The sequence below is a fragment of the Dactylosporangium salmoneum genome (assembly GCF_039532525.1).
Taxonomy (GTDB): Bacteria; Actinomycetota; Actinomycetes; order Mycobacteriales; family Micromonosporaceae; genus Dactylosporangium; species Dactylosporangium salmoneum.
In genome coordinates this window covers 113,012-169,412 of record NZ_BAAARV010000088.1, presented here as the reverse complement: position 1 = coordinate 169,412, position 56,401 = coordinate 113,012, and the positions used below count along the sequence as shown (strand labels likewise).

At 73.1% G+C, this 56,401-nt stretch carries 51 protein-coding genes and 2 pseudogenes (2 of these 53 cut by a window edge); 26 read left to right on the top strand and 27 right to left on the bottom strand.

Annotated features, from left to right (window positions below; translation table 11 throughout):
- Positions 1–133 carry the 3' end of a hypothetical protein gene (locus ABD352_RS44995; protein WP_344618734.1) on the top strand. 806 nt of this gene lie to the left of the window's left edge, so the window shows 133 of its 939 coding nt (coding positions 807–939); its start codon lies off the left edge, out of view; its stop codon occupies positions 131–133.
- Positions 134–260: 127 nt separating this feature from the next.
- On the opposite strand, the gene ABD352_RS44990 is transcribed toward ABD352_RS44995, so the two are convergent.
- Both ABD352_RS44990 and lhgO read right to left on the bottom strand, forming a co-directional pair.
- Positions 261–797: a hypothetical protein gene (locus ABD352_RS44990; protein WP_344618733.1), complete on the bottom strand. Its 537-nt coding sequence runs from the start codon at positions 795–797 to the stop codon at positions 261–263.
- 10 nt (positions 798–807) lie between these two features.
- Positions 808–1,989 (bottom strand): L-2-hydroxyglutarate oxidase, encoded by a 1,182-nt coding sequence (lhgO, locus tag ABD352_RS44985; RefSeq protein ID WP_344618732.1) that lies wholly within the window; start codon positions 1,987–1,989, stop codon positions 808–810.
- Positions 1,990–2,104: 115 nt separating this feature from the next.
- On the opposite strand from lhgO, the gene ABD352_RS44980 reads away from it, so the two are divergent.
- On the top strand, positions 2,105–3,145 hold the full coding sequence (locus tag ABD352_RS44980; RefSeq protein WP_344618731.1) for a lysylphosphatidylglycerol synthase domain-containing protein: 1,041 nt from the start codon (positions 2,105–2,107) through the stop codon (positions 3,143–3,145).
- Positions 3,146–3,464: 319 nt separating this feature from the next.
- Positions 3,465–4,700, top strand: coding sequence for an MFS transporter (locus ABD352_RS44975; protein WP_344618730.1), 1,236 nt, complete (start codon positions 3,465–3,467; stop codon positions 4,698–4,700).
- A 375-nt stretch (positions 4,701–5,075) separates the two neighbouring features.
- On the opposite strand, the gene ABD352_RS44970 is transcribed toward ABD352_RS44975, so the two are convergent.
- Both ABD352_RS44970 and ABD352_RS44965 read right to left on the bottom strand, forming a co-directional pair.
- Positions 5,076–6,521: a sensor histidine kinase gene (locus tag ABD352_RS44970; RefSeq protein WP_344618729.1), complete on the bottom strand. Its 1,446-nt coding sequence runs from the start codon at positions 6,519–6,521 to the stop codon at positions 5,076–5,078.
- A gap of 1 nt (position 6,522) precedes the next feature.
- Positions 6,523–7,200 (bottom strand): response regulator transcription factor, encoded by a 678-nt coding sequence (locus ABD352_RS44965; protein ID WP_344618728.1) that lies wholly within the window; start codon positions 7,198–7,200, stop codon positions 6,523–6,525.
- Positions 7,201–7,291: 91 nt separating this feature from the next.
- On the opposite strand from ABD352_RS44965, the gene ABD352_RS44960 reads away from it, so the two are divergent.
- The 4 genes from ABD352_RS44960 (at position 7,292) to ABD352_RS44945 (ending at position 10,465) form a co-directional block, all read left to right on the top strand.
- Positions 7,292–7,879 (top strand): DedA family protein, encoded by a 588-nt coding sequence (locus ABD352_RS44960; protein ID WP_344618727.1) that lies wholly within the window; start codon positions 7,292–7,294, stop codon positions 7,877–7,879.
- Positions 7,880–7,940: 61 nt separating this feature from the next.
- Positions 7,941–8,918 carry an ABC transporter ATP-binding protein gene (locus tag ABD352_RS44955; RefSeq protein ID WP_344618726.1) on the top strand — a complete coding sequence of 326 codons (978 nt, stop codon included), beginning with the start codon at positions 7,941–7,943 and terminating at the stop codon, positions 8,916–8,918.
- Between the two features lie 209 nt (positions 8,919–9,127).
- Positions 9,128–10,000 (top strand): ABC transporter permease, encoded by an 873-nt coding sequence (locus tag ABD352_RS44950; protein ID WP_344618725.1) that lies wholly within the window; start codon positions 9,128–9,130, stop codon positions 9,998–10,000.
- 6 nt (positions 10,001–10,006) lie between these two features.
- Entirely contained in the window at positions 10,007–10,465 is a 459-nt protein-coding gene (locus tag ABD352_RS44945) for a hypothetical protein (RefSeq protein ID WP_344618724.1), read from the top strand.
- Positions 10,466–10,545: 80 nt separating this feature from the next.
- On the opposite strand, the gene ABD352_RS44940 is transcribed toward ABD352_RS44945, so the two are convergent.
- Positions 10,546–11,265: an SDR family oxidoreductase gene (locus tag ABD352_RS44940; protein WP_344618723.1), complete on the bottom strand. Its 720-nt coding sequence runs from the start codon at positions 11,263–11,265 to the stop codon at positions 10,546–10,548.
- Complete coding sequence (locus ABD352_RS44935) at positions 11,262–12,197, bottom strand: LysR family transcriptional regulator (RefSeq protein ID WP_344618722.1); 936 nt, start codon at positions 12,195–12,197, stop codon at positions 11,262–11,264. Before ABD352_RS44935 ends, ABD352_RS44940 begins: the two co-directional genes overlap by 4 nt.
- 21 nt (positions 12,198–12,218) lie before the next feature.
- Between ABD352_RS44935 and ABD352_RS57875 the strand changes: the two are divergent.
- From ABD352_RS57875 to ABD352_RS44915, 5 genes and pseudogenes are all read left to right on the top strand, one after another.
- Positions 12,219–12,488: pseudogene (locus ABD352_RS57875) on the top strand (NAD(P)-binding domain-containing protein); the annotation flags it as partial.
- Between the two features lie 25 nt (positions 12,489–12,513).
- A complete protein-coding gene (locus ABD352_RS44930; protein WP_344618721.1) occupies positions 12,514–13,065 on the top strand; it encodes an NAD(P)-binding domain-containing protein in 552 nt (183 codons plus the stop codon).
- Positions 13,062–13,454: a RidA family protein gene (locus ABD352_RS44925; protein WP_344618720.1), complete on the top strand. Its 393-nt coding sequence runs from the start codon at positions 13,062–13,064 to the stop codon at positions 13,452–13,454. Before ABD352_RS44930 ends, ABD352_RS44925 begins: the two co-directional genes overlap by 4 nt.
- Before the next feature lie 58 nt (positions 13,455–13,512).
- On the top strand, positions 13,513–13,743 hold the full coding sequence (locus tag ABD352_RS44920; RefSeq protein WP_344618719.1) for a hypothetical protein: 231 nt from the start codon (positions 13,513–13,515) through the stop codon (positions 13,741–13,743).
- A 2-nt stretch (positions 13,744–13,745) separates the two neighbouring features.
- Positions 13,746–14,348, top strand: a complete 603-nt coding sequence (locus ABD352_RS44915; protein ID WP_344618718.1) for a hypothetical protein — start codon at positions 13,746–13,748, stop codon at positions 14,346–14,348.
- A gap of 4 nt (positions 14,349–14,352) precedes the next feature.
- Here the strand turns inward: ABD352_RS44915 and ABD352_RS44910 are convergent, their stop codons facing one another.
- Positions 14,353–14,730: a GNAT family N-acetyltransferase gene (locus ABD352_RS44910; RefSeq protein ID WP_344618717.1), complete on the bottom strand. Its 378-nt coding sequence runs from the start codon at positions 14,728–14,730 to the stop codon at positions 14,353–14,355.
- The gene (locus ABD352_RS44905; RefSeq protein WP_344618716.1) at positions 14,727–15,779 is read right to left on the bottom strand and encodes an acyltransferase family protein; all 1,053 of its coding nucleotides are present in this window, start codon (positions 15,777–15,779) and stop codon (positions 14,727–14,729) included. The genes ABD352_RS44910 and ABD352_RS44905 overlap by 4 nt, the downstream gene beginning before the upstream one ends.
- Between ABD352_RS44905 and ABD352_RS44900 the strand changes: the two genes are divergently transcribed.
- The 4 genes from ABD352_RS44900 (at position 15,780) to ABD352_RS44885 (ending at position 20,675) form a co-directional block, all read left to right on the top strand.
- A complete protein-coding gene (locus ABD352_RS44900; RefSeq protein ID WP_344618715.1) occupies positions 15,780–17,660 on the top strand; it encodes a hypothetical protein in 1,881 nt (626 codons plus the stop codon). It abuts the gene before it with no gap.
- 8 nt (positions 17,661–17,668) lie between these two features.
- Entirely contained in the window at positions 17,669–18,667 is a 999-nt protein-coding gene (locus ABD352_RS44895) for an ADP-ribosylglycohydrolase family protein (RefSeq protein ID WP_344618714.1), read from the top strand.
- Positions 18,668–18,799: 132 nt separating this feature from the next.
- On the top strand, positions 18,800–19,975 hold the full coding sequence (locus ABD352_RS44890; RefSeq protein ID WP_344618713.1) for an MFS transporter: 1,176 nt from the start codon (positions 18,800–18,802) through the stop codon (positions 19,973–19,975).
- Positions 19,976–20,075: 100 nt separating this feature from the next.
- The gene (locus tag ABD352_RS44885) at positions 20,076–20,675 is read left to right on the top strand and encodes a TetR/AcrR family transcriptional regulator (protein ID WP_344618712.1); all 600 of its coding nucleotides are present in this window, start codon (positions 20,076–20,078) and stop codon (positions 20,673–20,675) included.
- 71 nt (positions 20,676–20,746) lie between these two features.
- Here the strand turns inward: ABD352_RS44885 and ABD352_RS44880 are convergent, their stop codons facing one another.
- From ABD352_RS44880 to ABD352_RS44870, 3 genes and pseudogenes are all read right to left on the bottom strand, one after another.
- Positions 20,747–23,602 carry a vitamin B12-dependent ribonucleotide reductase gene (locus tag ABD352_RS44880; RefSeq protein WP_344618711.1) on the bottom strand — a complete coding sequence of 952 codons (2,856 nt, stop codon included), beginning with the start codon at positions 23,600–23,602 and terminating at the stop codon, positions 20,747–20,749.
- Between the two features lie 423 nt (positions 23,603–24,025).
- A pseudogene (gene nrdR / locus ABD352_RS44875) lies at positions 24,026–24,478 on the bottom strand (transcriptional regulator NrdR); the annotation flags it as partial.
- Between the two features lie 280 nt (positions 24,479–24,758).
- Positions 24,759–25,058, bottom strand: coding sequence for a LysM peptidoglycan-binding domain-containing protein (locus tag ABD352_RS44870; RefSeq protein WP_344618710.1), 300 nt, complete (start codon positions 25,056–25,058; stop codon positions 24,759–24,761).
- Positions 25,059–25,499: 441 nt separating this feature from the next.
- On the opposite strand from ABD352_RS44870, the gene lexA reads away from it, so the two are divergent.
- Complete coding sequence (gene lexA, locus ABD352_RS44865; protein ID WP_344618830.1) at positions 25,500–26,180, top strand: transcriptional repressor LexA; 681 nt, start codon at positions 25,500–25,502, stop codon at positions 26,178–26,180.
- Positions 26,181–27,180: 1,000 nt separating this feature from the next.
- Here the strand turns inward: lexA and ABD352_RS44860 are convergent.
- Together ABD352_RS44860 and hflX are read right to left on the bottom strand one after the other, a co-directional pair.
- Positions 27,181–29,034: a hypothetical protein gene (locus tag ABD352_RS44860; RefSeq protein ID WP_344618709.1), complete on the bottom strand. Its 1,854-nt coding sequence runs from the start codon at positions 29,032–29,034 to the stop codon at positions 27,181–27,183.
- 88 nt (positions 29,035–29,122) lie between these two features.
- The gene (gene hflX / locus ABD352_RS44855) at positions 29,123–30,538 is read right to left on the bottom strand and encodes a GTPase HflX (RefSeq protein WP_344618708.1); all 1,416 of its coding nucleotides are present in this window, start codon (positions 30,536–30,538) and stop codon (positions 29,123–29,125) included.
- Between the two features lie 117 nt (positions 30,539–30,655).
- On the opposite strand from hflX, the gene ABD352_RS44850 reads away from it, so the two are divergent.
- Positions 30,656–32,101 carry an NAD-dependent malic enzyme gene (locus ABD352_RS44850; protein ID WP_425553914.1) on the top strand — a complete coding sequence of 482 codons (1,446 nt, stop codon included), beginning with the start codon at positions 30,656–30,658 and terminating at the stop codon, positions 32,099–32,101.
- Here ABD352_RS44850 and dapF read toward each other — a convergent pair.
- The 3 genes from dapF to ABD352_RS44835 are packed head-to-tail and all read right to left on the bottom strand — an operon-like array spanning position 32,092 to position 34,556.
- The gene (dapF, locus tag ABD352_RS44845) at positions 32,092–32,946 is read right to left on the bottom strand and encodes a diaminopimelate epimerase (protein WP_344618707.1); all 855 of its coding nucleotides are present in this window, start codon (positions 32,944–32,946) and stop codon (positions 32,092–32,094) included. The genes ABD352_RS44850 and dapF overlap by 10 nt on opposite strands.
- Before the next feature lie 4 nt (positions 32,947–32,950).
- Complete coding sequence (gene miaA / locus ABD352_RS44840) at positions 32,951–33,853, bottom strand: tRNA (adenosine(37)-N6)-dimethylallyltransferase MiaA (protein WP_344618706.1); 903 nt, start codon at positions 33,851–33,853, stop codon at positions 32,951–32,953.
- A gap of 10 nt (positions 33,854–33,863) precedes the next feature.
- Positions 33,864–34,556 carry a class III extradiol dioxygenase subunit B-like domain-containing protein gene (locus ABD352_RS44835; protein ID WP_344618705.1) on the bottom strand — a complete coding sequence of 231 codons (693 nt, stop codon included), beginning with the start codon at positions 34,554–34,556 and terminating at the stop codon, positions 33,864–33,866.
- A gap of 196 nt (positions 34,557–34,752) precedes the next feature.
- Here ABD352_RS44835 and ABD352_RS44830 point away from each other — a divergent pair, with 196 nt between their 5' ends.
- Positions 34,753–35,961 (top strand): DUF349 domain-containing protein, encoded by a 1,209-nt coding sequence (locus ABD352_RS44830; RefSeq protein WP_344618704.1) that lies wholly within the window; start codon positions 34,753–34,755, stop codon positions 35,959–35,961.
- A 133-nt stretch (positions 35,962–36,094) separates the two neighbouring features.
- Here the strand turns inward: ABD352_RS44830 and miaB are convergent, their stop codons facing one another.
- Both miaB and surE read right to left on the bottom strand, forming a co-directional pair.
- Complete coding sequence (gene miaB / locus ABD352_RS44825) at positions 36,095–37,558, bottom strand: tRNA (N6-isopentenyl adenosine(37)-C2)-methylthiotransferase MiaB (protein WP_344618703.1); 1,464 nt, start codon at positions 37,556–37,558, stop codon at positions 36,095–36,097.
- Positions 37,559–37,571: 13 nt separating this feature from the next.
- The gene (gene surE, locus ABD352_RS44820) at positions 37,572–38,333 is read right to left on the bottom strand and encodes a 5'/3'-nucleotidase SurE (RefSeq protein ID WP_344618702.1); all 762 of its coding nucleotides are present in this window, start codon (positions 38,331–38,333) and stop codon (positions 37,572–37,574) included.
- 204 nt (positions 38,334–38,537) lie between these two features.
- Between surE and ABD352_RS44815 the strand changes: the two genes are divergently transcribed.
- From ABD352_RS44815 to ABD352_RS44795, 5 genes are all read left to right on the top strand, one after another.
- Positions 38,538–39,281, top strand: coding sequence for an amino acid ABC transporter ATP-binding protein (locus tag ABD352_RS44815; RefSeq protein WP_344618701.1), 744 nt, complete (start codon positions 38,538–38,540; stop codon positions 39,279–39,281).
- Between the two features lie 116 nt (positions 39,282–39,397).
- Positions 39,398–40,366, top strand: coding sequence for a glutamate ABC transporter substrate-binding protein (locus ABD352_RS44810; protein WP_344618700.1), 969 nt, complete (start codon positions 39,398–39,400; stop codon positions 40,364–40,366).
- Positions 40,367–40,438: 72 nt separating this feature from the next.
- On the top strand, positions 40,439–41,095 hold the full coding sequence (locus tag ABD352_RS44805) for an amino acid ABC transporter permease (protein ID WP_344618699.1): 657 nt from the start codon (positions 40,439–40,441) through the stop codon (positions 41,093–41,095).
- Positions 41,092–41,970, top strand: coding sequence for an amino acid ABC transporter permease (locus tag ABD352_RS44800; RefSeq protein ID WP_344618698.1), 879 nt, complete (start codon positions 41,092–41,094; stop codon positions 41,968–41,970). The genes ABD352_RS44805 and ABD352_RS44800 overlap by 4 nt, the downstream gene beginning before the upstream one ends.
- A gap of 41 nt (positions 41,971–42,011) precedes the next feature.
- Positions 42,012–44,810, top strand: a complete 2,799-nt coding sequence (locus ABD352_RS44795; protein WP_344618697.1) for an ABC transporter substrate-binding protein — start codon at positions 42,012–42,014, stop codon at positions 44,808–44,810.
- A gap of 333 nt (positions 44,811–45,143) precedes the next feature.
- Here ABD352_RS44795 and rny read toward each other — a convergent pair whose 3' ends face one another.
- The 7 genes from rny to dhaM form a co-directional block, all read right to left on the bottom strand.
- Positions 45,144–46,892, bottom strand: coding sequence for a ribonuclease Y (rny, locus tag ABD352_RS44790; RefSeq protein WP_425553919.1), 1,749 nt, complete (start codon positions 46,890–46,892; stop codon positions 45,144–45,146).
- Between the two features lie 1,375 nt (positions 46,893–48,267).
- Positions 48,268–48,924, bottom strand: coding sequence for a regulatory protein RecX (locus tag ABD352_RS44785; protein WP_344618695.1), 657 nt, complete (start codon positions 48,922–48,924; stop codon positions 48,268–48,270).
- A gap of 986 nt (positions 48,925–49,910) precedes the next feature.
- Positions 49,911–50,960, bottom strand: a complete 1,050-nt coding sequence (gene recA, locus ABD352_RS44780) for a recombinase RecA (RefSeq protein ID WP_344618694.1) — start codon at positions 50,958–50,960, stop codon at positions 49,911–49,913.
- A gap of 157 nt (positions 50,961–51,117) precedes the next feature.
- A complete protein-coding gene (locus ABD352_RS44775; protein ID WP_344618693.1) occupies positions 51,118–51,318 on the bottom strand; it encodes a DUF3046 domain-containing protein in 201 nt (66 codons plus the stop codon).
- Between the two features lie 10 nt (positions 51,319–51,328).
- Positions 51,329–52,573: an MFS transporter gene (locus tag ABD352_RS44770; protein ID WP_344618692.1), complete on the bottom strand. Its 1,245-nt coding sequence runs from the start codon at positions 52,571–52,573 to the stop codon at positions 51,329–51,331.
- On the bottom strand, positions 52,563–52,817 hold the full coding sequence (locus ABD352_RS44765) for an HPr family phosphocarrier protein (protein WP_344618691.1): 255 nt from the start codon (positions 52,815–52,817) through the stop codon (positions 52,563–52,565). The genes ABD352_RS44770 and ABD352_RS44765 overlap by 11 nt, the downstream gene beginning before the upstream one ends.
- Entirely contained in the window at positions 52,801–53,172 is a 372-nt protein-coding gene (gene dhaM / locus ABD352_RS44760) for a dihydroxyacetone kinase phosphoryl donor subunit DhaM (protein ID WP_344618690.1), read from the bottom strand. The genes ABD352_RS44765 and dhaM overlap by 17 nt, the downstream gene beginning before the upstream one ends.
- A 39-nt stretch (positions 53,173–53,211) precedes the next feature.
- Between dhaM and dhaK the strand changes: the two genes are divergently transcribed.
- Together dhaK and dhaL are read left to right on the top strand one after the other, a co-directional pair.
- The gene (gene dhaK, locus ABD352_RS44755; protein WP_344618689.1) at positions 53,212–54,207 is read left to right on the top strand and encodes a dihydroxyacetone kinase subunit DhaK; all 996 of its coding nucleotides are present in this window, start codon (positions 53,212–53,214) and stop codon (positions 54,205–54,207) included.
- Positions 54,207–54,824 carry a dihydroxyacetone kinase subunit DhaL gene (dhaL, locus tag ABD352_RS44750; RefSeq protein ID WP_344618829.1) on the top strand — a complete coding sequence of 206 codons (618 nt, stop codon included), beginning with the start codon at positions 54,207–54,209 and terminating at the stop codon, positions 54,822–54,824. Before dhaK ends, dhaL begins: the two co-directional genes overlap by 1 nt.
- On the opposite strand, the gene ABD352_RS44745 is transcribed toward dhaL, so the two are convergent.
- Together ABD352_RS44745 and ABD352_RS44740 are read right to left on the bottom strand one after the other, a co-directional pair.
- On the bottom strand, positions 54,799–55,941 hold the full coding sequence (locus tag ABD352_RS44745) for an acyl-CoA dehydrogenase family protein (RefSeq protein WP_344618688.1): 1,143 nt from the start codon (positions 55,939–55,941) through the stop codon (positions 54,799–54,801). The two genes, dhaL and ABD352_RS44745, sit on opposite strands and share 26 nt — an antisense overlap.
- A 39-nt stretch (positions 55,942–55,980) precedes the next feature.
- Positions 55,981–56,401 carry the 3' portion of a hypothetical protein gene (locus tag ABD352_RS44740; protein ID WP_344618687.1) on the bottom strand. 311 nt of this gene lie beyond the right edge of the window, so the window shows 421 of its 732 coding nt (coding positions 312–732); its start codon lies beyond the right edge, outside the window; its stop codon occupies positions 55,981–55,983.

Below are 56,401 nucleotides of genomic sequence, written 5' to 3'. Positions count from 1 at the left end.
ACGGGCCGGCGACCTGGGCCGGGCCCGCGCCCACCTGCTGCGCTCGGGCGAGCGGGCCGCCGTGTGGCCGTGGCGCTACTTCGGCGATCCGGGCAGCCGCTTCGCCGCCGCCCGCCAGGCGGCCCTGCCGTAACGGACTGCAGGCCACCTTCGGCACCGCCTCGGCGGCCTTGTCGTAACCGGCTACAGGCTGCTGAGGTCGATCAGCTTGGCCAGCTCCACGACCTTCGGCACCGCCTCGGCCGCCTTGTCGTAACCGGCTACAGGCTGCTGAGGTCGATCAGCTTGGCCAGCTCCACGACCTTCGGCAGCGCCTCGGCCGCCTTGTCGTCGGGGGTGCCGGGCGCCAGCCGCAGCGACAGCTCGATGATCCGCTTGTTGCCGGCCAGCCAGCCCACCTCGACCCCCGGGCCGGCCTTGCCCGCCGCCGGGGTCTGCATCTGGTACCCGGCCACGCCCAGGCCCTCGACCGCCGCCGCGTCCTTCGGAGCGATCATCGAGGCGAAGACGTCCGCGCCGATGGTGGTCGTGCTCACCGAGAGGACGAGGTCGGGGTAGCTGGCCCCGCTGGCCTGCAGGACGCAGCTGAACGTGTTGTCCGCCTGCGCGCCCGCGGCCACGCCCAGGTTCAGGCCCAGCTTGGCGTTCACCATGCCGAAGTCGAGCAGCTGGCAGGCACCGCCGGCGGCCGCGGCCGGAGCGGTCGACGCCTTGGCGGCCGGGCTCGCGCCGGCGTCGTCGCAGCCCGCGACGAGGACGGCGGAGAGGGCGAAGACGGCCATCAGTCCCCTGCGCACGACCGGCACCCTATACCGGCAAGCGGGCAGTGATGTACTTGGCGATCTCCAGCGAGCTCGTCGCGGCCGGGGACGGCGCGTTGAGCACGTGGACCTGGCGCCCCTCGGCCACGATCAGGAAGTCGTCGACGAGGTCGCCGCCCGGCGTGATGGCCTGGGCCCGCACCCCCGCCTCGGCCGGCACCAGGTCCTCGGCCGTCACCGCGGGCACCAGCCGGGCCAGGCTCTGCGCGAAGCGCCGCTTCGACAGGGAGCGACGGACCTCCGTGATGCCGTACCGCAGGTGCTTGCGGGCCAGCTGCCACAGCCCGCCGTAGGTGGCGGCGTCGGCCACGTCCCGGGGGCGGATCTTCCCCCACGTATAGCCCTCCCGGGCCATCGCCAGCACCGCGTTCGGGCCCGCGTGGACGCTCCCGTCGACCATGCGGGTCAGGTGTACGCCGAGGAAGGGGAACTGCGGGTCCGGCACCGGGTAGATCAGGCCGTTCACGAGGTGCCGGCGGTCGGGGCGCAGCTCGAAGTACTCGCCGCGGAACGGGATGATCCGCGCCGGCGGGCGAATGCCGGCCATCCGGGCCACCCGGTCGGCGTGCAGGCCGGCGCAGTTGACCAGCACGTCCGCCACGATGTCGCCGGTCGTGGTGCGCACCACCACCTCGCGCTCGCCCGCCCGGATGCCGGTCACCGCGGAGTTGAGCCGCAGCGTCGCGCCGGCCTTCTCGGTGATCTCGGCGAGCTTCGCGCACACGGCCTTGTAGTCGGCGATCCCGGTCGAGGCCACGTGGATGCCCTCGACGCAGGCGACCTCCGGCTCGTACTCCCGCGCCTCCTGCGGCCCGACCATGCGCACCGGCAGCCCGTTGGCCTGGGCCCGCTCGAACAGCGCGCGCAGCCGGGGCAGCTCGGCCTCGTCGGTGGCGACGATGAGCTTGCCGGTCACCTTGTGCGCGATCCCGTGCTCGGCGCAGAACTCGACCATCGAGGCACTGCCGGCCTTACAGAGCGTGGCCTTGAGGCTACCCGGCTTGTAGTAGACCCCGGCGTGGATGACGCCCGAGTTGTGCCCGGTCTGGTGCGCCCCCCAGACGGCCTCCTTCTCCACGACGGTGACCCGGGCGTCGGGCCGGTCGAGCACCAGCCGGTGGGCGGTGGCCAGCCCGACGATCCCCCCACCGATGACCACGTACCGCACGCTGCCTCCTCCGGGCCCGAGCCCACTGTCGGATCGCTGCATCTTAGGCGGCGAACATGGCGTGCTAGCGTGACCGACCGTGAGTGGAGCGCCCGAGACGATTTCCGGAGCTGCGATGGACGACGGGCTGGTCACTCCCGCCGCACCCGCCCCCGCCAAGAAGCCCTGGCGGGCCCGCGTGGTGCAGGTGGTGCGGATCCTGGCCGCGCTCGGCATCGCGTACTTCATCGTCGCGACCACCGTGCGCCAGTGGTCCGACGTGTCCGCCACCTTCCGCAGCCTGTCCTGGCCGTCGCTGGGCCTCTCGCTGGTCGCCGCGGTGGCCTGCCTGTGGGCCACGATGATGGCCTGGCGCTCGATGGTCGGCAGCCTGGACCACCCGCTGCGGATCCGCGACGCCGCCCCCATCCAGCTCGTCGGCGCCCTGGGCAAGTACCTGCCGGGCACCGTGTGGGCCTACGTCGTCCAGATGGAGCTCGGCCGGCGCGTCGGCGTCTCCCGGGCCAAGGTCTTCATCGGCTCCGCGGTGGTGACCGGCCTGGGCGTGACCGTCGGCCTGATCCTGACCGCCCCCGGCTTCGGCGTGGCCTTCGACGGCGCCGACGCCACCAGCCACCAGACCTTCGCCGCCGTGGCCGTCTGGTGCGCCGTGATCCTCCTGCCGTTCGGCCTGGTCTGCTGCTACCCGCCGCTGCTCACGTGGCTGGTCAACCGCGCGATGCGGCTCCTGCGCCGCCCGGCCCTGGACCGCCCCATCACCTGGCGCGCCGTCCTGGTCTCCAGCGCCTGGTGCGCGGTGGGCTACCTCGCCGCGGGCGTGCACGTCTGGCTGCTGGTGCGGTCCCACCTCCCCGGCCTGCACGGCCTCGTCGGCAGCATCTTCGCGATGGCGCTGGCCATGAGCATCAGCACGTTCGTGATCGTCGCCCCGTCGGGCCTGGGCGCCCGCGAGTTCCTCATGGCGATCGCCCTGGCCGGCCTGGGCGTCCCGTGGCCGACCGCCTGGGCCCTGACGCTGGTCTCGCGGCTGCTGTTCACCATCGCCGACGTGGCCGCCGCGGGGGTCTCGGCCGCGGTGGGGCTGCGCCGCATCCGCCACGCGACCCCGGCCGCGGCCGCGGCCGCCGAGGAGACCGACCCGGCCCTGGAGTCCTGACCCGGCTCATCGCGCGGGCCCGCGACCGCGGACCTTGACCCGCAGTCCGCGATCGGCACCCACGGCCGCGACCCGCACCCACGGCCATGACGTGCACCCGCACCCACGGCCGCGGCCTGCCCCCGCACCCGCCCCCACGCCCCCCACGCCCGAGCACCCGCACCCACGGCCCCCACGCCCGCGCCCCGCACCCGCACCCACGGCCCCCACGCCCGCGCCCCGCACCCGCACCCACGGCCCCCACGGCCGCGACCTGCGCTCGCACCCACGGCGGCGACCAGCACCCGCGACCGCGACCGGGCATGCTGGAGCGGGAACGGTGTCGACACGCTCCGTGGAGGAGGTGGCGTGCGTGGCCGAGCCGGCATCACGGTCGCAGGTGGTGCCGCTGTTCGCCGCCGGGTTCGTGACCGCGTTCGGCGCGCACAGCGTGGCCGCGAGCCTGGGCGGGTTTACCGAATCCGGCCACGCGTCACTGCTGGCGCTGGGTCTGCTACTCGCCGTGTACGACGGCGCCGAGGTCCTGCTGAAACCGCTCTTCGGCGCGCTGGCCGACCGGGTCGGACCACGCCCGGTCCTGCTCGGCGGCCTGCTCGCCTTCGCCGCCGCCTCCGCCGGCTTCGTGGCCGCGGGCGACGCCGGCCTCGTCGGCGTGGCCCGCCTGGGACAGGGCGCGGCCGCGGCGGCGTTCTCACCCGCCGCGGGGGCACTGGTCGCGCGGCTGCAGCCCGCCGGCCGGCACGGACGGGCGTTCGGCCGCTACGGAGCGTGGAAGGGCCTCGGGTACACGACCGGCCCACTGCTCGGCGGGATCCTGGTCACCGCCGGCGGGTACCGGCTGCTGTTCGCCACCCTCAGCATCCTCGCCGCGGCGGTCGCCGCGTGGGCCGCGATCGCGGTGCCGGCCACGCCGCCGCTGCCGAAGGCCCGCCAGACGGTGGCCGACCTCGCCCGACGGCTGACCGCGCCGGGGTTCGTCCGCCCGACGGTGGCCCTCGCCGGGGCGACCGCGGCGCTGAGCGTCGGGGTGGGGTTCCTGCCAGTGGCCGGCGCCCGCGACGGGCTGGCACCCCTGGCCACCGGTGCGGTGGTGTCGTTGCTGGCGGCGGTCGCCGCGGTGATCCAACCGTGGGCCGGCCGGGCCCGCGACGCCGGCCGGATCGGCGACGGCCCGGGCATGGCGGCCGGGCTCTCCCTGGCGGCGGCCGGTCTGGCGATCGCCGCGGTCGCGGGCGGCGCCGGTGTCACCGGTCTCTCCGGGGTGGCAGGGCTGGTGGTGGCGGCGGTCGCCGTCGGGGCCGGAGCCGGGGTGGTGACGCCGCTGGGGTTCGCCCACCTGGCGGCGAGCACGCCGCCGGAGCGGCTGGGGCAGACGATGGGCGCCGCCGAGGTCGGCCGGGAGCTCGGCGACGCGGGCGGTCCGCTGCTGGTCGGCGGCCTGGCGACCGCGGCCGCACTCGGCGTGGGCCTGGCCGGGCTGGCGGTGGTGCTGGCCGCGGCCGCCCCGCTCGTGGCTGGCGCACGCACACTCACGCGACCGGAAGCAGCACCGTAACCTCGGCACCAATGCCAGCACCCCCGGCCACGGTGGCCATACACACAGTCACGCGGACGGAAGCAGCACCAATAACCGCAGCGCCAGTGGCTGGTAGCGGGACCTCCGATCACAGCCAGCACACACACGCTCACACCACCGGAAGCAGCGCCGCACCTCGGCGCCAATGCCAGCGCCTCGGCCACCACAGCCATACACACAGTCACGCGGACGAAAGCAGCGGAATAACCGCAGCGCCAGTGGCCGATGCCGGCACCTCCGGTCACAGTCAGCACACACACGCTCACGCCATCCGAAGCAGCACCATAACCGCAGCGCCGGTCCCGGAGCCCGGTCACGGCGGCGCGCACACGGTCACGGCGGGCGCGCACACGGTCACGCGTTCGGAAGCAGCACCGTGATCGTCGTGCCGGTGCCGGGGTGGGTGCACGGCACGGCAGCCGGGCCGGGGTGGTGGTGGGCGTCGCCGGAGCAGCACCACAGGCTTCCGTCGTGGGCAGCGACGATCGCGTCGACGAGGGACAGGCCGAGGCCGGTGCCCGGCGTGGTGCGGGCGCTGTCGGCGCGGGTGAACCGCTCAGCGGCGTGCGGCAGGAACGCCGCCGTCATGCCGGCGCCCTCGTCGTGGACGGTGAGCCGCGCGTAGCCGGCGGCGGTGCCGGTGCCGGGGCCGGTGCCGGTGCCGGTGCCGGTGCCGGTGGCGGTGGCGGTGGCGACGGTGACCGGCGGCGCGCCATGTCGGGTGGCGTTGTCGAGCAGGTTGGTGACGACGCGGTCGAGGCGGCCCAGGTCGATGCGGACTGGTGGCGTGGGGTCAAGCAGAGTGCGCAGCTCCGCGTCAGTGAGGTACCGCTGCAGGATTGGCGGCACCCCGTCCGCCAGGTCGATCGCGGGCGTCGCGGTGCCGGGCGGGGCCTGGACGCCGACGGCCAGCAGCGTGTCGGCGAGCGCGATGAGCCGGGCGGTGTCGGTGGCGGCGGCCCGCAGGGCGTCCTCGAGCTCCGCCGCCGGCCGCGGGCGGCGCAGCGCGAGCTCGAGCTCGGCGGCAAGCAAGGTGAGCGGGGTGCGCAGTTCGTGGCTGGCGTCGCTGACGAAGCGCCGCTCCCGCTCCAGGGCGGCGTCCAGCGCGGCGAGCATGTCGTTGAGGGTGCGGCCGAGGCGGGTGAGCTCGTCGTCACCGTCGGGGATGTCGAGCCGGACGGCGGTGGCGCCGGCCGCGATCCGGGCCGCCTGGGCGCGGTACCGCTCGACCGGGTCGAGGGCGGCGCGGGCCAGGCGGTAGCCGACGAACGAGGCGATCGCGAGGGCGGCGAGGTTCGCGAGGGCGAGCTGCGCGATGAGCTCGCGCAGGGCCTCGTCGCGCTGGTCGCGGCGTACGGCGACGACCACGATCGCGGGGCGGCCCGGGGCCGGCGCGGCGCCCGGCTCGATGGGGCCGGCAAGGACGCGCAGGGGCTCCGGGCTGATCGGCAGCAGGGTGCCGCGGTCGGCGCGGACCGGCTCCCGGGCCCCGGCGGCGACCTGGGCGGGGTCGAGCAGCGAGCGGCCGGCCAGGCCGGGGCTGGCGGCGAGGACCGTCCCGGCGGGGTCGAGGATCTGGTAGAGGCCACCGGCCACGACGGCGGGGTTCCGGGGCCCGAGAGTGCCGTCGCGCAGGGCGGCGGTGACGGCGTCGGACTGGGCGGTGAGGTCGGCGTCGAGGCGGCGGTCGAGGGCGTACTGCACGCGCAGGTACACGAACGCGCCGGCGCCGGCGAGGACGACGAGCATGGCGGCGGCGAACCCGGCGATGAGCCGGACCCGCAGCGGCAGCCCGCGCACGTCAGCCGCCGTCGGGGCGCAGCCGGTAGCCGGCGCCGCGCAGGGTCTCGATGGCGTGCCGGCCGAACGGCTTGTCGACCTTGCCGCGCAGGCTCGCGATGTAGACGTCGATGACGTTGGAGCGCAGGTCGGTCTCGCCGTCCCAGACCTCGTCGAGGATCTGGTACCGCGTGACGCACTGCCCCGCCCGCGCCATGAGCAGGGCGAGGATGTCGAACTCGCGGGCCGACACCTCGACCTCGGCCTCGCCGCGGGCCACCCGGCGGGTGGCCGGGTCCAGGGTCAGGTCGCCGGCCCGCAGTACGGCGGTGGGCGTGTCGGTGGTGCGCCGGTGCAGCGCGCGCAGCCGGGCCAGGAGCTCGTCGAAGGAGAACGGCTTCGTGAGGTAGTCGTCGGCGCCGGCGTCCAGGCCGGTGACCCGGTCGGGGACCTCGCCGCGGGCGGTGAGCATGAGCACCGGCACCCGATGCCCGGCGGTGCGCAGCCGCTGACACACGGTGAGGCCGTCGAGGCCCGGCAGCATCACGTCGAGCACGACGGCGTCGTAGCGCCCGGTGGCGGCGGCCAGCAGCCCGTCGGGACCGGTGTGCTGCACGTCCGTGTCGTGGCCGGCCTCGGTGAGGCCCCGGGCGAGCAGCCCGGCCAGGCGCCGCTCGTCCTCCACCACCAGCACCTTCATGTCGCCTAGTTCACCACGGCCGCGACGGCGTTCATCCTTTCTTCATCTTCGCCGGGCTACGGTGGGTCTTGCGAGATGAGGAGGCGCGGCGGTGGGTGGGTTCACCAGCCTGGTCAGCCACTTCGGCTACCTGGGTATGGCCGTCGTGGTGCTCGTCGAGGGCTTCGGGGTGCCCGCACCGGGCGAGACCGCGATCATCGTCGCCGCGGGCCTGGCCGGGCACGGCAGGCTCAACGCGATCGCGGTCGGCATGGTCGCGTTCGCGGCGGCGGTGGCCGGCGACAGCATCGGCTACTGGATCGGCCGGACCGGCGGACGGCGCCTGGTGCTGCGGTTCGGCCGGTACGTGCGGCTGACCGAGCCACGGCTGGAGCGGATGGAAGGGTTCATGGCCCGCCGGGGTCCGGTCGTGGTGGCGGCGGCCCGGTTCGTCGAAGGGCTGCGGCAGCTCAACGGCGTCGTCGCCGGCGCCACCGGCATGCCCTGGCGGCGGTTCCTGCCCTTCAACGCGCTCGGCGCGGCCCTGTGGGTCGGCGCCTGGACCACCGGCGGATACCTGGTCGGCGACCACATCGACGGCATCGAGGCCACCCTGGGCCGGTTCCAGTGGCTGGCCGTCGCCGCCGCGGTCGCCGCAGTCGCCGTCTGGCTGCTCGTGCGGTGGCGGCGCCACCGGTAGCCCGGCCCGGGTCCGGGCGGCTTCATGTCGGTTTCATGTGCCCTGGTTAGCGTGGCCGGGCATGAGCGATGTGCTGGCGGTCGACGCCGTCGACCTCACCAAGACGTTCGGGCCGCTGACCGCGGTCGACCACATCAGTCTGCGGGTCGCGCCGGGTGAGGTGTACGGCGTGCTCGGCCCCAACGGCGCCGGCAAGACGACGCTGCTGCGCATGCTGTTCGGCCTCATCCGCCCGGACGGCGGCACCCTGGAGGTGTTCGGCCGGTCCTGGCCCCGCGACGGCGTGCGCACGCTCGACGGGGTCGCCGGCTTCATCGAGAGTCCCCGCTTCTACCCGGCCCTGTCGGGGCGGCGCAACCTGGAGCTGCTCGCGGGCCTCGACGGCCTGCACGGCGCCGCCGCGAGGCGGCGGGTCGACGAGGTGCTCGACACGGTGGACCTGACCGGCCGGGACCGGGACAAGGTCCGGGGCTACTCCTTCGGCATGCGCCAGCGCCTGGGCGTGGCCGCCGCGCTGCTGCGCGACCCACGGCTGCTCGTGCTCGACGAACCGGCCAACGGGTTGGACCCGGCCGGCATCCGCGACATGCGCGCCCTCGTCAAACGCCTCGCCGGCAGCGGCCTGACCGTGCTGCTGTCCAGCCACGACATGGCCGAGGTCGAGCAGATCTGCGACGACGTCACCATCATGCGTACCGGCCAGGTCGTCTACCACGGCTCCATCGCCGCCCTGCGCGAGCAGGCGCCCGCCCAGGCGCACCGGCTGGTCACCAGCGACGACGAGCACACCCTGGCCATCGCCCACCGGATGGGCCTGGACGCCCGCGCCGCCGAGGACGGCGGGCTCGCCATCCGTGGCCGCGAGGTCCAGGTCGACGAGCTCATCGCCGCCGTCGTCACCGCCGGGATCCGGATACGGGGCCTCGCGCTGGGCGAGACCCCGCTGGAAGCGCTGTTCTTCATGCTCACCGAGAGCGCCCCGAACACCCCGACCGCCGAGCTCGACGAGCCGGCCACCGCGACCGGAGCCCGCCGATGACCCAGAGCGCCCCGAACACCCCCACCGCCGAGCTCGACGAGCCGGCCACCGCGACCGGAGCCCGCCGATGACCGAGAGCGCCCCGAACACCCCCACCGCCGAGCTCGACAAGCCGGCCACCGCGACCGGAGCCCGCCGATGACCGAGAGCGCCCCGAACACCCCCACCGCCGAGCTCGACAAGCCGGCCACCGCGACCGGAGCCCGCCGATGACCCAGACCACCGCCGTCCGCACCGGCATCGGCCACGGCGCGCACACCGGCGCCCGGCCGCCCGGCACCATGACCGTGCTGCGCTGGGAGATGACCAAGCTCGCCGCCCAGGCCCGCGCCCGCTATCTGCTGCTCGGCTGCCTCGTCGTACCGCCGGTCATCGTCGCGGTGTTCGCCGGCCAGCAGCCGCCCAGCGACACCATCTACGGCCGGCACATCCACACCAGCGGCTACGCCGACGCCCTGCTCGTCCTCGCGTTCGCGCACCAATGGCTGCTGCCGATGCTCGCCGCGCTCGTCGCCGGCGACATCTTCGCCGGCGAGGACGGCCACGGCACCTGGAAGACGATTCTCACCCGGTCGGCCGGCCGCGGGCAGATCTTCGCCGCCAAGACCCTCACCGCCGTGCTGTTCAACCTCGTCGCGCTGCTCGTCCTCGCCGCCAGCACCATCGCCGGCAGCCTCCTCATCGTCGGCACGCAGCCGCTGCCCGGCCTGTCCGGGCAGCTCATCCCCGCCGGCACCGCGCTGCCGCTGGTCGCCGCCGCCTGGGCCACCGCGATCCCGCCGCTGCTCGGCTTCACCGCGCTCGCCCTGCTGCTGTCCGTGCTCTCGCGCAACCCCACCGTCGGCGTCGCCACCCCGGTCGTGCTCGGCTTCGCCATGCAGATGCTGTCCACCCTCGGCGGCCTCGACCTTGCCCGGCGGCTGCTGCTCACCACCGGCTTCGAGGCCTGGCACGGGCTGTTCACCGAGCACCGCTTCACCGGCCCCATCACCCAGGCCGGCGCCGTCGCCGCCGGCTGGACCCTCGTCTGCCTGCTCATCGGCTACCTGGCGCTGCGCCGCCGCGACATCACCGGAGGCTGACCCGCCATGCTTCGCGCCCGCATCCTCGCCCCCGCCGCCGCGGTGCTCGCCGTCGTGGCCGTCTTCGCCGCCACCGCCGGCCGGGGCGGCGAGGACATCACCCGCGCCCGGCTCGAGCGGGCCATCGGCCCCACGTTCGCCAACCTCTACGTCCAGCGCGCCGCGATCCTCGGCAAGCCCGGCGTCACCGTCGCCTCGGTCGGCGCGACCGCCTCGTGCGACCGAGGCGGCCCCAAGGTCCCCGACACCGGGCCCGGGCCGGACTGGATCTGCATGATCACCTTCACCGACGACCGGGGCCAGCGCCAGGAGGGCAAGTTCGAGGTCCAGGCCCACGCCGATGCCACCTATGTCGCCGGCGGCCCATCCAAGCTCGTCGGCACGGCCACCATCACCGACACCCATGGCAACGACGTGCCCAACCCCGCCTTCGAGTTCGACGGCGCCTTCGACCCGGACAGCTGATCCTGAAGAGCGCAATCCGAAATAAGGTATAAATCCGAAATATCCGGCACGGAGTGCCGGATATTTCGGACAACAGCCACTCACCCCGACAGGCGCGCTTCCAGGTAGGACTCCCAGGTCAGCGTCCCGGTCGCGTGCTCAGGGGTCAGGTGGCCGCCCGAGCGGAACCCACCGAAGATGCGCCCCGGCAGCCGGACCGGCACCAGCGGCCGGCGGCGGCCCGTGGCGCGCAGGAACGCCGCGAACAGGTCCCGGGCCGAGCGGACCTCCGGCCCGCCCATGTCCTCGTACACCGGCCCGGGCGAGCCGGCCAGGTCGGCCAGGCGCTCGGCCACCTCGCCGACGGCGACGGGCTGGACGTCGCAGGACGGGTACAGGCCGATCGGGGCCGCGGTCAGCGCCCGGGCCACGCCGAACACCAGCTCGTGGAACTGGGTGGCCCGCAGGATCGAGCCGCCGCGGGCGCGGACCAGGTGCTCGATCGCGAGCTTCTGGCGGTAGTACGGCAGGGGCACGCGATCGACGCCGACGATCGAGACGTAGAGCAGGCGCTGGTCCGGGGCCATGGCCCGCAGGAGCTGCTCGGCGGCGGCGACGTCGCGTCGGCCGTCGGTGGCGGCGTGGATCACCAGGTCGACGCCCGACAGCGCCGCGGGGAGGCCCTCGCCGGTCAGGAGGTTGCCGTGAGCGTGGCCGGGGGCCGTTCGGCTCAGGCCGCGGGCGTCCAGGCCCCGGGCGTGCAGGGCCGGCATGAGGGCGCGGCCGAGGTTGCCGGTGGCGCCGGTGACGAGGATGGTCATGCCGGGATGGACGGCGCGGCCGCCGGAACGTGACAGAGTGTGGCCCGCGTCTCATCGCGCAGGATGGCCAGGAAGCGCTCGACCACGGACGGGACCGTGCGCCCGGCGAGGGTGGCCGCCACCACCTGGCGGGGCGGCACCTCGCCCGGGTCCAGGGGCAGCAGCGCCAGCGAGGCGGGGACGATGCCGGCCGCCAGGGCGGGCACGAGGGTGACGCCGAGGCCCGCGGTCACGAAGCCGAACTTCGCCGTCCACTCCCGCACCACGAAGTCGATCCGGGGCGCGAAGCCCAACCGGGCGCTCGGCCCGAGCAGCGTCTCCTCGGGCCGCGCCGACCCCGCCACCCACGCCTCCCCGGCCAGCTCGGCCAGCGGCACGGGCGCCGGCCGGGCGGCGAGCGGATGGGTCCGGGGCACGGCCAGGAGCACCGGCTCGTCGGCCAGGTGGTGCAGGCGGAATCGCTCGTCGGTGAACGGCCGGTCGGCGCCGGTCTGCACCAGCACGAGGTCGGCGTCGCCGGCCAGCAGAGCGGCCAGCAGGCGGACGGTCAGGCCTTCGACCAGGGACACCTCCACCGCCGGGTGGGCGGCGCGGAACCGGGCCATGGCCCGCGGTACCACTGCGGCGTCCGCCGTGGCGAAGGCGCCCACACGCAGCCGGCCGGTCACCGCGTCCCGCACGGCGTGCACCTCGCGCCGCGCGGCGGCCAGCCGGTCCAGCACGGCGCTCGCGTGCTCCAGCAGGCAGCGGCCCTCCTCGGTGAGCGCGACCCCGCGCGGCAGGCGGTCGAAGAGGCGGGCGCCGAACTCGGCCTCGAGCGCGGCCATCTGCCGGGACACGGCCGACTGGGTGTACCGCAGCGTCGCCGCCGCCCCCGTGATCGAGCGCTGGGTCGCCACCTCGCGGAACACCTCGAGCATCTCCGTCTGCACGGCAACACATTCTCACGGGGCATGGCAGGCATGCCAGACATTCGTTGGTCGCATGATCGCGTGGACCATAGCGTGGCCTGCATGGATGACATCGCGGTGCTCGGGCTCGGGCACATGGGGGCGGCGATCGCGGCCCGGCTGGCCGGCGCCGGCTATCGCGTCACGGGGTGGAACCGCGGCGCGCGGCCCCCGATCCCGGGCGTGCGGACCGGCCAGGAACTCGAGAAGATCGCGGCCCCGGTCGTGATCACGATGCTGACGGACGGGGAGGCGGTCGCGGCGGTGCTGGCCCGGCTGGCGCCCCCGCGCCGGGACGGTGATCGTGGACATGTCGACGATCGGACCGGATGCGGTACGGCGGATCGCGGCCGCCCTTCCGCCCGGCGTGGCCCTGGTCGACGCGCCGGTCGGCGGGAGCACCGGGGCGGCCGCGGCCGGGACGCTGCGCATCTACGCGGGCGGGGCCGACGGGGACCTGGACCGGGTCGAGCCGGTGCTGGCCGCGCTCGGGTCGGTCCGGCGGTGCGGGGCGCTCGGCGCCGGGGCGGCGGCCAAGCTCGTGCTCAACGCGGCCATGATCACCGCCGCGGCCGGGCTGGCCGACGCGCTGGCCGTGGCCGAGGGGACGGGGCTGGATCGGGGGGACGCGGCCGCGCTGCTGCGGGAGGGGCCGCTGGGGCCGGTGGCCGCGCGGGTCCTCGCCGGCGACGGGCCGCCCGCGCACTTCGGCATCGCGCTCGCGGCCAAGGACCTCGACCTGGCCGTGGCGGCCGCCGGCGCCGAGCTGCCGGTCGTGCGGGCCGCGCGGGCGGTGCTGGCCCGGGCGGTACCGGACGCGGATCTTTCGGCTCTCGGGAGGCAGTCATGAGCGTCGTCATCGACAGCCCGGCCGGCGTGACGCCTCCGGCCGGGCCCTATTCGCACGTGGCGCGGGTCGATGCCGGCTCGACGCTGCTGTTCCTGGCCGGGCAGATCGCGATCGGCGACGACGGGGAGATCGTGGGCCGGGGCGACATGGGCGCCCAGGCGCGATGCATCTTCGAGGTCGTCCGCGGCATCCTGGCGGCGCACGGCTGCGGCCTCGAGGACGTGATCCACATCCGGACGTTCGTCACCGATCTGGGGCTGCTGCCGGCGTACGGCGAGGTGCGCCGCGAGCTGTTCCCCGGCCCGCCGCCGGCCAGCACCACGGTCGAGGTGTCCCGGCTGTTCCGCGAGGGCGCGCTGCTGGAGGTGGAGGTGACGGCGGCGCGCTGACGAACCTCGAACACAGGGCCACGGGTTTCGCTTACCCGCGGCCCGCAGCATGGGCGCCATGAAACGAACGCTCGCCATCGCGCTGGCGGCCGGGCTGCTGTTCCTGGGCGGCTGCGGCAAGGCGAAGGCGCCCGAACCCGCGGCCCCGCCCGCGGCGACCACGAACGCGCCCGCCGCCGAGCGGCCGAACACCGGCGCGAACCAGAAGGACGACGGCGTCGACGGCATGCTCGACCAGGTCGGCCAGCAGCTCAGCAACGACGACCAGCCCGCAGACGACGAGGACTGACCATGAACCGTCTCGCACGCACCGCCGTGACCCTGGTGGCCGCGCTGGCCGCCACCCTCGTCGCCGCCGCACCGGCCGGCGCCGCCCCGTCCACCGGCCCCGGCCTCGACGCCGCCCGGACCGCCGTGGTGAACCGCATCGACAAGCGACTCGACGCCCTGAAGAGGTTCGAGGCCACCGCGAACGGCGCCGGGCAGCTGCAGGCCGCGCACAGGACGACGCTCACGAACCTCATCGCCGAGCAGCGCTCGGGCCTGTCCGCGCTGAAGACCAAGGTCCAGGCCGAGACGACCGCGGCCGCGCTGAAGGCGGACGCGCAGAGCATGGTGTACGACTACCGGGTCTTCATCCTGACCGGCCCGAAGGTGCGCCTCACCGTCGCCGTCGACACCGAGCTCGCCGTCGTGGCCAGGATGAAGGCCGAGCCGGGCGCGGACGCGGCCAAGCTCGACGCGATCGCCGCCTCCCTGCAGGGCAAGGCCGACACCCTGCTGGCCGTGCAGCCCGGCCCGGACGGCGACGCCATCCGCGCCCAGGTCGCCGCCGTCCGCACGGTCGCGAAGACCGCCCACACCGACCTGAAGTCGCTGCGCAAGAAGAAGTGACGGGCTACAGCGGGATCACCCCGGCGTCGGTCGGGGTGAAGCCGCAGGCGTCGAAGTAGTACGCCCGCAGGTGGGGCTCGAAGTCGACGTGCAGCCAGGCGCAGCCGGCGGCCCTGGCCCCCTCGCGGGCCGCGGCGACCAAGGCGGTGCCGATGCCGGCGCGCCGGCGGGACGGGTCGGTCCAGGTGTCGAGGACGAAGGCGTGCTCGCCGCCGTCCCAGGCCACGTTGACGAAGCCGACGAGGGCGCCGTCAGGGTCGCGGGCGCAGACCCAGCCGAGGCTGTGCGCGTTGAGCCGGGCCCACCAGTCGCGCGCGGCCGACTCGACCCCGGCGAGCTCCGGGTCGGTGAACTCGCCGCGCCAGGCATAGGAGATGGTCACCGGGCCAAGGCTAGGGCGCGGCGGTCCTTCAGGGTGAGCGCCGGGCGCTCGACCAGGTGCCAGGACGCGGCCGCGAGCAGCAGGACCGGCGCGACGCACAGGGCGACGTAGGGGGCCACGCCCCAGGCCGCGCCGCCGAGGTCGGCGACGAGCTGCTGGATCGGGAACGCGTAGATGTAGATGCCGTACGAGTAGTCGTGCTCCCGGCCGACGCGGTGCAGGCGCGGGGGGACCGCGCAGGCGGCGTACAGCAGCAGGTACGCCAGCGCCGTGCACCCCACCGGGAAGTATCCGCCGCCGAGGAGACTCCCGGCCAGCAGCAGCCCGGCCGCGACGGCGCCGAGCGGGTGCAGCGGCACGCGGTGGGCGTAGAGCTGCGCGCTCGCCCCGAGCAGGAACAGCAGGCCCAGGTCGCAGGCGAGCTGGGCGTCGACGTAGCCGAACGCCGGCAGCGCGAGGCCGCCGCGCGGGTGGGTCGCGGCCGCCGCGAACGCCGCCACGGCCAGCGCCGGGACCAGCCAGGGTGCGCGGCGGGGCAGGCCGGCCGCGACGAGCAGCGCGAGGCCCGCGTAGCAGAGCAGCTCGTAGGTCAGGCTCCACAGCGAGCCGTTGACCACGCCACTGCCGACCAGCCGGCCGTACGGCGTGTCGCGGAACAGCGCGTCGAGGTCCCACTGGTGCGTCGTACCCGTCCAGTTCCCCCGCACGTAGCCCAGCGCGCCGCCGTGGCCGGCCGCCGCCGCGACCAGCGCCGTGCCGAGCAGGCACACCCACAGGCCCGGGTAGATGCGCAGGAAGCGGCGCCAGGCGAAGCGCAGCGGGCCCCCGCGGCGGGCGCTCGCCGCGACCAGGAACCCGGAGAGCGCGAAGAACCCGTCGACGGCCAGGCCGCCGAGGTCGGCCTGGCCGCCGCTCAGCCCGTGCAGCGGGCTCGGCCGGCCGAGGCCGAGCGGCCACGCGTGCGCGACCAGCACCGCCAGGGCGAGCGCCTGCCGGAGCAGACCCAGCCCGTTGGCGGCGGGGTCGTACCGGTCGCGGAGGGTGACCACGTGGGGTACAACGACGTTGTACCGTTCGTGCCGAACACCACCCCCAAACGTGTTCATCTCCTCGTCCCGGGTGCCTGGCTCGCCGTGGCCGGGCTGTACGCCGCCCACGCCGCGATCGTCATCCCGCCCCTGCTGCTGCTCGCCACCGCGTCGCTCCTGCGCGGCGGCCGCGGCCTGCTCGACCGGCTGATGCTCGCGACCGGGCTGCTGCTCGGCGCCACCTGCGCCGCCGGGCTGGTGTTCGCGTACTGGCCCTGGGGCCTGCACCCGGTCGCCGTCGCCGGCACCGCCGCCACCGCGCTGGTCCTGGCCGCCGCCCGCACCGGCCGGCGGCCCCAGCTGCCCCGGCCCCGCCGGTCCGACGCCCTGACCGTGGCCGCCGCCGCAGTGGTCGCCCTGGTCGCCGCCTGGCCCCTCGCGAGGGCCGGCGCGGCCGGGCGGCTCGCCATCGCGCTGGAGGGCGAGGACCTGGCCCGGCACGCCTCCGTGTTCGACGCGATCGGGCGCACCGGCGGCTACCTGTTCGCCGACCGCGCCCGCGCCGGCACCATGGTCTACGCCGGCATGATCGACTACCCGCAGGGCTCGCACCTGGTGGCCGCGCTGCTCGACGGCTTCGTCCGGTCCTCGGATCGCGCTTCCGGCAGCGGTACCGCGATGCTGACCCACTACCTGGCGTACGTCCTCGGCGGCTACGCGCTGCTGGCCCTCGCGCTGCTGTGGGCGGCCCAGTGGATCGCAGCCGGCGCGCTGACCCCGGCCCGCCGGCTCACGCTCGCCGCCGCGCTGGCCGCCGCCTGCGCCGCCGGCGAGATGCTGGAGCTGCTCAGGTTCGGCTACCCCAGCCAGGTGCTCGGCCTGGCCGAGGCGGTGCTGCTGCTCGCCCTGCTGGTCCGCCCGCTGGCCCGCACCCGCGACCAACTGCTGCTCACCGCCGCGCTGCTCGCCGCCGTCGGCTTCACCTACTACCTGTACCTGCCGCCGCTCGGCCTGGCCGCCCTCATCTGGCTCGCCACCCGGTGGCGGCGCGTGGCCCGCCGCCCGGTCGCGCTGGCCCTGGCCACCTTGTGCGGCCTGGCCGCCGCCGTCCCGATGGTGCGCGGCCTGCTCTTCACCGACCAGGTGAGCGCCCTGCTCACCGCCGGGCAGCTGGTGCTCGGCCGCGCCGCGCTGCTCGCCCTGGCCGCGCTGGTGGCCACCGGCCTGCTCACCCGCCGGGGCCGGCACAGCCGCATCTGGCGCCGCTACGCGCTGGTCTTCATCCCCTGCGCCGCCAACGCCGGCGTCCTGCTGGCCGGCCAGCACCTTTTCGGCGTGGGCAGCGGCTACTACGCGAACAAGGCGCTGTACCTCGTCCTCGCCCTCCTGCTGGCCGGCGTGGGCGCGATCGCGCTGCACCTGCCGCCCCCGGGCGCCGCGCTGCGGCGCCGCTCCCTGCCGGTGGCCGTGCCGGCGCTGCTCGCGATCGTCGCGCTGACGGGCGCCGGGCGCGCCGGCCCGTACCATCCCGGCGCCGGCGGCAACTGGGGACTGGCCTGGCTGCAGGGCGCGAACGCGGAGCGCAGGGCCCAGGCCGGGGTGCTGCTGCGCGCGGTCGCGCGGTTCGGCGGCCCCGCGCCCGTCATCGTGGTCGGCGACGACACGGGCTACCAGTCGTACCGCATGACGCTCTTCCTCTCGATGCTGCAGCGCACCAGCGGCGCCACGGCGGGCGCGGTCTACATCCACCTGCCGATGACGTCCCCGGGCCGCCTGGAGGCCTCGGTGGACGCGGTCCCCGGCCCGGTGCGCCTGCTCGCCCTCTCCGACGCCGCCCGCGCCCGCGCGGAGGCGGTCGCCGCCGGCCGCCCGGGGTCGCGCGTGGAGGTCGTGCGGGTCTAGCCTGGTATGTGACCAAGGTGAAAGCGGCCCTCTTCGGCCTGGCGTTCGGCGACGCGCTCGGCGCCCCGACGGAGTTCATGCGCTACGAGGAAATCATCGAGCGGTACGGCGAACGAGGCCCCCGCGACCTGCCCCCGCGCGGCCTGGTGACCGACGACACCCAGATGACCCTGGCGGTCGCTTCCTCGTTGGTCGACGCGCTCGCTCACCCGCCCCTGACCGCCCATGCTCTCGAGCCGTTGTTGCGCGACCGGTTCGTGGTGTGGCTGGCCGATCCCGAGAACAACCGCGCCCCCGGCAACACCTGCCTCGCCGCCTGCGCCGCCCTACGCGAGGGCCGGCCCTGGTGGAAGGCCACGGTCCACGGCTCGAAGGGCTGCGGCGCCAACATGCGCGTCGCCCCGATGGGCCTCGCCCCGGGCCTGACCGACGACGAGCGGGCCGGCGCCGCCCAGCTCCAGGCCGCGATGACCCACGGCCACCCGACCGGCCTGGCCGCCTCCGAACTGTCCGCCCTGGCCGTGCGCTGGCTCCTCGACGGCCTCCCGGTCGCCGAGCTCCCGGCGGCCCTGCGCGCCCGCTGCGAGTCCCAGCGCGAGGTGTACCGCACGGACTGGCTCGGCGACGACCTGTGGCGCCGCCCCATGGTCGACTCCCCGTCGCAGTTCATCGCCACCGGCTGGGACGAGTGCCTGTCGGTCCTCACCGGCCTGGAGGACCAGGTCCGCTACGTCGGCCCGGACGCCGACCCGTGCGTCGCCGGTGGCGCCGGCTGGGTCGCCGAGGAGGCCCTGGCCACCGCCCTCTACTGCCTGCTGCTCTTCCCCGACTCCCCGCTGGACGCCGTCGCCCGCGCCGCCGCCTCCTCGGGCGACTCGGACTCGATCGCCTCCCTGGCCGGCGGCATGGCCGGCGCGGTACACGGCGTGGACGCCTGGCCGGCGGACTGGTACGGGCGCATCGAGTACCGCGACGACCTGAACCGCTACGCGGCCGCCTGGTCCTGACCGGGCCGCCGCGCGGCACCCGTTGTGCTGCCCCATGCAGTTTGCCGACACCACGTCAGTATGATGCCGACGGCGAGTCGGTAAATCTCTGCGAAGGGCGGACGTCGGGTGCGGCGGAAGGCGTTGCTTGTTGTGTACCTGGCGGTCTTCGTCGACATGCTGGGCTTCGGGGTGATCCTGCCGCTGCTGCCGTTTCACACCGAACGGCTCGGTGGCTCCGGCGTCTGGCTGGGCGGTGTGCTCACCGCCTACGCGCTCGCCCAGTTCGTAGCGGCGCCGGTGCTCGGTGCGCTGTCGGATCGCTACGGGCGCCGGCCGCTGCTGCTGGTGAGCCTGGCCGGTTCCGCGGTCTCCCTCGCGCTCACCGGTGTCGCCGGATCGTTGCCGGCGCTGCTCGCCGCGCGGGTGGTCGCCGGGCTGTGCGGTGGAGCGATCGCGGTCGGGCAGGCATACGCGATCGATCTCGCCGAGCCCGGCGAGCGCACCCGGGCGCTCGGCATGGTCGGCGCCGCGATCGGCATGGGCTTCGTGTTCGGGCCCGCCATCGGCGCCGCCCTGGCCGGCCTGGGTTTCGCGGGTGTGAGCTTCGTCGCGGGCGGCATCGCGCTGGCCAATCTGATCGCCGGCGTGGTGCTCCTGCCCCGGGAAGTCCGGCCGGACGCGAAGCCGGCGCAACCGCCTCGGCGCCGGTCGGCCAATGCGCTGGCCACGCTGGTGCAGGCGGTACGCCTTCGCGCCCTGCGACCGCTGCTGGGCGCGGTCTTCGCGGCGACGTTCGCGTTCGCCGGCATGGAGGCGACCTACGCGCTGCTCGGTGCCCGGCAGCACGGCCTGGGCCCGAGCGGCCTTGGCCTGGTCTTCACCGGCGTCGGTGTGGTGATGGCCGTCGTCCAGGGCGGCGTGGTGGGCCGGGTCACCGACCGGTTCGGCAACCGGAGGGTCGCGGTGACCGGCGCCGTGCTGCTCGGCCTGGGCCTGGTGACACTGCCGTACGGGCCCGCCTGGCTGAGCTACACCGCGCTCGCGGTGCTCGCCACGGGGCAGGGGCTGCTCGCGCCCACCACCGCCGCCCTCATCGCCCAGGCCGGCGGCGGCGCGCTCGGCGGCGTGCTCGGCATCGGGCAGTCGGCCTCCGCCGCGGCGCGGGCGGTCGGTCCGATCGCCGCGGGCGCGGCCTTCGACGCGGGCCCGGCCACGCCCTATCTGCTCGGTGCCGCGCTCTGCGGCGTGGCCGCGGTACTGATGCTCCAGCACAACCGCGGCGCCGAAGTACGCCCGGACGCCGAGCCGGCCGAGCAGGCGGCATGACGAGCGCGCCCGGCCGGCACGTTCGCAGTTCGGTTTCGCCATGCCCGTCGCGCGAACGAGCACCCCAGCCCACGCCGGAAGCCTCGATACCATAGGCATCGTGCCGAAGATCAACGCGGCGACCGTCGCCGACCACCGCGCCCAGCAGCATGACGCGCTGCTGGGCGCGGCGCGCAGCCTGCTTCTCGACGGTGGCTACGCCGCGCTGACCTTCCCCGCCCTCGCCGAACGGACCGGGCTGGCGCGCACCACGATCTATACGTACTTCGCCACCAAGGACGACATCGCCATCGCGCTCTGCGAGCTGGAACTTCCCCTGGTCGCCGCGGAGATCACCAAAGCGGTACAGCAGGCGAATAGCCCACGCGACAAGCTCGCGGCCTTCATCCGGGCACAGCTGCGGGCCGCGCAACAGCGCCGGAACCGCATCGCACACACCCTGGCCAATGCCCCGCTGTCGGACCAGGCCCGGCGACGCATCATCGAACTGCATCACGTCATGCCCAGCGCCGCACCGCTGCTCTCGCAGCTCGGCCATCGCCACCCGGCGTTGGCCGCGACCCTGCTGCAGGGACTCATCAACACCGCCGTGACCGCCATGGACGCCGGCGAGTCGCCCCGTCGCATCATCCAGGCGACCGTCGCCGCGGCCCTCGACGGCTTCGGCCACCCTTCCGACGAGCCGGGCCCGCCCGACTGACCCCGTCTCGAAGCGGGCGCGCGAAAAGTCCCCCGGGCGGTAGCGCCCGGGGGACTTTCCTTTGCTCAGACTCAGCTGCAGCCGCTGGTGGAGCCGCAGCCCTCGCAGACGTAGCAGCTGCCGGCCGGGCGCATCTTCGTGCCGCAGGTGAAGCACAGCGGCGCGTCGGCGGCCTTGCCCTGGACCAGCTCCAGCAGCTCCGTCGAGGAGCCGATCCGACGCGGGGTCTCCACCTCGGTCTTGGCCGCCGGCTTGTCCGCGGCGGCCGGCTTCTCCACCGGGGCCGACTGGCGCATCTCGGTGAGGTCGACGTCGTCGCCGCCGGCCTCGGCGCGCAGCTGGGCCGCGCGCTCCGCCGAGGTCAGGATGCCCAGCTCCGAGCGGGTGTCGAAGTCGAGGAAGTCCAGCGCCAGGCGGCGGAAGATGTAGTCCATGACCGAGCTGGCCAGGCGGATGTCCGGGTCGTCGGTCATGCCGGCCGGCTCGAAGCGCATGTTCACGAACTTCGAGACGAAGGTCTCCAGCGGCACGCCGTACTGCAGGCCGATCGAGATCGCCACCGAGAAGGCGTCCATGACGCCGGCCAGGGTGGAGCCCTGCTTCGACATCTTGAGGAAGACCTCGCCCAGGCCGTCGTCCGGGTAGGACGAGGCCGTCAGGTACCCCTCGGCGCCGGCCACGGAGAACGAGACCGTCGAGCTGGGCCGCTTCTTCGGCAGCCGCTTGCGCACCGGGCGGTACTCGATCACCTTCTCGGTCTTCACGACGACCTCGGCCGGCTGCTCCTCCTTCGCCTCGGCCGAAGCCTTCGAGGAGGAGACCGCCGACAGCGGCTGGCCGACCTTGCAGTTGTCGCGGTAGATCGCGAGGGCCTTGAGGCCGAGCTTCCAGCCCTGGTAGTAGATCTCCTCGACGTCCTCGACGGTGGCCGACTCCGGCATGTTCACCGTCTTGGAGATGGCCCCGGAGATGAACGGCTGGATGGCCGCCATCATGCGGACGTGGCCCATCGGGGCGATGGTCCGCTCCCCCATCGCGCAGTCGAAGACGCTGTAGTGCTCCGGGCGCAGGCCCGGGGCGTCCACCACGTGGCCGTGCGCCGAGATGTGCTCGACGATCGCCTCGACCTGCTCCTCCTGGTAGCCCAGGGTGCGCAGGGCGCGCGGCACGGTCTGGTTGACGATCTGCATCGAGCCGCCGCCGACCAGCTTCTTGAACTTCACGAGGGCCAGGTCGGGCTCGACGCCGGTGGTGTCGCAGTCCATCATCAGGCCGATGGTGCCGGTCGGGGCGAGCACGCTGGCCTGCGAGTTGCGCCAGCCGTTCTTGGCGCCGATCTCGTTGCCCAGCGCCCACTGCGCGGTGGCCGCCTCCTTGATCGCGGCGTCGACGGCGCCGACGATGGAGATCTCGCCGTTGGCCGCGGCGTGGTTGTGCATGACCCGGGTGTGCGCGGTGGCGTTGCGGGCGTAGCCGTCGTAGGCGCCGACCACGCCGGCCAGCTCGGCCGAGCGGCGGTAGGCGGTGCCCGTCATGAGGCTGCTGATCGCCGCGGCGACGGCCCGGCCGCCGTCGGAGTCGTAGGCCAGGCCGCTGGCCATGAGCAGCGCGCCGAGGTTGGCGTAGCCGATGCCCAGCTGGCGGTACGCGCGGCTGGTCTCGCCGATCTTCGCGGTCGGGAAGTCGGCGAAGGAGATCGAGATGTCCATCGCCGTGATGACCAGCTCGACCGACTTCATGAACTGCTCGACCGCGAACGAGCCGTCCGCGTTGAGGTACTTCAGGAGGTTCAGCGACGCGAGGTTGCAGCTGGAGTTGTCGAGGTGCATGTACTCGCTGCACGGGTTCGACGCGGTGATCCGCCCGGTCTCCGGGCAGGTGTGCCAGTCGTTGATCGTGTCGTCGTACTGGATGCCGGGGTCGGCGCACTCCCACGCCGCCTGGGCGATCTTGTGGAACAGCTCCTTGCCCTTGACCGTGGACACGATGCTGCCGTCGAGCCGGGCCCGCAGCCCGAACTCGGTGTCGTCCTCGACCGAGCGCATGAACTCGCCGGAGACCCGGACCGAGTTGTTGGCGTTCTGGTACTGCACGCTGACGATGTCGGCGCCGCCGAGGTCCATGTCGAAGCCCGCGTCGCGCAGGGCCCGGATCTTGTCCTCCTCGCGGGCCTTGGTCTCGATGAACTCCTCCACGTCGGGGTGGTCCACGTCGAGGATGACCATCTTGGCCGCGCGCCGGGTCGCCCCGCCGCTCTTGATCGTGCCGGCCGACGCGTCGGCGCCGCGCATGAACGAGACCGGGCCGCTGGCGGTGCCGCCGCTGGTGAGCAGCTCCTTGGACGAGCGGATCCGGGACAGGTTGACGCCGGAGCCGGAGCCGCCCTTGAAGATCAGCCCCTCCTCCTTGTACCAGTCGAGGATCGAGTCCATCGAGTCGTCGACGGCGAGGATGAAGCAGGCGCTGACCTGCTGCGGCGAGGACGTGCCGACGTTGAACCAGACCGGCGAGTTGAAGCTGAACACCTGGTGCAGCAGCATCCAGGTCAGCTCGTGGCCGAAGATCTCGGCGTCCTTGTCGGTGGCGAAGTAGCCGTGCTCCTGGCCCGCCTTGGTGTAGGTGGAGACCACGCGGTCGATCAGCTGGCGCAGCGACTGCTCGCGCTGCGGGGTGCCGACCGCGCCGCGGAAGTACTTCGTGGTGACGATGTTCGCGGCGTTGACGCTCCACGTCGTCGGGAACTCGACCCCCCGCTGCTCGAAGTTGATCGAGCCGTCCCGCCAGTTCGTCATGACGACGTCGCGGCGCTCCCACGCCACCTCGTCGTACGGGTGCACACCCTCGGTCGTCCAGACCCGCTCGACCCGCAGCCCCTCCCGCAGGTCCTTGCGTGCCGACGACGCCTTCGTCTTCGTCTCCCCCGCCATCCGCGGCCCCCTCATCAGCGTGTGTGTCCTCGTTCGTCGTTTGTGTTTGCCATCGGTACCGCATGAGCGTGCCGATCGGCGCAGTTCGTTCCGGTGCTTTTGGCGCTTCGCTTTGCTGGGTGTTATCCCGTTTGGTCCGCTCCCCGGGCCGGGCTCGCCCATTCCCTGCCGCCCGCCCGGCGCGACTCTCGTCGTCGGCCGGGTGAGCTCAGCGGGTGACTTTTGCCCGTCGCGCGGGTGATCCTTGCCGTGCTCCGTGCTTGCCGGCGTGCCGTGCGTTCAGCCCGTGGCGCGGGGAGCGACTCGGCCCGCGCCGGTGGCGCTGAGCGCCCCTTCGCCGGGCTCGGCCCCCGTCCGGGCCGCCGGTGCCGGCGGGCCCTCCCCCTGGGCGTGCTGCTCGTGGTGCTGATGTCCCTGTTCCTGCTGACGGCCCTGCCCCGCCCGCAGCGCCGCGATCTCGCGTTCGAAGTCGTTGAGCGAGTCGAATGACCGGTACACGCTGGCGAACCGCAGATAGGCGACCTCGTCCAGATCGCGCAGCGGCGTCAGGATGGCCAGCCCCACCTCGTGGCTCGGCAGCTCGGCGGCGCCCCGCGCGCGGACCGTCTCCTCGACCTTCTGCGCCAGCAGCGCGATGGCATCCTCGTCGACCGGCCGCCCCTGGCAGGCCTTGCGCACCCCAGCGATGATCTTCGACCGGCTGAACGGCTCGGTCACCCCGCTGCGCTTGACCACGGCGAGCACCGCCTCCTCGACGGTGGTGAACCGCCGCCCGCACTCGGGGCAGGACCGCCGCCGCCGGATGATCTGGCCATCCTCGGCCTCCCGCGAGTCGACCACCCGGGAGTCGGCGTGCCGGCAGTACGGGCACCGCATGTCGATGGACCTCTCTCATCGTACGCCGGAAAAATCCGGATAAAAGGGCACGCCAGTCTCGACGGTGCTCCGTGTGGCGAGCCCCGCCCCAGTGACTACGGTCGGTGAGAAGTGCCTGCCAATTCCACAACCTGTGGACGACTTACACCCCTGTAACTACTACATCTAGGGGTAGACGCTATGCCGACGCCTACGCGGACGCAAGTCAAACGCGGATCCCGACACGTTTGTGTCGCGCGTCTCAGCCAGTTGGACGCCCCTGCCGGGAAATCCGCGCAGCTCAGCGCGTCCGCGGCAGGACCAGCCGCTGTCCGGCGTCGATACTGTAGCCGTCCAGGTGGTTGAGACGCCGGATGTCCTCCACCGTCGCGTCCCGCCCGCGCGAACCCTTGTGCTCGGTCGCAATGTCCCAGAGGGTGTCCCCCGGCTGCACGATGACCGTCGGCGCCGGCACGGGCGGGTCGGCCGCCTGCCCCGGCGCGGCGATCAGGGCGACCCCGCCGCCGGCGAGGCCGAGCAGGAAGCAGAAAAGGACGACCCGCCCACGCCGCGTGAGCCGGATCGGCGCCCGTCGTCCCATGTCGGCCCCCTTCGTACGTACACGCGTTCTATAGAACAACCGTACGATGGTTTATCAGAGCCGGAAGCCCAATGTCGAGAAGACACACCGAAAAATCGGCGCGCCACGTAGTACAGATGTTTGAAACTGTGGTACCTCGGCGATACGGTGATCCACACACGATCAAGGCGTTTGATCGGGATTACCGGACCTATGCGACAACCGGCTCCCCCGCACCCGCGGGAAGCCCGGGTGACGGACCACCCCACGGCCCGTCAGCAGGCGCGGCGCCAGCCCGCACCTGCCAACACGAGGGAGGACGACGTGTCAGCCGACGACCGCACCGACGCACCCGCCAACGAGCCCGACGAGCTCGACGGGACCCCCGGCGCCGAGGTCACCGCCATCGGCGCGCGCGCCGGCGCGAGGCGCGCCACCCGCCGCCGCGGCGGCGAGCCGGAGATGCGCGCCGTCACCGCGGTGGTCAGCGCCTTCCCCGACCTCTTCGCCGCCGACCTGACCGTCCGCCAGCGCCGCATCCTGGAGTTCATCCGCGCCGCCGTGGAGCGCAACGGCTACCCGCCGAGCGTCCGCGAGATCGGCGAGGCCGTCGGCCTGGTCTCCCCGTCGAGCGTCGCCTACCAGCTCAAGGAACTCGAGCGCAAGGGCTACCTGCGCCGCGACCCCAACCGCCCGCGCGCCGTGGACGTCCGCCCGCCGAGCGAGCTCGTCGCCGTCGACGAGGAGGCCGCCCGCGCCGCCCGCCCGGCCCCCGCCTACGTCCCGGTCCTGGGCCGCATCGCCGCCGGTGGCCCCATCCTCGCCGAGCAGGCCGTCGAGGACGTCTTCCCCCTCCCCCGCGAGCTCGTCGGCGAGGGCACCCTCTTCATGCTCCAGGTCAAGGGCGACTCGATGCTCGACGCCGCCATCTGCGACGGCGACTGGGTCGTCGTGCGCCAGCAGCCCAACGCCAACAACGGCGAGATCGTCGCCGCCATGTTGGAGGGCGAGGCCACGGTGAAGACCTACCGCAACCGCGACGGCCACGTCTGGCTGATGCCCCAGAACGCCGCCTTCGACCCCATCCCGGGCGACCACGCCACCATCCTGGGCCGCGTGGTCACGGTGGTACGCCGCATCTGACCCTCCCGCCCGGGGGGCCAACCCACGCCCCCCGGCCTCACCCCGCCGCTCCCGGCCGCGGGCGGCCGTACCGCGCCCCTCGGACCTCCGACGCCTCCAAGGCTGATCCCGGACCGCGCAGGGCCGACGCCCGGCAGGTCGATGGGTGGCTGGTCGATGGGTGGCTGGTCCGCGCCTGCACAATGCGACCGGGAAAACGGCGTGGGAGAAGCTTGGAAACGGACTTATCTACTGTCGGGTATAAGTCCGAAAAATCCTGCCACGAATTGGCGGGATTTTTCGTGCAAAAGCCAGCAGGCCTCCGCAATCCACATCAGCCGACATGTCGCGCCCTCGCCACGGTCGCCAATCCGCACAGGCTCATCGCCGCGACGCCGGACGCGGCCGTCATCAACACGCGACCCACGTTGGGTCTCGTCGCCGTCGCACCAGCTCGCCCATACACCGGCGCGGACCCTGACCGCGGCCGCAACACCCCACCCCGCCGCACAGCCGAGCCACCCGACCAGCAGCACCAGAAGCAGCCGCGACCGTAACCACTCACCCGCCGCAGCACCGAACCCGCCCGGTCACCGACGCCAGGACCTCACCGCGGCCGACCAGGACCTCACCGCGGCCGAAAGGCCCCACCCGTCGCAGCGCCGCGCCAGCCCGATCGCTGAGGCGAGGGCGCACCTGCGGTCGTCACACTCACCCGCTGTCGGACGAGGTGGGCCGGCCAGCGGCGCCAGAGCACAGCCGCCGCGGTGATGAGGCGGTCCCGTCAGCGCCACCGGAGCGCAGGCCGCTGTCGCGCTGAGGCGGACCGATCAGCGGGCGCCAGAGCACAGCCGCCGCGGTGATGAGGCGATCCCGTCAGCGGCACCAGAGCGCAGCCCGCCGTCGCAATGAGGCGGACCGATCACCGGCGCCGGAGCGCACAGAGCGCAGCCCGCCGTCGCGCCTAGGCGGGTCGGTCAGCGGCGTCGGAGCGCCGCGGCCGCGGTGGGAAGGCAGGCAGTCAGCGGTGCGGGGCGTAGCCGCGGTCGTAGCCGTCGTGGTCGCCCGGGCCGTAGCCGCCGCGTTGACCGTACGCGGGCGGGGGCGGGCCCTGGGAGAAGCCCCTCGGGGACTGCTGGTCGTAGCCGGCCGACGGGCCGTAGCCGCCGCGGTCCGGGCCGCCGCCATAGACGCCACCGCCGGGGCCGCCCCGATCGCCGCGGTCGCCGCGGTCCGAGCCACCGCCACCGCCGCCGCCGCCGTAGACGTTGCCGCCGCCGTACACGTTGTCGCCGCGGTCTGGGCCGCCGCGGCCGCCGCCGTAGACGTTGCCGCCGCCGTACACGTTGTCGCCGCGGTCTGGGCCGCCGCGGCCGCCGCCGTAGACGTTGTCGCCGCCGCGGTCCGGGCCGCCGCCGTAGACGTTGCCGCCGCCCGGCCCGCCGCGGTCCGAGCCACCACCGCCGCCGCCTCCACCGCCGCCGCCGTAGACATTGCCGCCGCCCGGCCCGCCGCGGTCCGAGCCGCCACCGCCGCCTCCGTAGGCGTTGCCGCCGCCCGGGCCGCCCCGGTCGTCGCGGTCGTCGCGGTCCGAGCCGTAGACGTTGCCGCCGCCGTAGACGTTGTCGCCGCGGTCCGGGCCGCCGCCGTAGACATTGCCGCCCGGGCCGCCGCGGTCGGGGCCGCCGGCGCCGTAGGCGTTGCCGGGCGAGCCCACCGAGGCGAGGTCGTCGTCGCGCATCGAGCCGGTGGTCAGGCCGGCGGCGCGGCGGGCCGCCCGGGAGCGGCGGATGCCGACCACGCCGGTGATGACCAGGGCCAGGCCGACCAGGCCGATGGCGCCCACCGCGTAGGTGATGTCCTGCAGGGTCAGGGACTTCAGGAAGGACTGGTCGGACTTCTTGGCCGGGTCGGCCTTCGTGGAGTCGCCGGCGCCGCCCGCCGTGACCGTCGACGGCGTGTACTTCAGCAGGGGCGGCGTCTTCTTCGAGGACTCCTGGTCGGAGGCGGTGATGAAGAACTTGCCGTCCGGCGTGTAGGTGATGGCCTCGCCCTGGGCCTCGTTGGGCAGCGGGGTGATGCGCGGCTTGCCCGTCGTGATGGCCTTCACCACGTCGCCGCCCGCCACGTCGAACTCGTAGGCGTCGGAGTAGGTGCGGACCACGACCTTCGAGCCGTCCGGGGACCCCGCGGCGCCGGTCACCAGCTTCCAGCCGAGCAGGCCCAGCGGGTTGGGGGTCTTGGTCTCCTGGGCGGTGAAGGTGCCGACCTTCTTGAGCTTCACCACGTTCTTGTCGACGTTGGGCACGAGCGGGCCCTCGGGGACGTACACCTCGCTCGGCGGGGTCTTCGTGATGATCACCGGCAGGCCGTCGCCGTTGATGAGGAGGGCCTCGGCGTCGTGCTTCTTGCCGTCGGGATACGCCATCCGGTTGATCGTGGGCGCCTTGGCGCCCTGCGCCATGGTCCAGATGGCCACCGTCGCGCGCGGGGTGTCGGAGCCGCCGCTGCTCGCGTCGTTGTCGCCGATGTCGGCGATGTACAGCGTCCCGTCCTTGTCGATCGCGGCGTCTTCGGGGTCGATCGGCGGGCTCGGGTAGTCGATGGTCTTGATCAGTTTGCAGGAGCTGTCGAGCTGGAAGATCCGGGGCTTGGCCGGCCGCGGCTGGCTGTCCTGGATCGCGTAGTAGCCGCCCTCGATGGCCACCAGGCCCGAGATCTCGCTGACTTCCTTGCCGTTCGGGGTGCACACGGTGGTGCCCGCGCCCGCGGGGGCCGAGGCTCCGGCCGACGGCGCGTGCGCCGCGGCCGGAGCCGACACGCTCGCCGACACACAGATCACCGCAGCCGCACTGAGCACCACCCGGAGTCGCATGCCCGCAAGTCTGGCAGAGCCGGACCGGAATTGGGGGTGCCCGGCCCGGCTGTCACTCGCGGTGATCGGGCAGCGCAACGCTGCGTAGTCAGACGACGAAGGGCGCGAGCTCGGCCGCGAGGCCCTCGGTAACGCGGGCCTTCAGGCGGGTGCCCTCGGCCAGGTGGGAGGTCTCGAGCACCTCGCCGATCGAGTGCACGCGGGCCACCAGGTCGCCCCGCTCGTACGGCACCACCGCCGTCAGCTCCAGCGGCGGCCACGGCAGCTTGCGCTCGACCGCGCTCCGGACGTCGTCGAGGCCGGCCCCGGTGCGGGCGGAGGCGAAGACCGCTTCCGGCCACAGCCGCTTGAGCCGCAGCTGCGTCTCCTCGTCGGCCGCGTCGAGCTTGTTGATGACGAGCAGCTCCGGCACGGCGTCGGCGCCGACCTCGGCGAGCACCTCGCGGACGGCCCGGACCTGGGCCTCGGGGTCCGGGTGCGAACCGTCGACGACGTGCAGTACTAGGTCTGCCTCGGCAACTTCCTCCAAGGTCGACCGGAAGGCCTCGACGAGCTGGTGGGGCAGGTGACGGACGAACCCGACGGTGTCCGACAGCGTGTAGACCCGCCCGTCGGCCGCCCGGGCCCGCCGCGTGGTGGTGTCCAGGGTGGCGAACAGCGCGTCCTCCACCAGGACGCCGGCCCCGGTCAGCCGGTTGAGCAGGCTGGACTTGCCGGCGTTGGTGTAGCCGGCGATCGCCACGGCCGGCACCCGGTTGCGCCGCCGCGTGGCCCGCTTGGTGTCGCGGATGGTGGCCATGGCGGCGATCTCCCGCTTGAGCCGCGCGATCCGGGTGCGGATGCGCCGGCGGTCGATCTCCAGCTTGGTCTCACCGGGGCCGCGCAGGCCCACGCCGCCGTTGCCGCTGGCCGAGCCACCGGCCTGGCGGCTGAGCGCCTCGCCCCAGCCTCGCAGACGCGGCAGGAAGTACTGCAGCTGCGCCAGCTCGACCTGGGCCTTGCCCTCCTTGCTCTTGGCGTGCTGGGCGAAGATGTCCAGGATCAGCGCCGTGCGGTCGATGACCTTGACGTTGACCTGCGACTCCAGCGTGCGCAGCTGCGACGGGGAGAGCTCGCCGTCGCAGATGACGGTGTCGGCGCCGCTGCTGTGCACCACGGCCCGCAGCTCGTCGACCTTGCCCCGGCCGATGAAGGTGGACGGGTCGGGCCGGCCGCGGCGCTGGATGAGGCCGTCGAGCACCTGGCTGCCGGCCGTCTCGGCGAGCGCCGCCAGCTCGGTCAGCGAGTTCTCGGCGTCGGTGACGGTGCCTTCGGTCCAGACCCCGACCAGCACCACGCGCTCGAGGCGCAGCTGGCGGTACTCGACCTCGGTGATGTCGGCGAGTTCGGTGGACAGCCCGGCGACGCGGCGCAGGGCATGACGCTCCTCAAGGGCGAGATCTCCGTCGTCGAAGACCTCGTCCGCGTCGAACTCGTCTGCGGAATAGGTCGTCTGTGCGCGCAAGATGATCTCCTCCGTGAGCGGATAACCCGTCAATCCTGACACCTCGAGGGCGCGACGGCACTTGATATCCACACCCCGGCGCCAGGCCGGGGCTACGCGGAGGGTGAGAATGGGCTGGTGACACCTGCCACACACAGACTACCCAGCGCCGGGTTCTCCCTCACTATCCGCGTTTCCGTCGTCGCCGACGCCTCCGCGATCGGCCGCCTTACAACTGCCGTCGGCGAGGCCGGGGGGATCGTCACGGCCGTCGACGTCGTCGACTCCGACAACCTGAACGTCGTGGTCGACCTCACCTGCGACACCGCCGACTCCGCGCACGCCGAACTGGTCGTGGCCTGCCTGGAGAAGCTCGACGGGGTCGACGTTCGCAAGGTCTCGGACCGCACGTTCCTGCTGCACCTCGGCGGCAAGATCGAGGTCGCGCCGAAGGTTGCCCTGCGCAACCGCGACGAGCTGTCCCGCGCCTACACCCCGGGCGTGGCCCGGGTGTGCCTGGCCATCGCCGAAAACCCCGACGACGCCCGCCGGCTCACGATCAAGCGCAACACGGTCGCCGTGGTCACCGACGGCTCGGCCGTGCTCGGGCTGGGCAACATCGGGCCGTACGCCGCCATGCCCGTCATGGAGGGCAAGGCCGCCCTGTTCAAGCGCTTCGGCGGGGTGGACGCCTGGCCGGTCGTGCTCGACACGCAGAACACCGAGGAGATCATCGCGATCGTCAAGGCGATCGCCCCGGCCTACGGCGGGATCAACCTCGAGGACATCGCCGCCCCGCGCTGCTTCGAGATCGAGGAGCGGCTGCGCGAGCAGCTGGACATCCCGGTGTTCCACGACGACCAGCACGGCACCGCGATCTGCGTGCTGGCCGCCCTCACCAACGCCCTGCGGGTGGTCGGCAAGCCGATCAGCAAGGTCCGGGTCGTGGTCAGCGGGGCCGGCGCGGCGGGCACCGCGATCATCAAGCTGCTGCTGCGCCAGGGCGTCGGCGACGTCATCGCCACCGACCGGCCCGGCGCGCTGCACCGGGGCATGACCGGGCTGTCGGGCAGCTGGCAGTGGCTGGTCGAGAACACCAACAAGGCCGACTACCGCGGCGACCTGCGGGGCGCGGTCGCCGGCGCCGACGTCTTCATCGGGGTGAGCGCGCCCAACCTGCTCACCGGCGCCGACATCGCCACGATGGCGCCCGACTCGATCGTGTTCGCCCTGGCCAACCCCGACCCGGAGGTCGACCCGCGGGAGGCCCGCGAGCACGCCGCGATCGTCGCGACCGGCCGCTCCGACCAGCCGAACCAGATCAACAACGTGCTCGCGTTCCCGGGCGTGTTCCGCGGCATGCTCGACGCCCAGGCCCGCGAGTTCACCGACGCGATGGCCCTGGCCGCCGCGCGGGCGATCGCCGACACCGTCGGCGAGGACAAGCTCAACCCGACGGTGATCGTGCCGAGCGTGTTCGACGCCCGGGTGGCCCCGGCGGTCGCCGCCGCCGTGCGGGCCGCGGCGAAGGGACCGCAGCTCGACTCGACCCCGGACGGCGTCGTCGCGGAGGCTCAGGAGTAGGTCGGCGCCAGCTGGCGGATGGCCTGCGCGTCGACGTCGCCGTGCGCGACGACGACCGCAGGCCCCCGCAGCAGGCACTCGGTCGGCGTCGACGTCACGGTCAGCCGGCCGCCGGGCAGGTCGATCACGACCACGCCGCTGTCCAGGCCCGCGTGGTACAGGGCGACCGCGGCCACCGCGCAGGCGCCGGAGCCGCACGACTGGGTCTCGCCGGAGCCGCGCTCGTAGACGCGCATCCGCCGGTACAGGTCGGAGCCGGTCGGGGCCGGGCCCGCCGCGGCGAACTCGATGTTCACCCCGGCCGGGAAGATCAGCGGGTCGACCGCCGGCGCGCGGGTCAGGTCGAGCCCCTCCAGGGTCGGCTCGTCGACCGCGCAGACCAGGTGCGGGTTGCCCACGTCCACCGCCGTGCCGATGAAGCTCGCGCCGAACGAGTCGGCCTCGCTCTGCACGTAGACCCGCGGCACCGGCATCCCGGCCGTGATCTCCTCACCCATGGTGACCGGCACCACGCCCGCGCGGGTGACCAGGTCGAACGAGCCCTCGGGGTCGACCAGGCCGGCCTCGGCGAGGTACCGCGCGTAGACCCGCACCCCGTTGCCGCACATCTCCGACTGCGAGCCGTCGGCGTTCCAGTAGTCCATGAACCACTCGGCGCCGGCCGCGGACGCCTCGGCCTCCGGGTGGGCCGCGCTGCGCACCACGCGCAGCACGCCGTCGGCGCCGATGCCGCGGCGCCGGTCGCACAGGGCGGCGACGAGGGCCGGGGTCAGCGGCAGGGTGCCGTCCGGGTCGGGCAGGATGACGAAGTCGTTGCCCGTGCCGTGGCCTTTCGCGAAGCGCATGGCGTCAATCTTGCCGCACGGCCCGCAGCGCCGCCGCCGTGATGTCCGCCGCCGCGCCGTCGAGCCATGTGATCCGCCCGTCCCGGCGGAACCAGGAGCGCTGCCGGCGCACGAACCGCCGGGTGGCGCGCACGGTCTCGGCCCGGGCCTCCTCCTCGGAGCACAGCCCGTCGAGTTGGTTCAGGATCTGGCGGTACCCCAGCGCGCCCCCGGCCGTGCGACCGTCCCGCAGCCCGTGGGCGGCCAGCGCGCGCACCTCCTCGACGAGGCCCGCCGCCCACATCGCGTCGACCCGGGCCGCGATCCGCTCGTCGAGGACGGCCGTGTCCACGTCGACACCGAGCTGCAGCGCGTCGTACACCGGCCGCGGCGGCGGCAGCTGGGCCGTGAACGCGGTGCCGGTCAGCGCGTTGACCTCCAGGGCGCGCACGATCCGCCGCCCGTTGCTGGGCAGGATGCGCCCGGCCGCGACCGGGTCGGCCGCCTGCAGCCGGGCGTACAGCGGCGCCGGCCCGACCTCGGCCAGCTCCCGCTCCAGCTCGGCCCGCAGGCCCGGGTCGGTGCCCGGGAAGTCGAAGTCCTCCAGGACGGCCCGCACGTACAGGCCGGAGCCGCCGACGAGCAGCGGCACCCCGCCCCGGGCGGCGATGTCGTCGATGGCCCCGCGGGCTAGCCGCTGGTAGACGGCCACGCTGGCCGGCTCGGTGACGTCCCAGATGTCCAGGACGTGGTGGGGCACGCCGCGGCGCTCGGCCGGGGTGAGCTTCGCGGTGCCGATGTCCATCCCGCGGTACAGCTGCATGGAGTCGGCGTTGACGACCTCCCCGCCGAGCTCCTCGGCCAGCCGCAGGCTCAGGGCCGACTTGCCCGCGGCGGTGGGCCCGACGATCGCGATGACGCGGTTCATGCGGCGATGTTCATTCGGTGGTAGCCAAACGTTCACTCCACGTGGCGACGAAGTAGCCGACACCGTACGGGGCCGCGTCGTACAGCAGCTCACCGGCCATCTGGCGGTCGGCCGCCCCGGCCAGCACCTGCCACGGCGCCCGGCCCGCGGCCCACAGGTCCGCCGCCGTCCCCGGGTCGACCGCGGCCAGCGCGCCCGCGTCGGCCCCGGCCAGGGCGGACGCGACGGCGGCGTCGAAGCCTTCGGCCCGCTCGTCGAAGAAGCCGGGAGCCTTCTCGGTACGGCACGCAGACCCGTCGCCGAGCACCAGCAGGGCGACCCGATCGGCCTCGCCGGCCAGCTCCCGGCCCAGGTCGGCGCACTGCTGCGGGGTCGCGTCGGCGGCCACGCTCTGGAAGCTTCCGGCCCCCGGGGCGAGCCACGCCCCGATGAGCAGGCTCAGCGGGAGCGGCTCCCCCGAAGGATCACCCACCGGCAGATCGATGCCCCACGGGGACAGGGTTCCCCCGAACGGCGCGGCACGGCGTACCGTTCTCGTATCGGAACCGACGACGATGAGCGAGTCGACCGAGGCATTCGCCAGGTGCGCCACGGCGGCGCGGCAGGCAGCCCGCAGGTCGTCCAGCTCGCCTGCCGCCCCGGCGGCCACCTCCGGCACGAGTAGTGGTGGATGTGGACAGACCGCGGCGGCGACGAGTGACACGGCCTAACGTTATCGGGGACGGTCTCTGCGCGGCCGTTCGACCCGTGAATGGCACCGGAATGGTCACGGTTCGGCCGCAGGCACTCGACCGGCCCCGGGGCACACCTGTGAGAATGCCCTGGGGAACTTTGCTGTGCGATGGCGGCGTGACGGTGGGATACCCGATCCTACGGGCGCCGGGAGCGAGGATGGGCTGATGAGCGACCCTACGGAGTTTGGACGGATCGACGCCGACGGCAATGTCTTCGTGAAGACGGCCGCAGGTGAGCGCCCCATTGGGTCATGGCAGGCGGGCACGCCCGAGGAAGGTCTGGCCCATTTCGCCCGCCGGTATGCCGACCTGGTGACCGAGGTCGACCTGATCGAGGCCCGCCTCGGCAGTGGCGCCGCGGATGCCGGCCAGTCACTTTCCACCATCCGGCGCCTGCGCAGCGGCCTCGACGAGGCCCACGTGGTCGGCGACATCGACGGGCTCTCCGCGCGCCTCGACAAGCTTGTCCTGGTCGCCGAGGAGAAGGCCGGCGCCGCCCGGGCCGCCCGCGACGCGGCCCGCGCCGAGTCGCTCGCCCGCAAGACCACCCTGGTCGAGGAGGCCGAGGTCATCGCGGCCGAGGCGACCGGCTGGAAGACGGCCGGCGACCGGCTCAAGGAGATCCTCGACGAGTGGAAGTCGATCCACGGCGTCGAGAAGAAGGCCGAGAGCGAGCTGTGGAAGCGCTACGCCGCCGCGCGCGACGCCTTCACCCGCCGCCGCGGGGCCCACTTCGCCACCCTTGACGCCAACCGCAAGCAGGCGCAGGGCCGCAAGGAGGAACTCGTCGTCGAGGCCGAGCAGCTGTCCGAGTCCACCGAGTGGAACGCGACCGCGGCCCGGCTCAAGGAGCTCATGACCGAGTGGAAGGCCGCCCCGCGCGCCGCGAAGGACACGGAGCAGAAGCTCTGGGAGCGCTTCCGGGGTGCTCAGGACGCCTTCTTCAAGCGGCGCAGCGAGGTATTCTCGGCGCGGGATGCCGAGTTCAAGGGCAACCTCGAGCGCAAGCAGGAGCTGCTCACCCAGGCCGAGGCCCTCGACGTCGACGCCGACCCGAAGGGCGCCCAGAACAAGCTGCGCGAGATCCAGGGCACCTGGCACGACGTCGGGCGCGTCCCGCGCGAGGCCCAGGCCGGCCTGGACCGGCGGCTGCGCTCCGTCGAGGACAAGGTCAAGGCGGCCATGGACGCCGCCTGGCGGCGCACCCCGCCGGAGGCCAGCCCCCTGCTGGGCCAGATGCGCGAGCAGGTGGCCCGGGCCGAGCAGCAGCTGGCCAGCGCCCAGGCCGCCGGCGACCAGCGGCGCATCAAGGAGGCCGAGAAGGCCCTGGAGTCGAAGCGCAAGTTCCTGGCGATGGCCGAGCACACCAGCTGACGGACTTCTCAGGTGACGGGCCCTGACCCGTCCGACATAGAAAGTTGACCACTACACGCCGCGTGCGTGTAGTGGTCAACGCTATGTAGGCCAGAAATCCGCGGCATCACGCTGAGCGCGCACCCCGGTACTGTCAGCAGTGGGAGGCGGGCTGCGCGGGCGGGGTGCCGATCGTCGGCATGCCCAGCTTCACGCCCGGGGTGCGGGTCACCTGGCCCGACTCCCAGGCGTCGCCGGCCCGCGTGCGGCGGTGCGAGACGATCGGCCCGTCGGCGTTGAGGTGGTGCGGCGCCGCATACGTGACGGTCGTGTGCACGATGTCGCCCGGCCGGATGCCGGCGGCGGGATCGGCCGCGAAGTGCACCAGCCGGCCGTCCCGGGCCCGGCCCGAGAGCCGCCCGGTGGCAGTGTCCTTGCGCCCCTCGCCCACGGCGGCGAGCACCTCGAGCGTCGAGCCGACCAGCCTCTTGTTCTCCGCCCAGCTGATCTCCTCCAGCGTGGCGATGAGCCGGTCGTAGCGCTCCTGCACCACGGCCTTCGGCACCTGCTCGTCCATCGTGGCGGCCGGGGTGCCGGGGCGCTTGGAGTACTGGAACGTGAAGGCGCTGGAGTAGCGGGCCGCGCGGACCACCTCGAGGGTCTGCTCGAAGTCGGCGTCCGTCTCGCCCGGGAAGCCGACGATGATGTCGGTGGTGATGGCGGCGTCCGGCATCGCGGCGCGGACCTTGTCGATGATCCCGAGGTACTTCTCCGAACGGTACGACCGGCGCATCGCGCGCAGGACCGTGTCGGAGCCCGACTGCAGCGGCATGTGCAGCGAGTGGCAGACGTTCGGCGTCTCGGCCATCGCGGCGATCACGTCGTCGGTGAAGTCCTTCGGGTGCGGGCTGGTGAAGCGCACCCGCTCCAGGCCGTCGACGTCGCCGCAGGCGCGCAGGAGCTTGCCGAAGGCGTAGCGGTCGCCGAACTCGACGCCGTAGGAGTTCACGTTCTGGCCCAGCAGGGTCACCTCGAGCACGCCCTCGGCGGCCAGCGCGCGCACCTCGGCCAGGATGTCGCCGGGCCGGCGGTCCTTCTCCTTGCCGCGCAGGGCCGGCACGATGCAGAACGTGCACGTGTTGTTGCAGCCGACGGAGATCGACACCCAGCCGGCGTAGGTCGACTCGCGGCGGGTCGGCAGCGTGGACGGGAACACCTCGAGCGACTCGAGGATCTCCACCTCGGCGGCGGCGTTGTGCCGGGCCCGCTCCAGCAGCACCGGCAGCGAGCCGATGTTGTGGGTGCCGAAGACCACGTCCACCCAGGGCGCCTTCTTCACGATGTCGCCGCGGTCCTTCTGGGCCAGGCAGCCGCCGACGGCGATCTGCATGCCCGGGTGGGCGAGCTTCGTGGGACGCAGGTGGCCGAGGTTGCCGTACAGCCGGTTGTCGGCGTTCTCCCGCACCGCGCACGTGTTGAACACGACCACGTCGGGCTCGCCGTCGCCGGCCGCCGGCACGTAGCCGGCCTCCTCCAGCAGCCCGGAGATGCGCTCGGAGTCGTGCGCGTTCATCTGGCAGCCGTAGGTGATCACGCGGAAGGTACGGGTCTCAGTCATGGCACCGGAAATACTAGCCCCCCACGTGCTCACCGGCCGTATCCACGAGCCCCGGCAGCGCCACGTCCGCGGCCTCGCCGGGCGGGAAGAGCGGCGTGACGGCGACGTAGCCGTCCAGCAGCCACCCGTCGTCGCTGCCCGGCTCGGCGACCTCGCCGACCTGCTCCAGGGACATGCGCACGAAGCCCTCGCCCTGCTCGCGCAGCGTCATCTGGACCATGCCGAACTCGGCCAGGTGGGCCCGCCGGATGCCGCGCAGGTCCCCGGCCGGGACGTCGGGCACGTTGACGTTGAGCGCGAACGGGCCGGTGAGCAACGGCATCAGGTCGACGGCGACCTCGGCGGCGGTGGCCCAGTGCGGCTCGCCGCCGGGGGCCGCGTCGAGCGAGACCGCCATCGCCGGGCAGCCGTTGGCCACGGCCGTGAGCGCGGCGCCGACCGTGCCGGAGTGCAGCACCGCGGCGCCGGTGTTGGGGCCCCGGTTGACGCCGGACAGCACGAGGTCGGGCGGCGGCCCGAAGGCGCCCCGGGTGGCCAGCAGGACGATGAAGGCCGGCGTCGCCGAAACCGCGAACCCCGCGGTCGTACCGCGGACAGCCTCCCGCATCGCGATGTGCCCACCGGCCTCGACGGCCAGCAGCGCGGCGCTCGACCCGCTGGACTCCTCGGCCGGGGCGGCCACCACGACGTCGTGCCCGGCGGCGGACGCCGCCTCGGCCAGCGCGTGCAGGCCGGGGCTGTCGATGCCGTCGTCGTTGGTCACCAGGATCCGCATGCAGCCATGTTGCCCAATGCGCGCGGCGACCAATAGCGGATGTCGCCCGAACTGCTCGAACCCGGTCTGCCGGCCACACGTCGGGGCAAATCCCCTGTCGTTATCGGCCCGTGACCACTACGCAGCAGATCATGGCCCTTTGCCTCGCTAACGTCGTTCGCACCGGAGAGGGAGACGGGCATCGTCTATGCAGTGGGGCGGAAAATGACGGACCAGCCATTGATCGTGCTCAGCGGCGTGAACAAGTGGTTCGGCGAGCTGCACGTGTTGCGCGACATCAACCTGTCGATCGGGCGGGGCGAGGTCGTCGTGGTGATCGGGCCGTCCGGCTCCGGCAAGTCGACGCTGTGCCGGGCCATCAACCGGCTCGAGCCGATCAGCCAGGGCGAGATCGTGTTCGACGGCGTCCGGCTGCCCGAGGAGGGCCGGCCGCTGGCCCGCCTGCGCAGCGAGGTCGGCATGGTGTTCCAGTCGTTCAACCTGTTCGCGCACAAGACCGTGCTCGAGAACGTGATGCTCGGGCCGGTCAAGGTACGCAAGGAGAAGCCCGCGGTCGTCCGCGAGCGGGCGATGGGCCTGCTGGAGCGGGTCGGCATCGCGAAGCAGGCGGACAAGTACCCGGCGCAGATGTCCGGCGGGCAGCAGCAGCGTGCGGCGATCGCGCGCGCCCTGGCCATGCAGCCCAAGGCGATGCTCTTCGACGAGCCCACGAGCGCGCTCGACCCGGAGATGGTCGGCGAGGTGCTCGACGTGATGACCACCCTGGCCGGCGAGGGCATGACGATGGTCGTCGTCACCCACGAGATGGGCTTCGCCCGGCACGCGGCCAACCGGGTCGTGTTCATGGCGGACGGCCAACTGGTCGAGGAGGCCTCCCCGGCGGAGTTCTTCGCCAACCCGCGCTCGGACCGGGCCAAGGACTTCCTGTCCAAGATCCTGACCCACTGAAGTCAGACTTTTCGCACACCTCGGTACACGAATAGGCGCACCGACCCCGGTGCGCCGGCCCGGCCGCCGGCCCCACACCGGACGGCCATGAGGTTCTGGAAGGAGCACCGCACATCATGCGTATCACGCGAATTGCGGCCATGACAGCCGCCGTCGCCACGCTTTCGCTCGGCCTCGCCGCTTGCGGCAAGGAGGGCCCCCCGACCCCGGAGACCCCCGCGGGCTCGGCCGGCGCGCCGCAGGCGGCCAGCGACGCGTGCACCTCGTCGGGCACGTCGTTCACGCCGGCCAGCGGCGTCGAGATCGCCGGCAGCCCGACGTTCGAGAAGATCAAGTCGGCCGGCAAGGTCGTCATCGGCGTCAAGTTCGACCAGCCGAACCTCGGCTACAAGGACGCCTCGGGCAAGCGCTGCGGCTTCGACATCGAGATCGCCCAGCTGATCGCGTCGAAGCTGGGCATCGACCCGGCGAAGATCGAGTACAAGGAGGTCGCCTCGGCCAACCGCGAGACGGCCATCAAGGGCGGCGAGGTCGACTACTACGTCGGCACCTACTCGATCACCGACAAGCGCAAGGCCGACGTCTCGTTCGCCGGCCCGTACTTCATCGCCGCGCAGGACCTGCTGGTGCGCAAGGACGACTCGTCCATCACCGGCGCGGACAAGCTGCAGGGCAAGAAGGTCTGCTCCGCCACCGGCTCGACGCCGATCCAGCGGGTGCGCGACCAGAAGCTCACCGACGCCGGCAACATCGTGGAGTTCAAGACCTACTCCGAGTGCGTCTCCCAGCTGATCGACAAGAAGGTCGACGCCGTCACCACCGACGACGCGATCCTCAAGGGCTACGCGGCGCAGAACCCGAGCATGCTCAAGGTCGTCGGCAACCCGTTCACCGACCCGGCGACCGGCAAGCCGTACCCGGAGAAGTACGGCATCGGCCTGGCCCACGACGACAAGGCGCTGCGCGACTTCGTCAACGCCGCGCTGGAGAAGGCCGAGCAGGACGGCACGTGGCAGAAGATCTACGACGGCACGCTGGGCAAGTCCGGCTCGTCGGCCACAGCTCCGGCCCTCGAGAAGTACTGACCTGACACGGGACGCCGCCCTGCACCTGGGGCGGCGTCCCTTCCATTGAAACCGTCTTGCGATGGGCAGCGGATGAACGAGTTTCTTCATGTCCTCACGGACAACTGGGACGTCATCGGGTCGCACTTCCTGGCCACGATCGAGCTGTTCCTGATCGCCGGGGTGTGTTCGCTGGTCCTCGGCACCCTGCTGACCGCGATGCGCGTCTCGCCGGTCCCGGCCCTGCGGGGCTTCGGCACCAGCTACGTGCTGCTGCTGCGCAACTGCCCGCTGACGCTGGTCTTCGCGCTGCTGGTCTTCGCGGTGCCGAAGCTCGACGTCGACATCGACTACTTCCCCAGCGCCTGCGTGGCGCTGACCGCCTACACCAGCGCCTTCGTCTGTGAGGCGCTGCGCGCGGGCATCAACACGGTGCCGGTCGGGCAGGCCGAGGCGGCCCGCGCGCTGGGCATGACCTTCGCCCAGGTGCTGGGCAACGTCGTGCTGCCGCAGGCCTTCCGCACGGTGGTCCCGCCGATGATCAGTGTCTTCAACGCGATGCTGAAGAACACCACGATCGCGGCCGGCTTCTCGGTCGCCGAGGCGGGCGCGATCCAGTGGTACCTGTCCGAGCGCGGCGAGAACCAGATCTACGTACTGCTGTGGGTCACGATCGGGTTCCTGATCCTGGTGGCGCCGCTGGTCGTCACGCAGCGGATGCTGGAGCGGCGCTGGGGGGTCGCGCGATGAGCAACGTCCTGTACGACATGCCCGGGCCGAAGGCGCGGCTGCGCAACCGGATCCTCGGCGGCGTGAGCATTGTCGGGATCGTGGCGCTGCTGGCGTACATCGTCATGCGCTTCAACGACACCGGCCAGTTCGACTCCATCAAGTGGCAGCAGTTCGAGTACGCCGCCATCCAGCAGCAACTGGTCGACGGCTACCTCACCACGCTGCGCACGGCCGGCACCGCGGCGGTCCTGGCGCTGGCGCTCGGCGCCCTGCTGGCCGTGGCCCGCCTGAGCGACCACGCCTACTTCCGGGCCCCGGCCTCGTTCCTCGTGGAGCTGTTCCGGGCCATCCCGCTGCTCGTGCTCATCTTCTTCGCCTACTACGGGCCGATCCAGCTGGGCTACAAGGTCGGGCCGTTCTGGCCGCTGGTGATCGGTCTCACGATCTACAACGGCTCGGTGCTGGCCGAGATCTTCCGGGCCGGCATCCTCGCGGTGGCCAAGGGCCAGGCCGAGGCGGCGTACGCGCTGGGCATGCGCAAGACCCAGGTGATGTGGTCGATCCTGCTGCCGCAGGCGGTCCGGGCCATGCTGCCGGCCATCGTCAGCCAGCTCGTGGTGCTGCTCAAGGACACGGCGCTGGGCTTCATCATCCAGCTGCCGGAGCTGCTGTACGTCGGCAAGCAGATCGGCGGACGGCTGCCCTTCGGCCTGCCGTACGTCCCGAGCTACCTCGTCGTCGCCGCGATCTACATCACCACGTGCGGCCTGCTGTCCTGGCTCGCCTTCTGGCTGCAGAAGCGGCTGACCCGCGGCCCCAGGCGCAAGACCACGGTGGCCACCGTGCCGGTCCTGGACACGGGCGCCGGGACCGGCAGCACGCCAAGCGCTTGAGGCCGATTGGCAAGCTTGCGCCCGATGCGTACGCTGCGCGAGTGGCGGACACGGGCTTCAGGCTGGGCATCGATTTCGGCACCTCGAACACGGTCGCCGTCCTGCGGTGGCCGGACGGGCGTACCAAGCCCCTGCTCTTCGACGGATCTCCTCTGCTGCCGTCGGCGGTGTACGTCAACGCCGACGGCAGCATCCTGACCGGCCGGGACGCGGTCCACTCCGCGCGGCTGCAGCCGCACCGGTTCGAGCCCTACCCGAAGCGCCGGATCGAGGAGGGCGTCGTCTGGCTCGGCGAGCGGGACGTCCCCGTCGGCGAGCTCGTGACGAGCGTGCTGCGCCGGGTGGCGGCCGAGGCCGAGCGGGTCGCCGGGGCCAAGCCGGCCAACGTGATGATCACCCACCCGGCGGCCTGGCCGCCCCAGCGGCGCCAGACGCTCACCCAGGCGGCCGTCGCCGCAGGGCTCCCGGCGCCGCTGCTGTCCTCCGAGCCGGTCGCCGCGGCCTCGTACTTCGTCTCCACCGTCGGCACCCACGTGCCCGTCGGCGGCATCGCGGTCGTCTACGACTTCGGCGCCGGCACGTTCGACGCGAGCGTGGTGCGCCGCAACGCCGGCGGCGGCTTCGACGTGCTGGCCAGCGAGGGCCTCCCCGACGCCGGCGGCCTGGACGTCGACGCGGCCGTGGTCGCCTACCTGGGCCGGCACTTCGTCGGCCGCGAGGGCGACTACTGGCAGCGGCTCACCAACCCGGAGACCGAGGCCGACCGGCGGGCCGCCTGGCAGCTGTGGGAGGACGCCCGGCTGGCCAAGGAGATGCTGAGCCGGGCCGCCACCACGTACGTCCACGTGCCCCTCTTCGACGAGAGCGTGCCGATCGGCCGCGAGCAGCTGGAGCAGCTGGCCCGCCCGATCCTCGACCGCACGGTCACGGCGACGCAGATCGCGGTGTCCGCGTCGGCGCTTGGCGAGCGCCCGGTGTCGGCCCTGTTCCTGGTCGGCGGGTCGAGCCGGATCCCGCTCGCGGCCACGCTGCTGCACCGGGCCATGGGGCTGGCCCCGACCGCGATCGAGCAGCCCGAGCTGGTCGTCGCCGAGGGCGCCCTGCACCTGGCCCCGCTGACCGGGCGCGCCGCGGTGGCCGGGGCGGCCGGCGGCCCCTCGTCGCCGATCTCGGGCGCGCCGGCGTCGGGCGGCTCGCCGGGCAACGCGCCCGTCTCGGCCGCGCCGGTGTCCGGGCAGCCCGTGTCGGGGCAGCCGGTCTCGGGGCAGCCGGTCTCGCCGGCGTTCACGATGCCGGAGGAGTCGCCGCACCTGCCGCCGCTGCTGCAGACCGGCTCGATGCCGGTGGTGCCGTCGCAGCCGACCTCGCCCTACGCGGCCGGTCCGGTGACGCCGCCGCCCGCGCAGCGGCCCGCCGGGTTCCCGCCGCAGCAGCGGCCGCCGGTCGCCCAGCCGATGCAGCCCGTCGCGCAGCCGATGCAGCCGGTCGCCCAGCCGATGCAGCCCGTCGCGCCGCCCGTGGCCCGGCCGGCGCAGCCTGTCGCCCAGCCCGTTGGCTACGCGCAGCAGCCGGTGACCGGGGTGCCGGCGAGCCCGGCTCCGGCCTGGACGCCGGCTCCCGCGGTACCGGAGCGGAGAAAAGGACGCGGAGGACTCATCGCGGCCATCGGCGGGGGCACGCTCGCCCTGCTGCTGGTGGTCGGCGGCATCGTCTGGGCGGTCACCCGCAACGGCGACGACAACGGCGGGGGCGGGGGCGGCACCCCGTCCGGCAACCCCGTAGCGGCCGCGTCCCCGGCCTGCGGCCACAAGATCGGCTTCCTCGGCCCGACCGGCGCCGACTACAGCGACGGCGTCATGATGCGCAACAGCGTGAAGCTCGCCATCGACGACTTCAACGCCAAGAACCCGACCTGCCACGTCGACTTCAAGGAGTTCGACACCGCGGACACCGAGGAAGGCGCGAAGACCAAGGCGCAGCAGGCCATCGACGACCCCGAGGTCATCGGCCTGGTCGGCCCGATGTACGAGACGGAGATCCTGGCCGCCGGCAGCCTCCTGGACAAGGCGAACCTGCCGATGATCACGCCCTTCGCCGCCGACGACAAGCTCGCCACGAGGGGCTGGGCCACGTTCCACCGGGTGATCGCCTCCGACACGGAGCAGGCCCGGGCCGGCGCCCGCTACCTGAAGAACACGCTGAAGGCCAAGAAGACCGCCATCGTGTACGACGACTCGGACTTCGGCACCATCGGCCGCCAGCAGGTCTCCAACGAGCTGGGCAGCGCCACCGGCACGACGGTCTCGATCCGCGAGGCGGACACGGACCTCACCTCGGCGGCCAAGACCGTGGCCGACTCCAAGCCCGACGCGGTCTACTTCGCCGGCCAGTCCGACGACGGCATCGTCTTCATGAAGGCGCTGCGGGCCGTGGCCCCCAGCCTGCCGGTGGTCGGCGCGGACAAGCTCTTCACCGTGGACTTCGTGACCAAGACCAGCGGCAAGGCCGAGGGCGTGATCGTGACCTGCCCGTGCGTCCCGTCGCTCGACGCGGGGGCCGACTTCGCCGTGAAGTACCGGGGCGCCTACAACCAGGCGTCCAGCTACTACGGCCCGGAGGCCTACGACGCCGCGGGCGTGTACCTGGCCGGCTTCATGGCGGGCAAGGGCACCCGCGACGAGATGATGAAGTTCATGGCCACCTACGACGGCAAGGGCGCCGCGACCGGGCGGCAGATCAAGTTCGACGGCAGCGGGAACCTGTCCGCCGCCGACCCGGTGATCTGGGCCTACAAGGTGCAGGGCCAGTACATGGCCAAGGACTCGGTCATCGGCGTCTGATCCGCATCGCGCGAGGGCCCGTCCCCCCGAGGGGCGGGCCCTCGCTGCGGGTTCGCCCCCTTCTCCTGCCGGATCGGCCAGGCGCGACCTCGGGTCCGATATCCCCATTAGGGGGCAAGGTAGCTCGAACGCGATATGTCGGGCGCTCCGCGCCACGACATGTCGGACTTATACCCCGTCGGGCCATAAGTCCGATAAGTCGTGGCGCGCCAGCGCCCGACTTATCGGACGATCTTGGCACCGCGGAGCTGGCAGGGAGGCCCCCCAGGGCCGACCGTTGTCTGACGGGAGCAACGGTCCCTGGTTGCACGGACCGGAGCCAGGAAAGGGCTCTTAACGAGCGATCTCCGTAACCCTGGACTCCCGCACGACGGTGACGCGGATCTGGCCCGGGTAGGTCAGCTCCTCCTCGATCTGCTTCGCCACGTCGCGCGCCAGGACCGCGGCGCCGATGTCGTCGACGTCGTCCGGGCGGACCATGACCCGGATCTCGCGGCCGGCCTGCATGGCGAAGACCTTCTCGACGCCCGACTTCCCGCCGGCGATCTCCTCGATGCGCTCGAGGCGCTTGACGTACGCCTCCAGGCTCTCCCGCCGCGCCCCCGGGCGGCCGCCGGAGCAGGCGTCCGAGGCCTGGGTGAGGACCGCCTCGATGGTCTGCGGCAGCACCTCGTTGTGGTGCGCCTCGATCGCGTGGACGACCTCGTCGTGCTCGCCGTACTTGCGGGCGACGTCGGCGCCGATCAGCGCGTGGCTGCCCTCCACCTCGTGGGTGAGCGCCTTGCCGATGTCGTGCAGGAACGCGCAGCGCTTGATGAGCGCGGGGTCGAGGCGCAGCTCGGCGGCCATGATGCCGGCGATGTGCGCGGTCTCGACGAGGTGCTTGAGGACGTTCTGGCCATAGGACGTGCGGTACCGCAGCCGCCCCAGCAGCGTCATCAGCTCGGGGTGCAGGTCGGTGATGCCGACCTCGACCAGGGCGTCCTCGGCGGCCCGGTTGCACAGCCGCTCGACCTCGTGCTTGGCCTGCTCGAAGACCTCCTCGATGCGGTGCGGGTGGATGCGCCCGTCGAGCACCAGCTTCTCGAGGGTCAGGCGGCCGATCTCGCGCCGCACCGGGTCGAAGCAGGACAGCAGCACCGCCTCTGGCGTGTCGTCGATGATCAGGTTGACCCCGGTCGTCGACTCGAACGCGCGGATGTTGCGCCCCTCGCGGCCGATGATCCGGCCCTTCATCTCGTCGCTGGGCAGGTGCAGGACGCTGACCACGCTCTCCGCGGTCTGCTCGCTGGCGACCCGCTGGATGGCGTCGACGACGATGTGCCGGGCCCGCTGCTCGGCGGTGTTGCGCGCGTCGTTCTCGATGTCCCGCACGAGCAGCGCCGCCTCGCGCTTGGCCTGCGCCTCGATCCCCTCGACGACCTCGACCCGGGCCGCGTCGGCGGTCAGCCCGGCGATACGCTCGAGCTCCTCGCGGTGGCGCTCCTCTCCCTCGGAGAGCTCGCCCTCCCTCCGGGTGAAGGACGCTTCGCGTTCCAAAAGATCCGATTCGGTACCGCTGATTCGCCGGTCCCGCTCCGCCAGCCGCTCGGCCTCCTCGGCCAGCAGCCGCTCCCGCTCGTCGAGCCGGCGCTGCCGGCGCTCCGCGTCCTGCGACTGCTCCTTCGCCACCGCCGTGAGCTGGTTGACCTCGCGCTCCCCGGCCCGCCGGGCGGCCGCGCGGGCCTGCTCGGCGTCGGTCTCGGCCTGCCGGTGCGCGCGCTCCAGCAGCGAGTCGGCCTCGGCCCGAGCCCCGTCGAGGATCCGCCGCGCCTCCGACCGCGCCGCGCTCGCCTCCGCCTTGGCCGCCGCCGCCTCGGTTCGCGCCGCGGCGGCTGCCGCCCGCGCCTCGTCGACGGCCGCTGTGGCGTCCTCGGCCGCGGTACGCAGCGACGCCAGCGAGTGCTCCTGCCGGTCCTTCTCGGCAAGGAAGGCGGGATCGTCTCCGGCCGGCACGGCGGCGGGCACGCCTGTCCCGAGCCGCCGGATCGCCTTCAGCGCGACCCCGAGCGCCACCACCACGACGACGATGAGCGCGATCATCGCCACCGTCAGCGCGATCTGAAACCCGGTCACGCCGCCACCTCACAGGCTGCCGCACGGTGCCCGCCCGCCCGGTACCCAGCCGACGCTCTGTTCACAACCACCGCCCTGTTCGCACGGGCGGTCCCGCCCCCGATTGCCACAGTACTTGGACCGGCGGCCCGGGTTAGCCGCTCGACCTCGAACCCGCGCACCTGTTCCGCAGCGGGGAAGCGTGCTCCCTCGCCGTCGTCGCCGTCCGGGTCCGGCGCCGTCCCGGCCCCGCCGTGGCGCCCCCGCCCAGCGGCGGCACCCACCCCTGTCAGGCCGCCGGGGCTTTCGGATTCGCAGAGGATGACACGGGCGCACTCCGTCACGACGTCACCTCGCTCCGCTCAGGCGCCGCGCATCCTGCGACGGCGGGTGGTGTGGAGGAGACGCCCGACCATGGCAAATCAAGAAGTATCGATATCGAGGCCTAGGGAGCCCCGCTGCTAGGTCGCCACTAGCGCCGACACCTCCCGCAAGGTGTGGCGCTCATATCCGCTATGAACGTTGGTAAGTGTTGCTGATCTGTGATGCGATCTATGTTGTGCGGTAAACCCGCGGTGGTTGGGCGGTCTCCATCTGGTAACGCCGAGGCTAGGTCGTGAAGGGCGCTTCGGTCAAGGACTCATGATCGGGCACCATACGGGACGTACGTCCGTCAAGTACCCTCGCCTGCCAAAACAGCCCAGCGGCAACATTTGGGCGGATGTTTCCGGCATGTCGGTCGCGGTCTCGCTCCCACGTTCAACAGCCCGTGACCCCGGGATCGACGCAGTGCTTCGCCAGGCCACCGCTCGACCGCAACCATTCCACCACAGACCGTGTCGACGACCAACGGCGGCATCGACACGCGTCACCCCGGGCCGCCCCATATGCCCCGGTACCTGCACGTCGGACGCCGTACCGCAGACAGCCACATGACATGAGTCGACCAACGGTCCGTCCCCGCTGTTCTCTGACGGACGAATCGGGCAGCACGCGACGGCGCGGGGGCGAGTCCCAGGAGGACCGCCGCGGAAGTGCGGCGTCCGGCAGCGCGGGCCCGGGGCCGGGAACGCGGGCCCGGGGCCGGCAGCGCGGGCCCGGGGCCGGCAACGCGGGCCCGAGGCCGGCAACGCGGGCGGAGATGTCCGGCGCGGAGCCATGGGGCCGTAGACGCGTGAGGCTGAAGGATGGGGTGGTCCTGCGACGTGAGGTCTAGAGGGACAAGCCTCGAAGACATGAGTCCGCGAGACATGCGGTCTGCAGACATGAGGCTCGGCGCCGGAGAGGCGCCGGATGCCGGACCTCCAGACCTGGGCACAGCGCGGGACAGGCGAGCGGGCCGGTCGTGGACGCGCCTACGGGCCTACTGGGTGTCGGGGTCCATGGCGGCGTCGGCCAGCGCGTCGGCGTCGATGCCGTCGGCGAACTCGGCGGCGTCCTCGCGCTCCGCCATCGTCTCCTTGACCACCCGGATGGCGAGGCCCGGCGGGTACCCCTTGCGGCCGAGCATGGCGACCAGCCTCCGGAAGACGGCCTCCGGGGTGGCCCGGGTCTCGGTACGCAGGCGCCGCGCGACCAGGGCGCGGGCGGTCTCCTCCTCGACGTCCGGGGCAAGCTGCTCGAGGGCCTCGCCGACCTCGTCCGGGGCCACCCCCTTGCGGCGCAGTTCGCCGGCCAGCGCACGGCGGGCCAGGCCGCGGCCGTGGTGGCGGCTGGCGACCCAGGCGCGGGCGAAGGCGGCGTCGTCGATGATGCCCACTTCGTCGTACCGGTCGAGGATCTCCTTGGCGATGTCCTCCTCCACGCCTCGCTTGCGCATCGCGGTGGCGAGCTCGGCCCGGGTTCGGGGACGTACGGCCAACTGCCTCAGGCAGATCTCCCTCGCCACCTCGCGCGGATCGGCCGGTGCGGGCGGGGGCCCAGGCGCCGGCGCGTCCGACCGGTCCCGGCGACGGCCGCGGCCCTCGCGCTTCCCGCGCCGGCTCTTCGGCAGCTCCTCGCCCTCGGCATGTCCGGACATTTCCGATTCGTCCGAGCCAAAGCCGCCCAAGCCAGTCCCGCCCAAGCCAGTCCCGCCCAAGCCGGACCCACCCGAACCAGGCCCACCCAAGCCGGTCCCGCCAAAGCCAGGCCCGCCCAAGCCGGACCCGCCCAAGCGAGTCCCGCCCGAACCGGTCCCGCCAAAGCCAGAGCCACCCGAGCCAGACCCACGCGAACCAGACCCACCCGAACGGGAACGCTTCGCAACAGACCGCTCCGAGAAGGGGCGATCCACGAAGGCCGCGCCACCGCCGGCGCCAGACCCGTCCGCATCCACACCCGAAGAGGACAGCGCACCCGAGGAAGACGACGCACCCGGGGAGGACGACGGACCCGAGGCGGCCGGAGAGGCCGGCGAGCCCGAAGCGGAGGCCCGCGACGACCGGGACGAGGAACCCGGCGATCGGGCCCACGGCGAGGAGGAGTCCGAGGCCGAACGGGATGAGGAGCCGCGCGGCCGCGAAGAGGACCCCGGCGCCGAGGAGCTACCAGCCGCGGCCCAGGGGTTGTCGCCGCCCGGGTCATCCCAGGGCGCGACCGGGGCCACCGGAACGACCGGCACCGCCGGCCCGGTCGGCATCTCGGGCAGCACCGGCGGCTCGCGCCGGACGCGCGCTCCCCCACCAGCTCCAGCGGGCCGCCCCGAAAGGCCGTCGGCCGCGAGCCACGGGTTCACCTCGTCGTCAGGTCCGCCGAACAAGGGCTCAGCGGCGGCGTCATCCCCGCCGGACATCGACACACCTCCGCCAGTCGAGACCCGGTGCCGGCCGAGCGGCTTGGCCCACCAAGACGGCACCGGGGGTCACGGGCAGAGCGCCACGCTCTGCGATCGGGGCGACCGAGCCGCCCACCACCAAAAAACCGGTCGGGGCGACCGAGCCGCCCACCACCTAGTAACAAGGCACCGGGTCCGCGCGCCGACCGGCCGAAGCCGACCGGCGCGCCGGGTGACCAAGCGTGCCGATGTCAGAAGTCGACCGGGGCGGCCGCGGGGCCGCCGGCCGCGTCGGTGGACTGCCCGACGCCGACGCCCAGCTTCTCCTTGATCTTCTTCTCGATCTCGGCGGCGACGTCGGGGTTGTCGCGCAGGAACTTGCGCGAGTTCTCCTTGCCCTGGCCGAGCTGGTCGCCGTCGTACGTGTACCAGGCGCCCGACTTGCGGATGATGGTCTGCTCGACGCCCACGTCGATGAGCGAGCCCTCGCGGGAGATGCCCTTGCCGTACATGATGTCGAACTCGGCCTGCTTGAAGGGCGAGGCGACCTTGTTCTTCACGACCTTGACGCGGGTGCGGTTGCCCACCACGTCGGTGCCGTCCTTCAGGCTCTCGATGCGGCGCACGTCGAGGCGGACCGAGGCGTAGAACTTGAGCGCGCGGCCACCGGTCGTGGTCTCCGGGCTGCCGAACATCACGCCGATCTTCTCGCGGAGCTGGTTGATGAAGATCGCGGTGGTGCCGGAGTTGTTGAGGGCACCGGTGATCTTGCGCAGGGCCTGGCTCATGAGGCGGGCCTGGAGGCCGACGTGGCTGTCGCCCATCTCGCCCTCGATCTCGGCGCGCGGCACGAGGGCGGCGACGGAGTCGATGACGATGATGTCGAGGGCGCCGGAGCGCACCAGCATGTCGACGATCTCGAGGGCCTGCTCACCGGTGTCCGGCTGGGAGACCAGCAGCGCGTCGGTGTCGACGCCCAGGGCCTTGGCGTAGTCGGGGTCGAGCGCGTGCTCGGCGTCGATGAAGGCCGCGATGCCGCCCTGCGCCTGCGCGTTGGCGATCGCGTGCAGGGCAACCGTGGTCTTACCGCTGGACTCCGGGCCGAAGACCTCGATCACCCGGCCGCGCGGCAGGCCGCCGATGCCCAGCGCCACGTCGAGGGCGATGGAGCCGGTCGGGATGATCGCCTGCGGCTGCTGGACACGCTCGCCGAGCCGCATCACGGAGCCCTTGCCGAACTGCTTGTCGATCTGTGAGAGGGCGAGCCCCAGCGCCTTCTCCCGATCCGGTTGCACTGCCATGTCCGTCACCCCTGGGTTCGCGGTCTTCGTCGGCGTTCGCTTGGTCACGCTGACACGTTAGGCGCCGGGTATGACAAAAATGGCCGGCGTGAAGCCCAACGAGCGAGAAGAGTACCCGTACATCTGTACGATCCGCAGGTCGACACGCCGAAAAACATCAGCGTAGGCGGCTGGGAACACGCTCCGGATACGCATCGACTACAGCCCGCCACACGTCGGCGGTATCGAAGCCGCCCGCGAGGGCCTCCTCGATCGTCCGGCCCCCGAGCTGCGACAACACCTGATCATGGGCGATGCTCTTCGCGTACCCCGGCCCGAACACCTGCTCGAGCCGCTGCCAAAAATCCGTCAGACGCACGCCTGCCAACCTAACGGAGCGGACGGAGGACCCGGGCGATCAGTGGCAGCACCACCACACCGGCGAGCAGGGTGAGCACCGGGTAGCCGAACAGGTCGACCACCACGCCGGACAGCGCCCCCGCCGAGGCCCCGGCCACCCCCATGACGACGTCGGAGAGCCCCTGCACGCCAGCGCGCTGCTGCAGCGGTACCGACTCCGACAACAACGTCGAACCGGCCACCATCGTGGCGCTCCAGCCCAGCCCCAGCAGCCCCAGGCCGATGGACAGACGCCAGGTGTGGCCTCCCGCGGTACCGCTGAGCAGGCAGGCAAGCAGGAGCACGCCCACGCCGCCGAGGATGACCGCGCGGCGCCCGGCCCGGTCGGCCAGCCATCCGACGACCGGCGACAGGGCGTACATCCCGGTGATGTGGATGCTGATCACCAGCCCGACGATGCGCAGCAGATCCCCGTGGTCGTGCACATATGTCCCGATATGGACCGGCGTCATGGACATCACACCGACCATCACCACGTGCCCGACGACCACGGCGGCGACCCCGGTCCGGGCCCCCGCGCTGTCGCGGACGGTCCGCGCCGCCTCCCGCCACACCGCCTTGCCCGGCGGCGCCTGCTCGCCGGCCAGCGCCCGCGCGGTGAGCAGCGGGTCCGGCCGCAGCACGGCGAGCAGCACGAGCGCGGCGAACGCGAAGGCGACGACGCTGAAGAGATACGGCCCGCCGTACTCCGGCATCCCCCACCGCCCGAGCAGCCGATCGGTCAGCGGCGCGAGGTTCGGCCCGGCCACGGCGCCGATGGTCGTGGCCCACACCACGAAGGACAGCTGCCGGGCCCGCCGATCGGGCGCGGACAGGTCGGTGGCCGCGTACCTGGCCTGCAGGTTCGCCGCGCTCGCCCCGCCGAACAGCAGCGTGCCGAGGAACAGCAGCGGTACCGAGGAAGCCCGCACGGCGGCCACGACGATCAGCGCGCCGAGGGACCCGAGCCCGTACGCGAACACCAGGCCCGGCCGCCGCCCGCCGGTGCGCATCAGGCGGGTGGCCGGGATCGCGATCAGCGCCGCCCCGACGACCGAGCAGCTGCCGGTCAGCCCGGCCGCCCAGGGTCCGGCCAGGGAGGAGGCGAGCAGCGCGCCCACGGAGACGCCGCTGGCCACGCCCAGCCCGCCGATGATCTGGGTCCCGACGAGCAGTCCGAGGGTGCGCCGCTGCAGCGCGGTGGCGTCGGGGGCAACCGAACGTTCAGTCAGCAAGCGCTGAGACTACCGCGTCCATGGCCTCGGCAGCGTCGTCGCCGGCGGCGCGCACGAGCACCGTGGAGCCCGCGGTCGCGCCCAGCCCCATCACCGCGAGCACGCTGCGGGCGTTCGCGGTCTTCTCGCCGAAGACCACCTCGACGGTACTGCGAAACCGCGCCACCACCCGCACCAGCGCCCCCGCCGGCCGGGCGTGCAGGTCCTCCGGCAGCACCACCGAGCGCTCAGAGCTTGCGGACATCGCGGGCCTCCACGGCCGCCTGGGTCACCTCGTCGAGGCCGGCGCCCGTCCCGGCCAGCACCGCCGCCGCCACGGCACCCTCCACGAAGGGAGCATCCACGAGCACGGCGTCGTTGGCCACCCGGTCCTCCAGGACCGTACGCGCAGTGAGCACGGCGCTACCGAGGTCGGTCAGCACGAGCACCCCGGCACCGCGGTCCGCCCGGTCGATCGCCACCAGGATGCGGTCGTAGCTGGTGCCGAGCCCGCCGTCGTCGGTGCCCCCGGCCGCCTCGATCGGCACCTCCTCCCCTGCCACCTGCACGAGCATGTCCCGCAGTCCGTGCGCCAGCCGCTCGCTGTGAGACACGAGCACGATCCCCACCATTGGCCCCATACCAGGCATGCTATGTGCATGAAAAAGTTCATCAACGACCCGGCCGACGTCGTCCGGGAGGCGCTCGCCGGGCTCGCCGCCGCCCATCCCGAGCTGCGGGTCGACCTCGATGAGCAATACGTCGCGCGCGCGGACGCGCCCCGCCCGGGCAAGGTCGGGCTGATCTCCGGCGGCGGCTCCGGCCACGAGCCGTTGCACGCCGGGTTCGTCGGGCCGGGGATGCTCGACGCCGCCTGCCCCGGTGAGATCTTCACCTCCCCCGTGCCCGACCAGATCCTGGCCGCGACCAGGGCGGCCGACGCCGGCGCGGGGGTCGTGCACGTGGTCAAGAACTACACCGGCGACGTCATGAACTTCCAGATGGCGGCCGAGCTGGCCGACGAGGAGGGCCTGCGGGTCGAGTCGGTGCTCGTCGACGACGACGTCGCTGTCGAGGACTCCACCTGGACCGCCGGGCGGCGCGGCACGGGCGCCACGCTGCTGGTCGAGAAGATCGCCGGGGCGCTGGCCGAGGAGGGCGCCGCCCTCGACGCGGTGGCCGCGGCGGGCCGGCTGGTGAACGAGCGCTCGGCCTCCTTCGCGGTGGCGCTGGCCGCCGGCACCACCCCCGCCGCCGGCCGGCCGGGCTTCGAGCTGGCCGACGACGAGATCGAGGTCGGCGTCGGCATCCACGGCGAGCCCGGCCGCAGCCGGCAGCGGATGCGCCCCGCCGCCGAGATCGCCGAGCTGATCGTCGACGCGGTGGCCGCGGCCGGGCCGGTCGGCCCCGAGCCGCTGATCGTCCTGGTCAACGGCCTCGGCGCGACGCCGCTGATCGAGTTGTACCTCATGTTCGGCGAGATCTCGCGGAGGCTGGAGGCCGCCGGGGCGACGATCGCCCGTTCCCTGGTCGGCAACTACGTGACCAGCCTCGACATGACCGGCGTCTCCCTCACCGTCTGCCGGGCCGACGACGAGCTGCTGCGCCTGTGGGACGCGCCCGTGCGCACCCCCGCCCTGCGCTGGGGGGCGTGATGGAGGAGGAACTGGCGCGGGCGTGGATCGCCGCCGTCACCGCGGCGGTGCGCACGGAGGCCGACCGCCTGACCGAGCTCGACACCGCGATCGGCGACGGCGACCACGGCGTCAACCTGCGGCGGGGCTTCGACGCCGCGGCCGCCGCCGTGGACTCCCTCGCCCCGGGCAGCGCCGGCGACGTCCTCGGCAAGACCGGCACGACGCTGCTGTCCAAGGTCGGCGGGGCGTCCGGCCCGCTGTACGGCACCCTCTTCCGCGCCCTGGGCAAGACCCTGCGGGCCGGCGGCTCCCTGGCCGAGGGCCTGCAGGCCGCGCTGGACGGCGTGCGGCAGCTGGGCAAGGCCGCCCCCGGCGACAAGACGATGGTCGACGCGCTGACCCCGGCGGTGGCCGCCTACGCCGCCGCGGCCGGCGAGGGCGAGGCGGACGCGGCCCGGGCGGCGGCGGACGCGGCCGCGCAGGGCGCCCGCGCGACCGTGCCGATGCAGGCGCGCAAGGGCCGCGCCTCCTACCTCGGCGAGCGCAGCATCGGCCACCAGGACCCGGGCGCCACGTCCACCGCGCTGATCCTGGCCGCCCTGGCCGACGTCACAGCCCGAGGCCCCGCCCGATGATCTCCTTCATGATCTCGGTCGTGCCGCCGTAGATCGTCTGGACCCGGCTGTTGAGCCACGCCTTCGCGACCGGGTACTCCAGCATGAACCCGTAGCCGCCGTGCAGCTGCACGCACCGATCGGCCACCTTGTTCTGCAGCTCGGTCGTCCACCACTTCGCCTTGGCCGCGTCGGTCACGCTGAGCCGCCCGGCGTTGTGCTCCACGATGCAGTGGTTCAGGAACGTCCGCGCGATCGTGACCTCGGTGTCGAGCTCGGCCAGCAGGAACCGGTTGTGCTGGAACTTGCCGATCGGCCGCCCGAAGGCCTCGCGCGTGCGGGCGTACTCCAGCGTGATGCCCAGGATGTGCTCGGCCGCGGCGACGGCGGCCACCGCGATGCCGAGCCGCTCCCGGGGCAGGTTGGCCATGAGGTGGTAGAAGCCGGCGTTCTCCTGGCCGATCAGGTGGTCGGCCGGGAGCCGGCAGTCGTCGAAGAACAGCTCCGCGGTGTCGTTGGCCTTGAGCCCGACCTTCTCCAGCCGCCGCCCGCGGGTGAACCCGGGCGTGCCGGTCTCGACCGCGAACAGGCTGATCCCGTGCGCGCCCTTGCTGGGGTCGGTCTTGGCCACGACGATCACCAGGTCGGCCATCTCGCCGTTGGTGATGAAGGTCTTCTGCCCGTTGAGCACCCACGAGTCGCCGTCGCGCACCGCGCTCGTGCGGATGCCGGCCAGGTCGCTGCCGGCCCCCGGCTCGCTCATCGCGATGGCGGTCACGATGTCGCCGGAGCAGAACCCGGGCAGCCACCGCTTGCGCTGGTCCGGCGTGGTCAGGTCCGTCAGGTACGGCGCCACGACGTCGTTGTGCAGCCCGAACCCGAGCCCCGAGGCCCCGGCCGCGACGATCTCCTCGACCAGCACCGCGTTGAAGCGGAAGTCCTTCTGCCCGCCGCCGCCGTACTCCTCGTCGACGTCCGTGCCGAGCAGCCCGGCCCGGCCGGCCTTGCGCCAGACCTCCCGGTCGACGATCCCGGCCTTCTCCCACTCGTCGTTGTGCGGCACCGCCTCGCGCGCGAGGAACTCGCGGCACAGGTCCCGGAACGCGTGGTGCTCGGCCTCGTACAGGTGCTGCTCCATGCGGGCCAGTGTGCGTCGCGAGACGCCGTCTCGCCTAGGTCACAGGCCGAGCATCCCGTACAGGTGGTCCGGCAGCGGCTCGGCCCCCGCCGGCTCCTGCACGCTCACCGGCACCCCGAAGTCGGAGTACGTCGCCTCCACGGTGTCGTCCGGGATGCGCACCCGCACGCTGGTCAGGCGGCCGCTGCCGTCCACGGTGGCCTCGAACGGGATCGCCCTGGCCGCCTCCCCGAGCTGCCTGACCTGCCCGACGTTGACCGGCCCCCAGGCCACCACCCGGGTCATGTCGACCGTCCCCCGGTACATCTGCCCGTCCCGCGTCACGTCGTGCGCCGCCGCCATGAGCGCCTGCACCTCGGTCGGGTCCTTGATCGCGCTGAGCCCGAGCGCCCCCGGCTTCGTCACCCGCTGCGGATCGACCCGGTACCAGGTGTTCCCGTCGAACCCCGGCAGCGGCAGC

Bases quoted from the DNA above. Each gene is read 5' to 3' on its own strand.
- ABD352_RS44940 (WP_344618723.1), bottom strand. From the start codon at position 11,265: ATGACCATCCTCGTCACCGGCGCCACCGGCAACCTCGGCCGCGCCCTC.
- ABD352_RS44765 (WP_344618691.1), bottom strand. From the start codon at position 52,817: ATGTCCGCAAGCTCTGAGCGCTCGGTGGTGCTGCCGGAGGACCTGCAC.
- ABD352_RS44915 (WP_344618718.1), top strand. From the start codon at position 13,746: ATGAACCGTCTCGCACGCACCGCCGTGACCCTGGTGGCCGCGCTGGCC.
- dhaL (WP_344618829.1), top strand. From the start codon at position 54,207: ATGGAGGAGGAACTGGCGCGGGCGTGGATCGCCGCCGTCACCGCGGCG.
- ABD352_RS44955 (WP_344618726.1), top strand. From the start codon at position 7,941: ATGAGCGATGTGCTGGCGGTCGACGCCGTCGACCTCACCAAGACGTTC.
- ABD352_RS44785 (WP_344618695.1), bottom strand. From the start codon at position 48,924: ATGTCCGGACATGCCGAGGGCGAGGAGCTGCCGAAGAGCCGGCGCGGG.
- ABD352_RS44965 (WP_344618728.1), bottom strand. From the start codon at position 7,200: ATGAAGGTGCTGGTGGTGGAGGACGAGCGGCGCCTGGCCGGGCTGCTC.
- ABD352_RS44830 (WP_344618704.1), top strand. From the start codon at position 34,753: ATGAGCGACCCTACGGAGTTTGGACGGATCGACGCCGACGGCAATGTC.
- miaA (WP_344618706.1), bottom strand. From the start codon at position 33,853: ATGAACCGCGTCATCGCGATCGTCGGGCCCACCGCCGCGGGCAAGTCG.
- ABD352_RS44745 (WP_344618688.1), bottom strand. From the start codon at position 55,941: ATGGAGCAGCACCTGTACGAGGCCGAGCACCACGCGTTCCGGGACCTG.
- ABD352_RS44810 (WP_344618700.1), top strand. From the start codon at position 39,398: ATGCGTATCACGCGAATTGCGGCCATGACAGCCGCCGTCGCCACGCTT.
- recA (WP_344618694.1), bottom strand. From the start codon at position 50,960: ATGGCAGTGCAACCGGATCGGGAGAAGGCGCTGGGGCTCGCCCTCTCA.
- ABD352_RS44950 (WP_344618725.1), top strand. From the start codon at position 9,128: ATGACCCAGACCACCGCCGTCCGCACCGGCATCGGCCACGGCGCGCAC.
- dapF (WP_344618707.1), bottom strand. From the start codon at position 32,946: ATGCGCTTCGCGAAAGGCCACGGCACGGGCAACGACTTCGTCATCCTG.
- ABD352_RS44980 (WP_344618731.1), top strand. From the start codon at position 2,105: ATGGACGACGGGCTGGTCACTCCCGCCGCACCCGCCCCCGCCAAGAAG.
- surE (WP_344618702.1), bottom strand. From the start codon at position 38,333: ATGCGGATCCTGGTGACCAACGACGACGGCATCGACAGCCCCGGCCTG.
- ABD352_RS44870 (WP_344618710.1), bottom strand. From the start codon at position 25,058: ATGGGACGACGGGCGCCGATCCGGCTCACGCGGCGTGGGCGGGTCGTC.
- ABD352_RS44805 (WP_344618699.1), top strand. From the start codon at position 40,439: ATGAACGAGTTTCTTCATGTCCTCACGGACAACTGGGACGTCATCGGG.
- ABD352_RS44880 (WP_344618711.1), bottom strand. From the start codon at position 23,602: ATGGCGGGGGAGACGAAGACGAAGGCGTCGTCGGCACGCAAGGACCTG.
- miaB (WP_344618703.1), bottom strand. From the start codon at position 37,558: ATGACTGAGACCCGTACCTTCCGCGTGATCACCTACGGCTGCCAGATG.
- ABD352_RS44945 (WP_344618724.1), top strand. From the start codon at position 10,007: ATGCTTCGCGCCCGCATCCTCGCCCCCGCCGCCGCGGTGCTCGCCGTC.
- rny (WP_425553919.1), bottom strand. From the start codon at position 46,892: ATGATCGCGCTCATCGTCGTCGTGGTGGTGGCGCTCGGGGTCGCGCTG.
- dhaK (WP_344618689.1), top strand. From the start codon at position 53,212: ATGAAAAAGTTCATCAACGACCCGGCCGACGTCGTCCGGGAGGCGCTC.
- ABD352_RS44920 (WP_344618719.1), top strand. From the start codon at position 13,513: ATGAAACGAACGCTCGCCATCGCGCTGGCGGCCGGGCTGCTGTTCCTG.
- ABD352_RS44860 (WP_344618709.1), bottom strand. From the start codon at position 29,034: ATGCGACTCCGGGTGGTGCTCAGTGCGGCTGCGGTGATCTGTGTGTCG.
- lexA (WP_344618830.1), top strand. From the start codon at position 25,500: ATGCGCGCCGTCACCGCGGTGGTCAGCGCCTTCCCCGACCTCTTCGCC.
- ABD352_RS44925 (WP_344618720.1), top strand. From the start codon at position 13,062: ATGAGCGTCGTCATCGACAGCCCGGCCGGCGTGACGCCTCCGGCCGGG.
- ABD352_RS44815 (WP_344618701.1), top strand. From the start codon at position 38,538: ATGACGGACCAGCCATTGATCGTGCTCAGCGGCGTGAACAAGTGGTTC.
- ABD352_RS44800 (WP_344618698.1), top strand. From the start codon at position 41,092: ATGAGCAACGTCCTGTACGACATGCCCGGGCCGAAGGCGCGGCTGCGC.